The 49,749-nt window shown below is 68.8% G+C and carries 41 protein-coding genes, 2 tRNA genes and 1 pseudogene; 38 read left to right on the top strand and 6 right to left on the bottom strand.

From position 1 onward, the window contains the following. The 12 genes from ABZ490_RS46745 to ABZ490_RS46800 all read left to right on the top strand — a co-directional run. The coding region (locus ABZ490_RS46745; RefSeq protein WP_359005167.1) for a DUF6507 family protein at positions 1–240 on the top strand (240 nt) is incomplete at its 5' end. Continuing rightward, positions 237–2,828: an ADP-ribosyltransferase gene (locus ABZ490_RS46750; RefSeq protein ID WP_359005169.1), complete on the top strand. Its 2,592-nt coding sequence runs from the start codon at positions 237–239 to the stop codon at positions 2,826–2,828. The genes ABZ490_RS46745 and ABZ490_RS46750, both read left to right, overlap by 4 nt. Before the next feature lie 57 nt (positions 2,829–2,885). Further along, a complete protein-coding gene (locus ABZ490_RS46755) occupies positions 2,886–3,287 on the top strand; it encodes a hypothetical protein (protein ID WP_359005172.1) in 402 nt (133 codons plus the stop codon). Continuing rightward, positions 3,280–3,681 carry a hypothetical protein gene (locus ABZ490_RS46760; RefSeq protein ID WP_359005175.1) on the top strand — a complete coding sequence of 134 codons (402 nt, stop codon included), beginning with the start codon at positions 3,280–3,282 and terminating at the stop codon, positions 3,679–3,681. Before ABZ490_RS46755 ends, ABZ490_RS46760 begins: the two co-directional genes overlap by 8 nt. After that, positions 3,674–4,471: a DUF6508 domain-containing protein gene (locus tag ABZ490_RS46765; RefSeq protein ID WP_359005178.1), complete on the top strand. Its 798-nt coding sequence runs from the start codon at positions 3,674–3,676 to the stop codon at positions 4,469–4,471. Before ABZ490_RS46760 ends, ABZ490_RS46765 begins: the two co-directional genes overlap by 8 nt. After that, positions 4,468–5,046 (top strand): hypothetical protein, encoded by a 579-nt coding sequence (locus ABZ490_RS46770; protein ID WP_359005181.1) that lies wholly within the window; start codon positions 4,468–4,470, stop codon positions 5,044–5,046. The genes ABZ490_RS46765 and ABZ490_RS46770 overlap by 4 nt, the downstream gene beginning before the upstream one ends. A gap of 133 nt (positions 5,047–5,179) precedes the next feature. Beyond that, a complete protein-coding gene (locus ABZ490_RS46775; RefSeq protein WP_359005270.1) occupies positions 5,180–5,623 on the top strand; it encodes an HD domain-containing protein in 444 nt (147 codons plus the stop codon). Between the two features lie 36 nt (positions 5,624–5,659). Further along, positions 5,660–5,962, top strand: coding sequence for a hypothetical protein (locus ABZ490_RS46780; protein WP_359005184.1), 303 nt, complete (start codon positions 5,660–5,662; stop codon positions 5,960–5,962). Between the two features lie 87 nt (positions 5,963–6,049). Continuing rightward, positions 6,050–7,405: a type VII secretion integral membrane protein EccD gene (gene eccD / locus ABZ490_RS46785; protein ID WP_359005186.1), complete on the top strand. Its 1,356-nt coding sequence runs from the start codon at positions 6,050–6,052 to the stop codon at positions 7,403–7,405. 19 nt (positions 7,406–7,424) lie between these two features. Next, a complete protein-coding gene (locus ABZ490_RS46790; protein WP_359005189.1) occupies positions 7,425–8,744 on the top strand; it encodes a hypothetical protein in 1,320 nt (439 codons plus the stop codon). 58 nt (positions 8,745–8,802) lie between these two features. After that, entirely contained in the window at positions 8,803–12,780 is a 3,978-nt protein-coding gene (gene eccCa, locus ABZ490_RS46795; protein WP_359005192.1) for a type VII secretion protein EccCa, read from the top strand. Between the two features lie 8 nt (positions 12,781–12,788). Continuing rightward, on the top strand, positions 12,789–14,210 hold the full coding sequence (locus ABZ490_RS46800) for a DUF6177 family protein (RefSeq protein ID WP_359005195.1): 1,422 nt from the start codon (positions 12,789–12,791) through the stop codon (positions 14,208–14,210). A 40-nt stretch (positions 14,211–14,250) separates the two neighbouring features. Here ABZ490_RS46800 and ABZ490_RS46805 read toward each other — a convergent pair whose 3' ends face one another. Next, entirely contained in the window at positions 14,251–15,396 is a 1,146-nt protein-coding gene (locus ABZ490_RS46805; RefSeq protein WP_359005198.1) for an acyltransferase family protein, read from the bottom strand. 376 nt (positions 15,397–15,772) lie between these two features. Here ABZ490_RS46805 and ABZ490_RS46810 point away from each other — a divergent pair, with 376 nt between their 5' ends. Then, a complete protein-coding gene (locus ABZ490_RS46810) occupies positions 15,773–15,967 on the top strand; it encodes a hypothetical protein (protein WP_055635087.1) in 195 nt (64 codons plus the stop codon). Positions 15,968–15,979: 12 nt separating this feature from the next. On the opposite strand, the gene ABZ490_RS46815 is transcribed toward ABZ490_RS46810, so the two are convergent. Both ABZ490_RS46815 and ABZ490_RS46820 read right to left on the bottom strand, forming a co-directional pair. Next, positions 15,980–16,168, bottom strand: coding sequence for a hypothetical protein (locus ABZ490_RS46815; protein WP_359005202.1), 189 nt, complete (start codon positions 16,166–16,168; stop codon positions 15,980–15,982). Between the two features lie 145 nt (positions 16,169–16,313). Beyond that, positions 16,314–16,384, bottom strand: a tRNA-Gly gene (locus ABZ490_RS46820). 166 nt (positions 16,385–16,550) lie between these two features. Between ABZ490_RS46820 and ABZ490_RS46825 the strand changes: the two genes are divergently transcribed. The 5 genes from ABZ490_RS46825 to clpX all read left to right on the top strand — a co-directional run bounded on the left by ABZ490_RS46825 (position 16,551) and on the right by clpX (position 22,361). Next, positions 16,551–16,627 (top strand) — tRNA-Pro (locus ABZ490_RS46825). Positions 16,628–16,840: 213 nt separating this feature from the next. Beyond that, the gene (gene tig / locus ABZ490_RS46830; protein ID WP_359005205.1) at positions 16,841–18,256 is read left to right on the top strand and encodes a trigger factor; all 1,416 of its coding nucleotides are present in this window, start codon (positions 16,841–16,843) and stop codon (positions 18,254–18,256) included. 261 nt (positions 18,257–18,517) lie between these two features. Continuing rightward, complete coding sequence (locus tag ABZ490_RS46835; protein WP_030967072.1) at positions 18,518–19,126, top strand: ATP-dependent Clp protease proteolytic subunit; 609 nt, start codon at positions 18,518–18,520, stop codon at positions 19,124–19,126. Between the two features lie 1,084 nt (positions 19,127–20,210). Continuing rightward, positions 20,211–20,891 (top strand): ATP-dependent Clp protease proteolytic subunit, encoded by a 681-nt coding sequence (locus tag ABZ490_RS46840; protein WP_359005208.1) that lies wholly within the window; start codon positions 20,211–20,213, stop codon positions 20,889–20,891. Between the two features lie 180 nt (positions 20,892–21,071). Then, a complete protein-coding gene (clpX, locus tag ABZ490_RS46845; protein ID WP_359005211.1) occupies positions 21,072–22,361 on the top strand; it encodes an ATP-dependent Clp protease ATP-binding subunit ClpX in 1,290 nt (429 codons plus the stop codon). 82 nt (positions 22,362–22,443) lie between these two features. On the opposite strand, the gene ABZ490_RS46850 is transcribed toward clpX, so the two are convergent. Then, positions 22,444–23,436, bottom strand: a complete 993-nt coding sequence (locus tag ABZ490_RS46850; RefSeq protein WP_359005214.1) for a hypothetical protein — start codon at positions 23,434–23,436, stop codon at positions 22,444–22,446. A 135-nt stretch (positions 23,437–23,571) separates the two neighbouring features. On the opposite strand from ABZ490_RS46850, the gene ABZ490_RS46855 reads away from it, so the two are divergent. The 16 genes from ABZ490_RS46855 to ABZ490_RS46930 all read left to right on the top strand — a co-directional run bounded on the left by ABZ490_RS46855 (position 23,572) and on the right by ABZ490_RS46930 (position 44,737). Continuing rightward, complete coding sequence (locus ABZ490_RS46855) at positions 23,572–26,196, top strand: valine--tRNA ligase (protein WP_359005217.1); 2,625 nt, start codon at positions 23,572–23,574, stop codon at positions 26,194–26,196. Positions 26,197–26,353: 157 nt separating this feature from the next. Next, positions 26,354–27,838, top strand: coding sequence for a folylpolyglutamate synthase/dihydrofolate synthase family protein (locus ABZ490_RS46860; RefSeq protein ID WP_359005219.1), 1,485 nt, complete (start codon positions 26,354–26,356; stop codon positions 27,836–27,838). A 10-nt stretch (positions 27,839–27,848) separates the two neighbouring features. Continuing rightward, positions 27,849–28,187, top strand: coding sequence for a DUF4233 domain-containing protein (locus ABZ490_RS46865; RefSeq protein ID WP_359005222.1), 339 nt, complete (start codon positions 27,849–27,851; stop codon positions 28,185–28,187). Positions 28,188–28,294: 107 nt separating this feature from the next. Next, complete coding sequence (gene ndk / locus ABZ490_RS46870; RefSeq protein ID WP_067244237.1) at positions 28,295–28,708, top strand: nucleoside-diphosphate kinase; 414 nt, start codon at positions 28,295–28,297, stop codon at positions 28,706–28,708. A gap of 228 nt (positions 28,709–28,936) precedes the next feature. Further along, positions 28,937–29,956, top strand: a complete 1,020-nt coding sequence (locus ABZ490_RS46875; RefSeq protein WP_030779466.1) for a rod shape-determining protein — start codon at positions 28,937–28,939, stop codon at positions 29,954–29,956. 163 nt (positions 29,957–30,119) lie between these two features. After that, positions 30,120–31,055 carry a rod shape-determining protein MreC gene (mreC, locus tag ABZ490_RS46880; RefSeq protein WP_359005227.1) on the top strand — a complete coding sequence of 312 codons (936 nt, stop codon included), beginning with the start codon at positions 30,120–30,122 and terminating at the stop codon, positions 31,053–31,055. Positions 31,056–31,070: 15 nt separating this feature from the next. Continuing rightward, positions 31,071–31,742: a rod shape-determining protein MreD gene (mreD, locus tag ABZ490_RS46885; RefSeq protein ID WP_359005229.1), complete on the top strand. Its 672-nt coding sequence runs from the start codon at positions 31,071–31,073 to the stop codon at positions 31,740–31,742. A 128-nt stretch (positions 31,743–31,870) separates the two neighbouring features. Continuing rightward, a complete protein-coding gene (gene mrdA, locus ABZ490_RS46890) occupies positions 31,871–34,153 on the top strand; it encodes a penicillin-binding protein 2 (RefSeq protein ID WP_359005232.1) in 2,283 nt (760 codons plus the stop codon). Then, positions 34,150–35,349, top strand: coding sequence for a rod shape-determining protein RodA (rodA, locus tag ABZ490_RS46895; RefSeq protein ID WP_359005236.1), 1,200 nt, complete (start codon positions 34,150–34,152; stop codon positions 35,347–35,349). The genes mrdA and rodA overlap by 4 nt, the downstream gene beginning before the upstream one ends. An 82-nt stretch (positions 35,350–35,431) precedes the next feature. Then, complete coding sequence (locus ABZ490_RS46900) at positions 35,432–36,937, top strand: CYTH and CHAD domain-containing protein (protein WP_359005239.1); 1,506 nt, start codon at positions 35,432–35,434, stop codon at positions 36,935–36,937. Positions 36,938–37,030: 93 nt separating this feature from the next. After that, entirely contained in the window at positions 37,031–38,995 is a 1,965-nt protein-coding gene (locus tag ABZ490_RS46905) for a TIGR03960 family B12-binding radical SAM protein (RefSeq protein ID WP_359005241.1), read from the top strand. A 1,223-nt stretch (positions 38,996–40,218) separates the two neighbouring features. After that, positions 40,219–40,614: a hypothetical protein gene (locus ABZ490_RS46910; protein ID WP_359005244.1), complete on the top strand. Its 396-nt coding sequence runs from the start codon at positions 40,219–40,221 to the stop codon at positions 40,612–40,614. Positions 40,615–40,760: 146 nt separating this feature from the next. Next, positions 40,761–41,960, top strand: coding sequence for a hypothetical protein (locus tag ABZ490_RS46915; protein ID WP_359005247.1), 1,200 nt, complete (start codon positions 40,761–40,763; stop codon positions 41,958–41,960). Between the two features lie 178 nt (positions 41,961–42,138). Then, positions 42,139–42,549: a hypothetical protein gene (locus ABZ490_RS46920; RefSeq protein ID WP_359005250.1), complete on the top strand. Its 411-nt coding sequence runs from the start codon at positions 42,139–42,141 to the stop codon at positions 42,547–42,549. Further along, positions 42,546–43,298 (top strand): ATP-binding cassette domain-containing protein, encoded by a 753-nt coding sequence (locus ABZ490_RS46925; protein ID WP_359005253.1) that lies wholly within the window; start codon positions 42,546–42,548, stop codon positions 43,296–43,298. The genes ABZ490_RS46920 and ABZ490_RS46925 overlap by 4 nt, the downstream gene beginning before the upstream one ends. 524 nt (positions 43,299–43,822) lie before the next feature. Beyond that, on the top strand, positions 43,823–44,737 hold the full coding sequence (locus ABZ490_RS46930; protein ID WP_359005256.1) for an aminoglycoside phosphotransferase family protein: 915 nt from the start codon (positions 43,823–43,825) through the stop codon (positions 44,735–44,737). A 3-nt stretch (positions 44,738–44,740) separates the two neighbouring features. Here ABZ490_RS46930 and ABZ490_RS46935 read toward each other — a convergent pair whose 3' ends face one another. Further along, on the bottom strand, positions 44,741–46,111 hold the full coding sequence (locus tag ABZ490_RS46935; protein WP_359005259.1) for a sporulation protein: 1,371 nt from the start codon (positions 46,109–46,111) through the stop codon (positions 44,741–44,743). A gap of 211 nt (positions 46,112–46,322) precedes the next feature. Between ABZ490_RS46935 and ABZ490_RS46940 the strand changes: the two genes are divergently transcribed. After that, the gene (locus ABZ490_RS46940) at positions 46,323–46,883 is read left to right on the top strand and encodes an ATP-binding protein (protein WP_359005274.1); all 561 of its coding nucleotides are present in this window, start codon (positions 46,323–46,325) and stop codon (positions 46,881–46,883) included. A 306-nt stretch (positions 46,884–47,189) separates the two neighbouring features. Beyond that, entirely contained in the window at positions 47,190–47,495 is a 306-nt protein-coding gene (locus tag ABZ490_RS46945) for a hypothetical protein (protein WP_359005262.1), read from the top strand. Positions 47,496–47,905: 410 nt separating this feature from the next. Here the strand turns inward: ABZ490_RS46945 and ABZ490_RS46950 are convergent, their stop codons facing one another. Beyond that, on the bottom strand, positions 47,906–48,685 hold the full coding sequence (locus tag ABZ490_RS46950) for a GntR family transcriptional regulator (RefSeq protein ID WP_359005265.1): 780 nt from the start codon (positions 48,683–48,685) through the stop codon (positions 47,906–47,908). A gap of 167 nt (positions 48,686–48,852) precedes the next feature. Between ABZ490_RS46950 and ABZ490_RS46955 the strand changes: the two genes are divergently transcribed. Both ABZ490_RS46955 and ABZ490_RS46960 read left to right on the top strand, forming a co-directional pair. Further along, entirely contained in the window at positions 48,853–49,203 is a 351-nt protein-coding gene (locus ABZ490_RS46955; RefSeq protein WP_359005268.1) for a hypothetical protein, read from the top strand. After that, positions 49,203–49,749, top strand: a pseudogene (locus ABZ490_RS46960) (hypothetical protein); the annotation flags it as partial. The gene ABZ490_RS46955 and the pseudogene ABZ490_RS46960, both read left to right, overlap by 1 nt.

A 49,749-nucleotide genomic window follows, 5' to 3' on the forward strand; every position in this document is an offset into this window, starting at 1 on the left:
GCTCCGGCGGCGGGTGGTGAGCAGGCGCAGGGCGGTCTGGTGGCGTTGGCGTTGTCGCAGTATGCGGAGCGTGCGTCGAAGGATCTGTCGTTCGTTGCGGCTCGTGCCGGGAAGTCGTTGCAGGGCGTGGTGGATGCGACGACCGCGTACTTGAATGGTGATGAGCAGATGGCGTTGGAGGCGCAGCGGAACACGCTGAAGGCGCCGAAGCTGGACATCCCGGGGGCGGGCAAGGAGTGATCAAGCCCGAGCAGATCCCCCAGTTCACCGGTGACCTGGCGCAGTTGGAACTGGACCACGCGAGTCTGAAGAAGGACGCCGGAAACGTCCGGGACACCGGCAAGGACGTCAACACCCAGTTCCAGGGCCTGTCGGCGTTCTACAAGGCACCCGAGGCCGAGCAGCTTTTCGGCACCACCAAGCCGGTGCAGGACCGGGCCGACGACTTCGGGACGGACCTGGAGACGGTGTCGTCGGCCCTGTCCTCCTACGCCACCGAGATCCGGCCCCTCGTCTCCAAGCTCAAGGAGCTCAAGACCAAGGCGACCACCTTCGTCGACTCCGTGAAGGACGACGACGACTGGGAGTACGACGGCGACAAGGTCGACGAGCACAACCAGCTGCGCGACGACATCACCGCGACGGTCGCCGCGTTCTGGGCGGCGGAGCGGACCTGCCACAACAAGATCACGGGGATCTGGGGCGGGACCCAGATGGTCGCGGGCGACGGCTCGGAGCGCAAGGACCAGTACGGCTTCAACGCGGAGGACCTGAAGAACGCGAAGCTTCCCTGGGGTGACCCGGTGGACGAGAGGCATCACTGGTACGAGGTCGGCCACTGGGTGAAGTCGTTCGTCTGGGACGGCCTGATCGTGGACGGTATCTGGGGCACCATCAAGGGCCTGGGCACGCTGGTGGGCTTCGGCGGCTGGGACGCGATGGGCCAGGCCTGGAAGGGCCTCGCCCAGCTCGCGACCGGTCTCGCGCTGGCCTCCATCCCCGGTGTGGGCACGGCGTTCTGGCTCATCCCCGACGACAAACTCCCTTCCTGGATCCGTGATTCGCGTACGGCGATGAAGGAGACGGGCAAGGCGCTGGTCGCCTGGGACGAGTGGGGCAAGAACCCCGGCCGTGCGGCCGGTGCGGTCACCTTCAACGTCCTGACGACGGTCTTCACGGGCGGGGCGGGCGGCGCGGCGGCCGGCGCGGGCAAGGCGGGCGCGGTGGCGAAGGTGCTGTCGGTGGCGGGCAAGGCGGGTCGCGTGATCGACCCGATGACGTACATCGCCAAGGGCGCGGGCGCCGGGCTGTCGAAGATCGGCGACATCGCCAAGGGGCTCAAGGGCCTCGGCAAGATCGACATGCCCACGCTGCCGGACGGCTCGGTCCACCTTCCCGACGGCCGTCTGCTGGACCCGAACGGCAACCTCCTCTCGCCCGACGGCACCATCGACACCACACCGGTCCCGCACGAGTCCGTACCGGCGTCGTACCAGACCCCCTCCGGGCTCCCGTCCCACTGGACGACCCAGACCCCGGGAGCGACACCGTCGTACGCGGCGCATACGGCCGACAGCGGGGCGTACGCCGGGGCGCATGCGACGAGCGACGGGATCCACGGCGGTACCCCGCACGCCACTGCGGGCACGGGGTCGTACACCGGCGGCGTCCATGCGACGAACGACGGGATCCACGGCGGCATTCCGCACTCCACGGGGAGCAGCGGGACGTACACGGGCGGTCTGCACGCCACGTCGGACGGCATCCACGGCGGCATCCCGCACGGCACGGGCGACGCGGTCCCGGCGGGCGCGCACTCCGGTACGACCCCTTCGGCCTGGTACCACGACACCCCGGCGACCGCCGCGACACACGACGTACCGACCACCACCCCGCACGACACGGCCCCGCACACCGGCGGCCACGACACCCCTTCCACCCACCCGCACGACGGCTCGCACGGCGGCGGCCACGACGGTGCCGGTCACGACGGAGCAGGGCATGCGGACGACGCCGCGCACACCGGCGACCACGTGGGCGCCTGGGACCACGTGGACGTCGGCGACGGCGGCCTGGACACCGGCGCCCACCACGGCACCGACGTACCGGTCACCTCGGGCCACCCGGGCCCGGACGTGCCGGGGCATCCCGGGGCGGGGGAGCCGTTCGAGTACAAGCCGCTCATGTCCGAGGACGAGTTCAACCACCTCTCCACGGACGCCGAACGGCACGCGGTGGCTACGGCCGAACTGGATGGCGGGACGAATCCCTGGCCCAGCTCCAGCAACGCCGCGGGTCAGGCCTACGGCGACGCCCACTGGAACGACTTCCTGGACAACCTCGACCCCAAGGCCCAGGGAGCGCTGTCGAAGTACACCGACCACTACTACACACAGATCAACGGCCAGCTGAGGGAATTCGCCCTGCACCCCGACCGGCCTCTGGATCCCCAGATCGCGGCCGTGCGGGACGACATGGACCGGGTCATGGGCGCCCACCCCGTGCCCGAGGACATCATGGTCGTGCGCGGCACCGCCATCGATCACCTCGATCTGGACTCGCCGCTCGACATGCAGGGCGAGATCTTCACGGACGACGGATACACTTCCACGTCGCTCGGCAAGGACGCAGCCTTCGACTACAAGCCGGTGATCATGCACTGGAGAGTGCCGAAGGGCACCCCCGCCCTTTGGGTCGACCACATCTCCGTGAACAAGGGTGAGCGGGAACTGCTGCTAGCTCGTGGTACGCAGTACAGGGTGTCGCGTGTCTTCCAGGATTCAGCGGGCAAATGGCACGCATACGGGGAGGTTCTGCCCAACCCGTAGCGAACGGCTCCGCTCGGTCGGCGGCCGTATGGGCAGACGTACAGAAATGTGGACTTCATGAGTAGTGAACAGCCGCCGGTCAACCCGCGTTTCGCGGAAGACCTTCAGATGCGGCGCGTGGGTGGCCCCGCGAAGTACAGCCGTACGACCGAGGGACCGGTGGCTCATCTGGCCGTCGCCGACCGGACCGGTACGGTCATCGGGTACCTGTGGGCGAACGACGAGGACGGTGCCGCCGGCTGGGTGGTGCCGCCGGGTCTCTCGGCCAACGCCGTCAACGCCGGTGGGCCGTGGCTGCGGACCCTGCGCGACGGCAAGGCGCGGGAGCTCGCGCCGACGGCCCTGCTCGCGGAGCTGGCGCGAGGCGCCAAGGACAGCGAGTACAGCCATGTCGTACGGGACTCGCTCACCACGGCCCCGTCCCTCGCCGCCCTCAAGAACCAGGTCGCCGGTGGTTGACCCCGCGCCGGTCAACCCGCGCTTCGACGAGGATGTGCACTTCGACCTCGTGGCGCCGGGGCCGGCGAGGTACCGGACGCGGACCGACAAGCCGGTGCGGTACCTGACGGTGGCCGACAAGGAGGGCGGCGCGGTCCTCGGATACGTGTGGGCGAGCGACGAGGACGACGCCGCCGCGTGGGAGCCGCGGCACGCCGCCGGGCCCCGGGCGTACGCCGAGGGCGGCATCTGGCACGCCAGGCTGGAGGAGGCCAAGGAGCGAGGGCTTCTGCCGTCCCAGGCCCTCGATGAGCTGCTGGCCGGCCCGGAGGGCAACAAGGGGCGTGCTCTGCCGGGTTCCCTGGCCGACGCACCCAACGCCGACGTGGTCGAGAACCTGGCTGCGAGTGAGTAACGAGCAACCGGTCCCCACCCCCCTCCCTGACCCCCGCCACCCCGTCTGGTACTTCCCCGTCACCGCCGACGACGGAGAGATCGTCGGATACGTCTGGGGCGATCACACCGTCCCCGAGGTCGGCTGGGCGCGCCGTGCCGCGCGTACCTCCCGGGTGCGCGCGCTGGAGGGGAAGTGGGCGCAGCAGGTGTTCACAGCCGGGCAGCGGCAGGCCGCTCCGGTAGTCGTGGTGGCCGGGCTCGCGCGGGCGAAGGGCGCTGGGGCGGTCGTCGGCGCCTCCTCGACGGCGGTGGTCGAGGCACTCGCCCGTACCGTCACCGAGGCCGACGACCACTGGCTGCTGGCACAGCTCCACGATGCCGCCCACGACAGCTGGCGCGAGCTGGCCGACGCCTTCGACGCGCTCAGCGACGAGGACCGCTCCGTCGAGTGGGGCGGAGGCGGCAAGCAGCCGAACGGGGTCATCCACGTGGCGTATCCGCGTTACAGCGAGCCCCTGATGCGGGTCTTCGCGGCGCTGTACGCCGTTGGTGCCGTCACACCCGAGTACCGGTGGACGGAGGCCCCCCTGCCCAAGCCCGACCCCGACGGCCGGCTCGCCCCGGCGGACGCCGTCCGTGCCGCCACCACGGTGGTGGTCGGCGAGCGCATCAGCGAGGGCATGATCGCCGACGCGGCGAAGGACGGCCTGCTGGACGCCATCGGAGCGTCGCTTCGCGCCTGGCGCGCAGGACGAACCCCTCCCACCGTTACCACCGCACCTGATCCATGGAGAATCCCCACCCCATGACCACCCCGCCCCACGGCAACCCCTACGCCGGCCCTGCCCCGCAGGCCGTCCCCAACCCCTATATGCATCAGGGTGGTTACCCGCAGCCGACCGCGCCGTACGGGTATCCGACGCAGCAAGGGCAGCAAGGGCAGCAAGCGCATCCGGGGTACGCCGTGTATCCGGGTCACCCCCAACCCCCCACCCCCACCTGCATGTTCTGTGCCGGCGCCCCCGCCGTCCACGTCACCTTCCGGGCCCACCGAGGGATCCTCGTTCTGATGACCTTCGGGAAGCAGACCGGGACGATGTGTGCGACCTGCGGGGTCGCGGTCTACCGGGAGTTGACGACGCGGACCTTGTGGCAGGGGTGGTGGAGTCCGTTCTCGTTGTTCCTGTTCGCGCCGTTCACGGTCCTCCACAACCTCGTCGTCGCCCGCAAGGTGCGGAAGCTGTCGCCTCCGGCGCCGGGGCAGCACGGGCCGCAGGTCGATCCCGGTGTCCCCGTGCACCGGCGGCCGTTGGCGTATGTCGCGTTCGTCCCGGTGCTCTGGGTGCTGTTCATGATCGTGACGGGCCTGGCGCAGGGCTCCTGACGGAGGCCGTCCGGGGAAACAACCCGCACCCCGGGTGTACGCCCCCGCCTCCCGTGCCTTATGTTGCACGGGCAAAGTAAGGGGGAATTTGCATGCTGCACCACGGGCACGACCCGAGGCGCGCGCCGTGACGATGAGCCTCGCCGAGATCGAGGCCGTCGCGTGTGCCGCGCACGCCGGGCAGACGGACAAGGCCGGACGGCCGTACACCGAGCATCTGCGAGCTGTCGCCGAGGGCGTGCGCGCCCGGGGTGGCGGTGCGGAGCTCATCGCCGCGGGCTGGTTGCACGACGCCGTCGAGGACCATGCGCTGAGCGAGGAGTGGCTGCGCGAGGCCGACCTCGATCCGCGGACCAAGGACGTCGTCCTCGCCGTGACCAAGCGGGCGGGCGAACCGCCCGAGGCCTACGCGCGGCGGATCCTCGCCACGCCCGGCGCCCGGCTGGTCAAGGCGGCCGACCTCGCGCACAACGCCGACCCGGACCGCCTCGCCGTACTCGACGAGACCACCCGCACCCGGCTGGAGCGGAAGTACAGCGCCATGAGGCAGCACCTCGGCCTCACCCCGCACGACTGACGGCCCACCAAAAAGCTACGCACAGGACGACGACGAATGGCACGGGACTACGACAGCCAACTGCTCGAGTCGGTGGCGGTGCGGCGGCGCCGGATGCGTGACGCGCTGCTGTTCGGCGCCCAGCGCGGCCGGCGCACGCTGGACGAACGGCTCGGCAAGGTGTTCGCGGGCATAGCGATCGCCGCCGTGCTCTGCGCCGGCTGCGTCGGCTGGTCCTTCCTCCAGGCCACGCTGGCCAAGCAGAAGGCCGAGCAGGAGAAGCAGCAACAGCAGCAGGAGCAGATGTACGACCCCGCGAGCAGCAGCCCTTCCGCGGGCGCGACTGGGGAGAAGCAGTGAAGAGGACGAGCAGAGGACGAGCATGCGTGACCGGTGCACGGTAAATCGGCCCGTTGGCCGGAAAGACGCGATGATAGGTTCCGGTGAGTGGTGAGCACTGCGACGACGTCTCGGACCCAGCTCAGCCGTATCACCCTGATCGGTGAACGGCGGCGCGCCGACCTCGTACTTCCGTCGGACACGCCGATCGGCCAACTGCTCCCCGACATACTGCGGTTGCTCGACGACCGGGTCGCCTCCCGGCCGACCACCCGTCAACTGGTCACCTCCGACGGCTCGGTGCTGCCGAACGACGCCACGCTGTCCTCGGCCCGGGTCGCCGACGGCGCCGTGCTCCAGCTGGTGCGCGCGCACGCCGCGCCGCCCGCCCCGGTCGTGCACGACGTGACCGACCTCGTCGCCGACGACCTCGATCTGCACGCCTGGCGCTGGCGCCCGGCCGCACGCCGGATCAGCGCCGGGGTCGCCACCGTCGTCTTCGCCGTGGCCGCGGCCGTCCTGGCCCGCGGCGAGTTCGCGGCGGAGTCCGTCGCCACCGCGCTCGCCGTCGCCACGCTGGTGTTCCTGCTGGCCGGCGCGGCCGTCGCGAAGATCGGCGAGGGCAACCTCGGACTCGCCACCGCGCTGCTGGCCGCCTCCGGCGGACTCGGTCTGCTCACCGCGTGGACCGCGGCCGACGCCTACGACTGGTCCGGCGAGGCCCGGCTCGCCGGTGTCGTCGCCGCGGCCGTGGTCAGCATGGTGCTGCTCGCCTACTTCTCGCCCCTCGGCCGGGGCGGGCTCATCGGGGCCGGGGCGGCCGTCGCCATGGCCGCCGTGTGGGAGGCCGTCGCCGCCGTACAGGACCGTCCGGACCGGCTAGGCGCCGTGATGACGGTGTTCTCGGTGGTGCTGCTCGGGCTGCTGCCGCGGCTCGCGCTGATGGCCTCCGGGCTCACCGGCCTGGACGACAAGCGGTCCACAGGGGTGTCGGTGAGCCGGCACCAGGTCTCCAACGCGCTCGCCGCCACCCACCGCGGGCTCGCGCTGGCCACCGTGGTCACCGCCGCCTCGGCCGCCGGCGGCGGCTGGCTGCTGACCACCGCCGACCGGCCGAGCGCCTGGACGGTGACCCTGGCCTCGCTCACCGCCGTGGTGCTGCTGTCCAGGGCCCGCGCGTTCCCGCTGGTCGTGGAGGTCGTGGCGCTGTTCGGGGCGGCCGCCGTCCTCGTCGTACGGCTCGCCGTGCTGTGGCTGGACCACGCCGGCGGCGCCGGTGCGCTGGCCCTGCTGGGGGCCGCCGCGCTGCTGCCGCTGCTGGTCCTCGCGATCGAACCGCCCGAACACGTCCGGATCCGGCTGCGGCGGCTGGCCGATCTCGTCGAGTCCCTCGGGGTGATCGGACTGTTCCCGCTGGCCGTCGGCGTGTTCGGCATCTACGGGCAACTGCTCGACAAGTTCTGAGGTCTGGGAGAAGGGCGACATGCCGAGCGGTGAGAACTGGCAGAACGACGTGCTGCGCGACCTGAGGGGCGGCGGACCGCAGGGTCCGCGGCCCGGCGTACCCGCGCAGCAGCCTGCGGCGGAGAACGCCCCGGCCCCCGGCCCGCAGGCCGAGACCCCGGGCTACGGCTACCCGCACCAGCAGCAGCAGCCTGCCTACGGCTATCCGCCGCAGCAGCAGCCCGCCTACGGCTATCCACCGCAGCAGTCCCAGCCCCAGCAGCCGTACGCCGAACAGCCCCCGCAACCCCAGCCGTACGCGGAACAGTCCCCGCAGCCCCAGCCGTACGCCGAGCAGCCCCTGCAGGCCGCCCCGCAGCCCCAGCCGTACGCCGAGCAGCCCCCGCAGGCCGCCCCGCAGCAGAACCCCCGCCGCGCCGCCCCCGACACCCGGCCCGTCCTCGACAAGCGGCTCGCCGCCACCGGGCTCAAGCCGCGGCACGGCGAGCCCTTCGCCGCCCGCGCCCTGCGGGCCGTACGCCGTACCGTCTCGTCCTCCGCCGCGCGCGAGGTCGCCGAGACCACCGCGACCGCCGAGACGCTCCAGCGGACGGTCACCACCGGACGGCAGATTGCCGTGACCTCCATCCGCGGCGGCTCCGGCAAGACCACCGTCGCCGCCCTCCTCGGGGCGACCTACGCCCACTACCGGCAGGACCCCGTCCTGATGGTGGAGGCGGACCCGGCGCTCGGCTCGCTGCCGTTGCGGCTCGGCGCGGAGAGCCTGCGCTGGACCACCGGCGACCTCGCCGCCCTCGTCGAACCGCAGATGTCGCTGCTCGACATCACCGGCTACCTCGTCCAGCTCCCGGAGAACGCCTGGCTGCTGCCGGGCAGCCAGGGCCAGGTCGGCGCGATGCTCGACACCCGCGGCTACGAGCGGGTCATGGTGTCGCTGCGCCGCTACTTCGGGGTGACCGTCGTCGACTGCGAGACGCTGCCCGCCGAGGTGGCCCGTACCGCCCTGTCCGCCGCGCAGGCCCGGGTGCTCACCGCGCCCGCCACCCTGGAGGGCGTCGCCAGCACCCGCTCGGTGCTGGAGTGGATGCGCGGACTGCCCCGCGACATCACCACCACGACCGTCGTCGTCCTCACCGAGACGGCCCCGCACCCCGGCCTCGACCTGGACAAGGCCGCCGAGCAGCTCAAGGCGACCGGGGCGAGCGTCCGCGTCCTGCCGTACGACCGCCACCTCGCGGCCGGCGGCGCCATCCGCACCGATCTGCTCGCCCGCCCGACCCGGCTGGCCGCCACCCGGCTGGCCGCCGAGGTCTTCGAACTGTCCCAGAAGCGCCGTTGACCTCCCTCGACAGGACCCCTCGAAAGGCCCCCTCGCAGGGAACCCCGAAGGACAGACGATGAGTACCCGACTGATCCACCGCCCGGCGCGCACCACCCGCCCGCCGGCCGCCTCCGAGCCGCGCACCATAGAGGCCCCGCCCAACCTGCCCGAGGGCAAGGCGGGTTCCATCGCCACCTCGCTGCTGCCCGTCGCCGGCGTGATGTCCTCCGTCGTGATGATGACGGTCGTGCGCAACAGCCAGTTCGCCGGGCTCGGCGCGATCATCCTCGTCGTCACCCTCGTCGGCTCCCTCACCCTGGTCTTCTCCCAGCGCGGCAAGGCCCAGCGCACCCGCCGCACCCAGCGCGAGGCCTATCTCGCCTATCTGGAGGACCTGCGCGAGGAGCTCAGCAAGGAGGAGCGGGAGCGCGCCGAGACCGCCCAGGTGCTCAACCCGCCGCCGGACGCGCTGTACGACATCGTCCGCGACCCGGCCCGGCTGTGGGAGCGCCGCCGCGTCGACGGCGACTTCCTGCGGGTGCGGGTCGGCACCGGCGAGATGCCGGTCCGGGACCTGAAGGTCGGTCAGCAGGGCTCGTCGGTGCTGACCCCGCCGGACCAGTTCATGCTGAACGAGGCGTCCGCGCTGATGTCCCGCTTCCGCACCGGCACCGACCTGCCGCTCACCGTGCCGCTGGACCGCGTCGGCAACATCAGTGTGATCGGCGACCGCGAGGACACCCTCCGCATCGCCCGCGCGCTGCTCGTCCAGGCCGCGGCCACCCACGCCCCCGACGACGTGGCGTTCGCGCTCGCCGCGCCCGGCGACCGGATCGCCGACTGGGAATGGGCGAAGTGGCTGCCCCACCTCCTCGACTCCGAGCAGTACGACGGACCCGTCGCCGCCCGCCGGATCGCGCCCTCCGTGCCGCAACTGGCCCGGCAGATCGGCCCCGAGCTGCGCCGCCGCGCCTCCTTCGCGGCCGAGCTGCGCCGCGGCCTGTCCGGCAAGGACGCCCTCGGCATGGCCTCCCGGCTGCTCGTCGTCGCCGACGCGCACGGCGACGACGCCGTCGACCTGCCCCGCCCCGACGACGCCGTCGGCCTGCGGGAGATGGGCATCACCATCCTGCACCTGCTCGACGAACGGGTGCAGGAGCCGGGCAGCGTCGGGGTGCGCATCACCGTCGACGGCGAGCGGATCGCCATCGAGGACCTGCGCGAGGAGGAGCCGATCGGCGCCCACGGCACGGTCGACGAGATCGGCGTCCCGTTCGCCGAGGGCTTCGCCCGGATGCTCGCCCCGCTGCGGCTGTCCGCCGACTCGATGGCCGCCGACGCCCCGCTCTCCGGGCCGGTCGACTTCGCCGAACTCCTCGGCATCGAGGACGTGGCCGACCTCGACCTGACCCGGCTGTGGGCGCCGCGCGGCGAACGCGCCTTCCTGCGCGTGCCCATCGGCGTCAGCGACTCCCACGAGCCCGTCCTGCTGGACCTGAAGGAGTCCTCCGAGCTGGGCATGGGCCCGCACGGCCTGTGCGTCGGCGCCACCGGTTCCGGCAAGTCCGAACTGCTGCGCACCCTGGTCCTCGCCCTCGTCGCCACGCACCCGCCGGAGGACCTCGCCATGGTCCTCGTCGACTACAAGGGCGGCGCCACCTTCGCCCCCTTCGCCGACCTCCCGCACGTGGCCGGCGTCATCACCAACCTGGAGAACCAGGCCGGACTCGTCGAACGCGTCCACGCCTCCCTGGCCGGCGAGGTCAAGCGCCGCCAGCAGGTCCTCAAGGACGCCGGGAACGTCGCCGACATCGGCCACTACGCCGCCCTGCGCGCCGAGAAGCGCCCCGACCTCGACCCGCTGCCGCACCTGTTCGTGGTCATCGACGAGTTCGGCGAACTCCTCACCGCCAAGCCCGACTTCATCGACCTGTTCCTGTCCATCGGCCGTATCGGCCGCTCCATCGGCGTGCACCTGCTGCTGTCCAGCCAGCGCATCGAGGGCGGCAAGCTCAAGGGCCTCGACACCTATCTGTCGTACCGGCTCGGTCTGCGCACCTTCTCCGCCGACGAGTCCCGCACGGTCCTCGACACCACCGACGCCTTCCACCTGCCGCCGCTGCCCGGCTTCGGCTACCTCAAGGTCGACACCAGCCACTACGAGCGCTTCAAGGCCGGTTACGTCTCCGGCGCCTACAGCGGCCCGGTGCGCCGCGAGCAGGAGGACACCGGCCCGCTCGCCCTGGAGTACGAGGCCTACAACACCCTCGGCCACGAGGAGGGCGCCGCCCCGCAGGAGCCGCAGATGCGGCGCCGCGAGACCGGGCCCACCGAGATGGGTGTCATGGTCGAGCAGATCGAGGGCGCCGGCGCCCGCCCCGTACGCCAGATCTGGCTGCCCCCGCTGCCCGAGGCGATCGCCCTCGACAAGGTGGCGGGACCCCTCCAGGTCGGCCCGCGCGGCACCCAGCTCGCCAAGCGGCGCGGCCCGCTCCAGGTGCCGCTGGGCGTCCTCGACGACCCCACCAGGCAGTGGCAGGGCCAGTGGTACCTGGACCTCACCATGGCGGGCGGCCACGCGGCGGTCATCGGCGGCCCGCAGTCCGGCAAGACCACCCTGCTGCGCACCCTCGCGCTCTCCCTGGCGCTCACCCACACCCCGCAGGAAGTCGGGATCTACGGCCTCGACCTGGTCGGCGGCGGCCTCCAGGCGCTCGCCGGACTCCCGCACGTCGGCGGGGTCGCGGGCCGCGCCGACCGTGAGCGCGCCGCCCGCACCATCGACTCCGTGCGCGGCATGCTCGACCAGCGCGAGGACCTCTTCCGCGTCCACGGCATCGACTCGCTCGAACAGCTGCGCACCCTGCGCGCGGCGGGCCGCCTCCCCGAGCTGGCCTCCACCGAGATCGTGCTGCTCATCGACGGCTTCGGCGCCCTGCGCGACGACTTCGAGGAACTGGACGACGCCGTCGTCGACATCCTCAAGCGCGGCGGCGGCTACGGCATCCACGTCGTCGCGGGCATGCTCCGCTGGAACGACGTGCGGATCGCGACCCAGTCCCAGTTCGGCACCCGGGTCGAGCTGCGGCTGAACGACCCGAGCGAGTCCAGCATCGAACGCAAGCTCGCCCAGACCCTCTCGCCCGAGGAGAAGGGCCGGGTCCTCACCGACGGCAAGCTGTTCGCACAGGTCGCGCTGCCCCGCACCGACGGCCTGGCCGACACCGCCGACCTCGGCGCGGTCCTGGAACGCGCCGCCCGCACGATCCGCGCCACCTGGACCGGCGAGGTCGCCCAGCCCGTCCGCGTCCTCCCGCACCTCCTCGAACCGCACCTGCTGCCCGGCCCGTCCGCCGAACCCCGCCGGGTCGCCGTCGGCCTGGACCAGACCCAGCTGGCGCCGGTCCTGCTCGACCTGTTCCACCACGACCAGCACCTGCTGATCATGGGCGACAGCGAGTGCGGCAAGACCAACCTGCTCAAGGTGATCGCCCAGGGCCTGATCGAGCGCTACGGCGACGACGAACTGGTCTTCGGCATCATGGACCCGAGGCGCGGGCTGCGCGGCACGATCCCGGAGGAGTACCGGGGCGGCTACGCCTACAACGCCAAGCTCGCCGCCGGCCTGGCCGCGGGCATCGCCACCGAACTCGACAAGCGGCTGCCCGACGAGAGCACCGACGCCTCCGACCTGGAGCCCGGCAGCTTCTCCGGCCCGCGGATCGTGATCCTCGTCGACGACTACGACGTCCTCACCACCGCCGGCCAGCAACCCCTGGCCCCCTTCCTCCCGTACATCCCCTCCGCCCAGGACATCGGCCTGCACTTCGTCCTGACCCGACGGGTCGCGGGCGCCTCCCGGGGCCTGTACGAGCCGCTGCTGATGGGGCTGCGCGAGTCCGGCGCGGCGGCGCTGGTGATGTCCGGCGACCGCAGCGAGGGCCAGCTCTTCACCGGTGTCTACGCCTCCCAGCAGCCGCCCGGCCGCGGTGTGCTGGTCCGCAGGGGCGAACCGAACCGACTGATCCAGACCGTCCACGCGGGGACGAGGTAGAGGGACCCATGACCAAGGACGTCGTCGCACTCACGAAGAAGATGCCCGACCCGCTCAGCGTGATCGCCGGCCTGCTCTCGGGTGGCCCCGACACCCTGGTCGGCGCGGAGGAGGACGGCGCGCTGGTCCGGCTGCACGACGAGCAGGGCCGCCCCCTGCTCTCGGTGGAGGCCCCGCTGCTCGTCCAGGTCAGGGGAGAGGCCCACCGGCTCCTCGGCGCCGACGAACCCGAGGTCCCGTACTGGTGGACCGAGGCCCGCGCCACCACCGGGGTGCGCGAGGCGGAGGCCCTGGCCGGCACCTTCGCGGCCCGGGTCGCCACCCTGGTCGGCGGCACGGCCTGGCCCCGCGAGGCCGCGTCCTCCCTCGCCGTGGTGAACACCGAGGGCATGACCGCCGTCCCCGTGCCCGCCGCCGCGCAGCCCGCCGTCGACGTGCTCACCGACAAGGTCGCCGTGGTGATCCAGGACCGCCCCGTGGTGGCGATGACGGCCTGGCTGGCCGACACCTTCCGGGCCGCCGCCGACGCCGGACTGGGCCTCCAGATCGTCACCCCCGCGGGCACCCGCCTCTCCCCGGCGGTCCGGGGCGCCCTGCCCGGCTGGCCCTCGCGCTGGGTGGTGCAGGACGAGGAGTGCGGCTACTACGACGGCCTGTCCGGCGCGGTCCTGCGGTGGGCGAACGGCCTGTTCGTGACCGTCGAGTCCCCCGAGGCCACGCCCGAGGACCCCCGCACGCCGGTCGCCGAGTCCTTCACCCGGGAGATCGCCGACTCCGGCGAACGCCAGCTCGCGATCTCCTTCCGCTGCGTCCACCCGGCCGACGACCGGCTGGTCCTCGGCGGCGCCCTGGAGGCGGTCTGGCGCGAGATCACCGGCGAGCCGCCGGCCGGCTGGGGCACCGAGGAACCCGCCAACCTGCCCTGGTCGCTGCGCCAGGTGACGGACGTGGCGTTCGAGCGCGCTCCGGCGCCGACCTGGCTGGTGGTCGTCGGCACCCCCGAGCGCCCGGCCCTGGCGACGGTGCGCGTCTCCCGCACCAAGGGAGGAGTCGAGGAGGACATCACCCTCGCCTTCGGCTACGGCCCCGGCGAGACCGTCCCCACGGACGCCTCGATCATGAAGGCGGCGGAGATCCTGGCCACCCGCCACGACCTGCAGTCGATGCTCGTCCAGGTCCGCAGGGCCCGCCGCGACCTCGCGGTCCCGCCCCGCTTCGAGGGCCCGGGAGTCCCGTACGCCTTCGTCCTCGGCGCGGAGGAGGTCCGTACGATGCCGGGCGACCGGGCAAGGCGCACCCCCCTGCGCCAGAAACCGCGCGAACTGGGCCCGAAGACCCGCCCGGCCCTCTACTACCCGTTCCCGGGCAACCCGTCGGACCTGTCGGGCTGGAAGGACTTCGAGGGGTTGATGACCCACCTGAAGGGCTGAAGCAACCTGAGGGCAGCGGCTTTCAGCCCCCCACCCCCTCCTAGGCGGACGCCTCCCGCTCCTTGGCACCCCGCACGGGATCCCTCCGGAACGCCCACTCCATCCGAGGCTCGATCACCCCCCGGAACACCCGCCGCACGGGCGAGGTGCACAACAGCGTGACGACGACGGCGACAGCGACACTCACGGCGATCTCCCCGAGAGGGCCGTGCAGCGAGCGGTGGTCGAACCACCCCCGGTACTCGGCCCCCTTGATGAGAAACCCGTGCAGCAGATACCCGTACAGCGTCCCCGCCCCGAGCGAGGTGATCCACAGCGTCCGCCCCGGCACCCAGGAGAAGAAGAGGGCGGTCAGCACCAACGAGCACCCGAACAGCGCGAGTTGCATGACCGGCCCGACCCACCACGGAGCGCCCAGCTCCTGTGCGGAGTCCCGGTGGTAGAACCACGCCGCGTTCATCCGCGGCACCGCCCACCAGGAGAAGGCCAGCGCGAGGGCGAACACCGGCACGGCCGCGACCCGCACCGCACGCCGCCGCACCAGCCGGAAGTGCTCGGCCCGCAGACACAGCCCCAGCACGAAGAACGGCAGGAACTGGAGCACCCGCTGGAGATCGAGGTCGTCCCCGATGTCCGGGCTGACGGACGCCAGCACGGCGATGGCGAGTGCGACCGGCAGCGGATGGCGCAGGGTCTTCCACAGCGGAGTGGTCAGCCGCCAGATGAACAGCGCGATCAGGAACCAGGTCAGGTAGTAGGGGTCGAGGAGGCTGATCTCCTGGCCGGGGCTGTGGTCGCCGTAGCGCTTGAAGAGCGAGTAGCCGGTCTCGAAGACGACGTACGGTACGACGACCCCGGTGAGCAGCCGCTTCACCCGGCTCGGGCTCGCGTCGAAACTCCGGGAGAAGTACCCGGAGACGATGATGAACGCCGGCATGTGGAAGCTGTACACGACGAGGTACGCCGCCTGGAGGACCCGGCTGTCGCCCTTGAGCGGCTCCCAGGAGTGGGCCACGGCCACCAGCACGATCGCCAGGTACTTGGCGTTGTCGAAGAACGCGTCACGCCGGCCCGACGGCCGCGGCGACGGTCGCCCGGCGGATCTGTCCGGGGCCGGGTGGTGCTGGTCGTTCTGGTTCTGGGACGAGCGCGGGCTCTGAACGAGAGACGAGACGGCGTGGAACATTTGAGGCACCCTAGCGTTGCTTGTGCGTACGCGTAAAACACCGCAGGTCATTCTCGTAATGACGCACGTCCGCCCGCGGCCCCACTTCCCGCCTGCCCGAGATGTCGTGATTCATCCCGACTAAAAGGTGCATAACACCCGTTGCGCGGCCCCTATTGATGCACCGTCGGGCCTAATTCGAAATAGCCGCGCACATGTTGTGTGGAGACAGAAACGATCTCCTTCAATTCCCGTGCCGGGCGGGCCTCGAATTGTCGTGCGGCACGACCTTGTCCGAACGGTCACCGCGATGATGCGTCACGGGCCGCATGGGATGGCCGTGTTGGTGGCACGATGGTCTCGGGAGTGCGGACCAATCGAGGGTGTGTGATCAGTCGTGGCGATTTCACTGTCAGTGGTGCTGCTGTTGGCGATCATCCTGGTGGTCCTGATCAGAGGAGGCAGCATCAAGGCGGGCCCCGCCATAGTCGCCATCCTCTTCGGCTTCTTCCTCGCCTCCAGCGGCATGGCGCCGTCGATCAACCGCTTCCTCAACTCGCTGGCCGACACCATCAACTCGATCAGCTTCTGAGGCCGGCGGCACCTAGGGACGGCGGTAACTGTCGCTCTGGGTCGGCGAGGTGCCACCCATCGACATCGCGTTGTAGGAGACGCGGTCGTGGTGTGCCCGCAGCCGGCTGTCCTGCTCGATGAGGAGACCGTCGGCGTTCTGGGTGGCGCGGTTCCCCCGGCGCAGCAGCTTGACGATCAGGAAGACCGCCAGCGCGATCATGACCCCGAAGAGAACACCCAGCTCGACCACCGCGACCCCCGCCCGTGTCAGACCCGCCCGTAGACCCCACGGTAGCGGCGACCCCGGGACGCACTGAAGGCCCGGGGAAGGAATCAAGCCTCCCGACCGGGCCTTCGGCGACGAGAGCGGGCGACGGGAATCGAACCCGCGTAGCTAGTTTGGAAGACTAGGGCTCTACCATTGAGCTACGCCCGCACAGGGCGCGCCGCAGGTCAGCAGACCGCGGCACTGCACGCATCGTAGCGGGTCGACGCCGCCGCCCGCACATCCCTTCCCGGCGCGCGCCCCCGCCCGCTCCCCGTGCTCCGCAAATGCGGCGGTCAGGCGGCCTGCGGGCATGTACCCTACGTGTCGCACCAGACGGGGTGTGGCGCAGCTTGGTAGCGCGTCCGCTTTGGGAGCGGAAGGCCGTGGGTTCAAATCCCGCCACCCCGACCACCTGCGCGATCACCCGCGCCGTCCACCTGCGCGATCACGCTCCGCACCTGGCCGGTGATCGACTTTTGGGTGGCTCACCCGCTGCGGTTACTATGCAAGCTGCGCGCTCGTGTGTCCCGGCCCACCCGGCCGGTCAACTCTCCCGGGCGGCGAATCGCCGGGCCTGTCGGGCTCCGGCGAACCCCAAGAAGTCAGCCACAAGGAGACCGAACCGTGAAGAGCGCCGTGGAGACCCTGAACCCGACTCGGGTTCGGCTCAGCATCGAGGTGCCCTTCGAGGAGCTCAAGGACAGCCTCGACGCGGCGTACAAGAAGATCAACCAGCAGGTCACGGTGAAGGGCTTCCGCAAGGGCAAGATCCCGGCGCGCGTCATCGACCAGCGGTTCGGCCGCGGTGCGGTTCTGGAGGAGGCGGTCAACGACGCGCTTCCGAAGTTCTACACCGAGGCGGTCAACGAGGCGGAGATCGACGTCCTCGGCCAGCCCGAGGTCGACATCACGGAGCTGAAGGACGGCGAGACGCTGAACTTCACCGCCGAGGTCGACGTCCGCCCCGCCCTGGAGCTCCCCGAGGACTTCTCCTCCATCGAGGTCGAGGTCGACGCCGTCGAGGTCTCCGAGGAGGACATCGACAAGTCGGTCGAGCAGCTCCGTGAGCGCTTCGCCTCCACCTCCCCGGTCGAGCGCGCCGCCGAGGACGGCGACGTCGTGACCGTGGACCTCGAGGCCAAGGTCGACGGCGAGATCCTGGAGGACGGCGTCGCCGAGGGCGTCTCCTACACGATCGGCTCCGGCGAGCTCCTCGAGGGCATCGACGACGCCGTGAAGGGCCTGGAGGCCGGTGGCGAGGCCACCTTCACCTCCGAGCTCAAGGGCGGCTCGGCGGCCGGCAAGGAGGCCGAGGTCACCGTCAAGGTCACCCAGGTCGCCGCCCGCGAACTGCCGGAGCTGGACGACGAGTTCGCACAGCTCGCCTCCGAGTTCGACACCCTGGAGGAGCTGAAGGCGGACAGCCGCAAGCGCCTCGAGAACATGAAGCAGTACGACCAGGCCACGCAGGCCCAGGAGCGCGTCCTCGAGAAGCTGCTGGAGCTCGTCGAGGTGCCCGTCCCCGAGAAGCTGCTCGAGGACGAGATCAACACCCGCAAGCACAACCTGGAGCACCACCAGCTCGGCCAGATGGGTCTCGACCTCGCGAAGTACCTGGAGATCCAGGGCAAGACCGCCGAGGAGTTCGACGCCGAGACCCGCGAGGCCGCGGTCAAGGGCATCAAGACCCAGTTCGTCCTGGACGAGCTCGTCAAGCGCGAGAAGCTGAACGTGAACCAGGAGGAGCTCACCGAGCACCTCATGCGCCGCGCCGCCTCCTCCGGCATGTCCCCCGACCAGTTCGCCCAGGCGGTCGTCGAGGGCGGCCAGGTTCCGCTGCTCGTCGGCGAGGTCGCCCGCGGCAAGGCCCTGGCCACGGTCGTCGAGTCCGCCACGGTCAAGGACACCAACGGCGAGATCGTCGACCTGGACGACGAGGACGAGGTCGAGGCCGCCACCGAGACGGTCGAGGCCGTCGAGGGTGCCGCCGAGACCGCGGCCGAGGGTGACGCCGAGGGCGACGAGAAGGCCGACGCCTGATCCGCACCACCCGCACCACCCGCACCACCGCTTCACCGTGACGGGCCCCGGAACCTTGCGTTCCGGGGCCCGTTCCGTTACTCGCGCGACTACGCGCCGCTACGCCCCCGGCGAACACCCACCTCTCCGGGATTCTCCGGCGGGACCCGCGCGTTAGGGTCCATGAATACGAGGGCAGGGGAGTCCCCGTTGCCCCCGGCAGTACACGTGAGACGGCCCGGCGCCGTCGTAAGACGAGCAGGTGGAGACGTGACGAATCTGATGCCCTACGCCGCCGGCGAGCCCTCTATCGGTGGTGGCCTCGGCGACCAGGTCTACAACCGGCTGCTCGGCGAGCGGATCATCTTCCTCGGCCAGCCGGTCGACGACGACATCGCGAACAAGATCACCGCACAGCTGCTGCTCCTTGCCGCGGACCCGGACAAGGACATCTACCTCTACATCAACAGCCCCGGCGGCTCGATCACGGCCGGTATGGCGATCTACGACACCATGCAGTTCATCAAGAACGACGTGGTGACCATCGCCATGGGCCTCGCGGCCTCGATGGGCCAGTTCCTGCTCAGCGCGGGCACCCCCGGCAAGCGCTTCGCGCTGCCGAACGCCGAGATCCTGATCCACCAGCCCTCCGCCGGCCTGGCCGGCTCGGCCTCGGACATCAAGATCCACGCCGAGCGGCTGCTGCACACCAAGAAGCGCATGGCCGAGCTCACCTCGCAGCACACCGGCCAGTCGGTCGAGCAGATCACCCGTGACTCGGACCGCGACCGCTGGTTCGACGCGTTCGAGGCCAAGGAGTACGGCCTCATCGACGACGTCATCCCCACGGCCGCGGGCATGCCGGGCGGTGGCGGTACCGGGGCGGCGTAGGACCACGACCGACGGCACCGGTTCCCTCCGGGGGCGAGGCCGGTCGGACCCGGGTGACCTCCCGGGACGCCGGGTCCGCACGATCCCACCGTGGTCGATGGAGACTTGTGGGTGTCACCGGACCTCACCGGTCCCGGCGGCCCCACCCGGTGGCGGCCCACGGTCCCGGAAGGCCCCAGGCCCCCAAGGGCCGGCCCGGAAGGGCCCGCAGCCCCTGCAAGGCCTCGCAGGTCCCGGAAGGGCCCGCGGGCCCCGCAAGGGTCGCGGTCCGGAAGGGTCCACAGGCCCCGGAAGGGCTTGCGGGTCCCGGAAGGTTCGCGGTCCGGAAGGGTCCGCAAGTCCCGGAAGGGCTTGCAGGTCTCGGAAGGTTCGCGGTCCGGAAGGGTCCGCAGGTCCCGGAAGGGCTTGCAGGTCCCGGAAGGGCTTGCAGGTCCCGCAAGGGCTCGCGGGTCCCGGAAGGGTCCACAGGTCCCGGAAGGTTCGCGGTCCGGAAGGGCTCGCAGGTCCGGAAGGGTCGCGGTCCGCAAGGGTCACAGCCCCGCAAGGACCACGGTCCCGGAGCCCGCAGGCCCCCGACAGCTCGGCAGGCCCCGTAAAGGCCCCATGAGCCCCGTGAAGGCCTTCACGGGCCCCACAGGGGCCACGAGGCCGCCGCGGAGCCCCGAGGCCCCCGTGGAGCCCGACAGGGCCCCCACGGAGTCCCCGGGGCCCTCGTGGCCCCGACCGGGAACCAGCCGGGACCGCCGGAAGGACCGAAGCCACCGAAAGGACCAGGCCCACCGGAGGACCCAGGCCCACCGGAGGACCCAGGCCCACCGGAGGACCCAGGCCCACCGGAGGACCCAGGCCCACCGGAGGACCCAGGCCCACCGGAAGGACGGGCCCGCCGAAAGGACAGCCCACCGGAAGGACGGGCCACCGAAAGGACCGGCCCATCGGAAACGGCCCGGCCCGCCGGACCGGCCGGTGCCACCGGGACCGCGCCCCGCGCGGACGCCGCCGTCGAAGACCCAGAGGGACCCTGCCGTCAGAGTCCCGCCCGCCCCTCCCAGCCCACCGCCCCACCCTCTCTCCAGGAGACACCGTGAACGACTTCCCCGGCAGCGGCCTCTACGCCCGCACGGCGGCCGAGTACACCGGCCCCCGCGCCGAGTCCCGCTACGTCATCCCCCGCTTCGTCGAGCGCACCTCCCAGGGCATCCGCGAGTACGACCCGTACGCGAAGCTCTTCGAGGAGCGCGTGATCTTCCTCGGCGTGCAGATCGACGACGCCTCCGCCAACGACGTCATGGCGCAGCTGCTGTGCCTGGAGTCGATGGACCCCGACCGGGACATCTCGGTCTACATCAACAGCCCCGGTGGTTCCTTCACCGCGCTGACGGCCATCTACGACACGATGCAGTTCGTCAAGCCCGACATCCAGACGGTCTGCATGGGCCAGGCGGCCTCCGCCGCCGCGATCCTGCTGGCGGCCGGTACGCCAGGCAAGCGCATGGCCCTGCCGAACGCGCGCGTGCTGATCCACCAGCCGTACAGTGAGACGGGCCGCGGTCAGGTCTCCGACCTGGAGATCGCCGCCAACGAGATCCTCCGGATGCGTGCGCAGCTGGAGGAGATGCTGGCCAAGCACTCGACCACGCCGATCGAGAAGATCCGCGAGGACATCGAGCGCGACAAGATCCTCACGGCCGAGGACGCTCTGTCGTACGGCCTGATCGACCAGATCATCTCCACCCGGAAGATGAACAACAGCACTCTGCGTTGACGCACTGGGCCCTCTCGTCCGTACCCCTTGGCGCGGTGTGACACGGTCCACGCGGAAGTGAACCGTGCCAAGGGGGGCCCGAACGGGGGTCCCGGCAAGGTACCGTCGGAATAAGGCAGCACCAGGAGCCGCTGGATTCGAAAGTGTCCAGGCGTCTCCCAGGCGAAGGGGAAGCACACCGTGGCACGCATCGGTGACGGCGGCGATCTGCTCAAGTGCTCGTTCTGCGGCAAGAGCCAGAAGCAGGTCAAGAAGCTCATCGCAGGGCCCGGTGTGTACATCTGCGACGAGTGCATCGATCTCTGCAACGAGATCATCGAGGAGGAACTCGCCGAGACGAGCGAGGTGCGCTGGGAGGAACTCCCCAAGCCCCGCGAGATCTACGAGTTCCTTGAGGGGTACGTCGTCGGCCAGGAGGCCGCGAAGAAGGCCCTCTCGGTCGCGGTGTACAACCACTACAAGCGGGTCCAGGCCGGTGAGAACGGCGGAGCCCAGGGCCGCGACGACGCCATCGAGTTGGCGAAGTCCAACATCCTTCTGCTCGGCCCCACGGGCTCGGGCAAGACCCTCCTCGCACAGACCCTCGCCCGCATGCTGAACGTGCCGTTCGCCATCGCCGACGCCACGGCGCTGACCGAGGCGGGGTACGTCGGCGAGGACGTCGAGAACATCCTCCTCAAGCTCATCCAGGCCGCCGACTACGACGTCAAGAAGGCCGAGACCGGGATCATCTACATCGATGAGATCGACAAGGTCGCCCGGAAGAGCGAAAACCCCTCCATCACGCGCGACGTGAGCGGCGAGGGTGTGCAGCAGGCGCTGCTGAAGATCCTGGAGGGCACCACGGCCTCCGTCCCGCCGCAGGGCGGACGCAAGCACCCGCACCAGGAGTTCATCCAGATCGACACGACGAACGTGCTGTTCATCGTGGGCGGCGCCTTCGCGGGCCTGGAGAAGATCATCGAGTCCCGGGCCGGCGCCAAGGGCATCGGCTTCGGCGCGACGATCCGCTCCAAGCGGGAGCTCGAGGCGAAGGACCAGTTCGAGGACGTCATGCCCGAGGACCTGGTCAAGTTCGGCATGATCCCGGAGTTCATCGGCCGTCTCCCCGTCATCACCAGCGTCCACAACCTCGACCGCGAGGCCCTGCTCCAGATCCTCATCGAGCCGCGCAACGCGCTGGTCAAGCAGTACGAGCGGCTGTTCGAACTCGACGGCGTGGAGCTGGACTTCGAGCGCGAGGCGCTGGAGGCCATCGCCGACCAGGCCATCCTCCGCCAGACCGGCGCCCGAGGTCTGCGCGCCATCATGGAGGAGGTCCTGATGTCGGTGATGTACGAGGTCCCGTCCCGCAAGGACGTGGCCCGCGTGGTCATCACGGCCGACGTCGTCCGCTCCAACGTCAACCCGACCCTGATCCCGCGTGAGCAGCGCGGCGGCCGGGGATCGGGCGAGCAGAAGACGGCGTAAGGCAGAGCCAGAGGCAGAGGCAGGACATGCGCAGGGGCCCCGGTCGACCGACCGGGGCCCCTGCGCATGTCCTGCCCGGGGGTCACGCCTTGACGCGGACCTCGTCGCGCAGCTTCTTGGTGATGTCGGCCGCCACGTCCTTGGTGACGCCCTTCGTGACGTCACCCGGCGAGACCATGGCGATGGTGCTGTAGTCGGCCCAGGCGCAGAACCAGTCGGTCTTCTTCTGCTTGGTCGTGATGTTCGTGCCGGTGGCCGCCTGGCACTTCATGACCGCGCCGTCGAGGTCGACCGCCTCGGGCTCGCCGACCAGCTCGGCGTTCGAGCCGCTGCTGGAGGAGGAGCTGTCCGCGGAGGACTTCTTGAAGTTGGCGAAGAACGTGTCCAGCGCCTTCTCGGGGTCGGCGATCGTGCCGTACGCGCCGGCGAAGGTGATGCCCTTGGCGGTGGCGAGTTCGGCCGCGTCGGGCGCGGTGCTCGGGTCGGAGGGGTCGTAGCCGCTCAGGTCGGCCGTGGAGTAGACGCCGAGCACGGTCTTGCCGTTCTTGACGCCGCTCTTCTCCAGATCGGACGCCGAGTCGTCACCGGCGCTCGCTCCGTCGTCGGAGGCCCGCTTGTACTCGGAGAGCACGGTGGCCGGAGTGGCCAGCTTGTGGGCGCCGTCGTCCTTCAGGCCGCCCGAGCCGCTGCCCGTGCCGAGGACGAAGAACGCGCCCACGCCGATCGCCGCGACCACCGCGACCGAGCCGAGGATGATGCCGACCTTCTTGCCGCCGCCTCCGCTCGGCACCGGGGGCTGCGGGACGCCGTAGGGGGGCTGGCCGTACGGGGGCTGCTGGCCGTAGGCGGCGACGGTCGGGGGCTGCTGGCCGTACGCCGGCTGCTGCCCGTAGGGCCCGGCCTGCGGGGGCTGCGCCGGGTAGCCGTAACCGGGCTGCGGGGCGGGGGGCTGCTGGGGGTAGCCGTAGCCGGGCTGGGGCGCCTGAGGGGGCTGGCCGTAGAGGCCGGGCTGGCCGCCGTACGGTCCGGGCTGCTGGGGCTGCCCGCCGTACGGGCCCGGCTGCTGGTGACTCATTCTGGGTTCCCCTCCAGATGCTTATGTGATTTTCACATCCTGGCTTAAACCCGGTACCTGCTCGGCGGCGGGGGCCCGACCGTTACAAGGCAAACACGTTTCGGGACGGCCCCGTGACACCCCTAAACTGGCCCCGTGACCGAGAACGCTCATCAGCAGCCATCAGCGCCCCCCACCGAACTGCCGACCCAGTACGCGCCGGCCGACGTAGAGGGGCCGCTGTACGAGCGCTGGGTGGAGCGGGGTTACTTCGAGGCGGACGCGAAGAGCGACAAGCCGCCGTACACCATCGTCATCCCGCCGCCGAACGTCACGGGCAGCCTGCACCTCGGGCACGCCTTCGAGCACACCCTCATCGACGCCCTCACCCGCAGGAAGCGGATGCAGGGCCTCGAGACGCTGTGGCAGCCGGGCATGGACCACGCCGGCATCGCCACCCAGAACGTCGTCGAGCGCGAGCTGGGCAAGGAGGGCAAGTCCCGCCACGACCTGGGCCGCGAGGCGTTCGTCGAGCGCGTCTGGCAGTGGAAGGGCGAGTCCGGCGGCCAGATCAGCGGCCAGATGCGCCGCCTCGGCGACGGCGTCGCCTGGTCCCGTGAGCGCTTCACCATGGACGAGGGCCTCTCCCAGGCCGTCCAGACCATCTTCAAGCGGCTCTACGACGACGAGCTGATCTACCGCGCCGAGCGCATCATCAACTGGTGCCCGCGCTGTCTGACCGCCATCTCGGACATCGAGGTCGAGTACCAGGACGACGACGGCGAGCTCGTCTCCATGAAGTACGGCGAGGGGGACGACACCATCGTCGTCGCCACCACCCGCGCCGAGACGATGCTCGGCGACACCGCCGTCGCCGTCCACCCCGACGACGAGCGCTACAAGCACCTGGTCGGCAAGGAGATCCGCCTGCCGCTGACCGACCGCTCCATCCCGGTCGTCGCCGACACCCACGTCGACCCGGAGTTCGGCACCGGCGCCGTCAAGGTGACCCCGGCGCACGACCCGAACGACTTCGAGATCGGCCAGCGCCACAACCTGCCGTCCCTCACCGTCATGGACGAGCACGCCGTCATCACGGCCCACGGCCCCTTCCAGGGCCTGGACCGGCTGGAGGCCCGCTCCGCCATCGTCGCCGCCCTGCGCGCCGAGGGCCGGATCGTCGCCGAGAAGCGCCCGTACGTCCACTCCGTCGGCCACTGCTCCCGCTGCAAGACGACGATCGAGCCCCGCCTGTCCATGCAGTGGTGGGTCAAGGTCGGCCCGCTCGCGAAGGCCGCCGGTGACGCGGTCCGCGACGGCCGCGTCAAGATCCACCCGCAGGAGATGGAGAAGCGGTACTTCGACTGGGTCGACAACCTCCACGACTGGTGCATCTCGCGGCAGTTGTGGTGGGGCCACCGCATCCCCGTCTGGTACGGCCCGAGCGGCGAGGTCGTCTGCGTCGGCCCCGACGACGAGGCCCCGAGCGGCGAGGGCTGGCGCCAGGACACCGACGTCCTCGACACCTGGTTCTCCTCCGGCCTGTGGCCCTTCTCCACCCTGGGCTGGCCCGAACAGACCGAGTCGCTCGCGAAGTTCTACCCGAACTCCGTCCTGGTCACCGGCTACGACATCCTCTTCTTCTGGGTCGCCCGGATGATGATGTTCGGCCTCTACGCGATGGACGGCACCCCGCCGTTCCACACCATCGCCCTGCACGGCATGGTCCGCGACCAGTTCGGCAAGAAGATGTCCAAGTCCTTCGGCAACGCGGTCAACCCGCTCGACTGGATGGACAAGTACGGCTCCGACGCCCTCCGCTTCACCCTCGCACGCGGCGCCAACCCGGGCGTCGACGTCCCGATCGGCGAGGACTGGGTCCAGGGCTCCCGCAACTTCGCCAACAAGATCTGGAACGCGACCCGCTTCGCGCTGATGAACGGCGCGACCGTGGACGGGCCCCTGCCCGACGCCTCCGCCATGTCGGCGACGGACCGCTGGATCCTCTCCCGACTCAACTCCGTCGTCGCCGAAGTCGACGCGTTCTACGAGGACTTCCAGTTCGCCAAGCTCTCCGACGCCCTCTTCCACTTCGCGTGGGACGAGGTCTTCGACTGGTACGTCGAGCTGTCCAAGACGACGTTCCAGGCCGGCGGCGAGCCCGCGAAGGTCTCCCAGCGTGTCCTCGGCGAGGTCCTCGACGTCACCCTGAAGCTGCTGCACCCGGTGGTCCCGTTCGTCACCGAGACCCTCTGGACCACGCTCACCGGCGGCGAGTCGGTCGTCGTCGCCGAGTGGCCCACCGACTCGGGCTTCCGGGACCCGGCCGCCGAACGGGAGATCGAGAGCCTCCAGTCGGTGATCACCGAGGTCCGCCGCTTCCGCGCCGACCAGGGCCTCCAGCCCGGCCAGCGCGTCCCGGCACGCCTGACCCTCGACGGCACGGCGCTGGCGCCCCACGAGGCCGCCATCCGCCAGCTGCTGCGCCTCCAGCCGGAGGGCGAGGCCTTCTCGGCCACCGCCACCCTCCCGGTCGCCGGCGCGACGGTCGCCCTCGACCTCTCCGGCACGATCGACGTGGCGGCGGAGCGCAAGCGCCTCGCGAAGGACCTCGCGGCCGCCGAGAAGGAGAAGGCCCAGGCCACCGCCAAGCTCGGCAACGAGGCCTTCCTGGCGAAGGCCCCGGACGACGTGGTCGACAAGATCCGGGGCCGCCTGGCCAAGGCCGACGAGGACATCGCCCGCATCGGCGCCCAGCTGGAGCGCCTGCCGCAGGCGTAGGCGTCCTTACGTCGATGAAGGCTCCCGGAGCTGTGAAGCGCCGGGAGCCGCGGCGTACCCAGGGGCGCGGGGAACTGCGCGACCGGCCCCCGCGAACCCGCACGCGCCGGACGAGACCGCCCGCCTCCCTCCGTGGGCGCAGTCATAGACTGACCCCGTGAGCGACAGCGACTCCTTCGACGAGATCATCGAGGCCGAGACCGACCGAGACCCCGATCTCGCGGTCATCGAGGCCGGCAGCCGCACCCTGCGCACCCAGGGCGGGCAGCCCACCGCCGACGTCCCGACCCGCCCCGAGGACCCCGAGGTCGACAAGGCCCTGCGCGAGGTCGAGGCGGAGCTGGCCGGCCGCTGGGGCGAGACGAAGCTGGAGCCCTCCGTCAGCCGGATCGCCGCGCTGATGGACGTCCTGGGCGAGCCGCAGCGGACGTACCCCTCGATCCACATCACGGGCACCAACGGCAAGACCTCCACCGCCCGCATGATCGAGGCCCTCCTCGGCGCCTTCGAACTGCGCACCGGCCGCTACACCTCCCCCCACGTGCAGTCCATCACCGAGCGCATCAGCCTCGACGGCGCCCCGATCTCCGCCGAACGCTTCATCGAGACGTACCACGACATCAAGGCGTACATCGAGATGGTCGACTCCCAGCAGGAGTACCGGCTGTCGTTCTTCGAGGTGCTGACCGGCATGGCGTACGCCGCCTTCGCGGACGCCCCGGTCGACGTGGCCGTCGTCGAGGTCGGCATGGGCGGCTCCTGGGACGCCACCAACGTCATCGACGGCGACGTCGCCGTCGTCACGCCCATCGACCTCGACCACACCGACCGGCTGGGCGAGACCCCGGGCGAGATCGCGGGGGAGAAGGGCGGGATCATCAAGCAGGACGCCACGGTCATCCTGGCCCAGCAGCCGGTCGACGCGGCCCAGGTGCTGCTGAAGAAGGCCGTCGAGGTCGACGCCACGGTGGCCCGCGAGGGGCTGGAGTTCGGGGTCGTGGCGCGCCAGGTCGCCGTCGGCGGACAGGTCGTCACCCTGCGCGGGCTGGGCGGCGAGTACCCCGAGGTGTACCTCCCGCTGCACGGCGAGCACCAGGCGCACAACGCGGCCGTCGCGCTCGCCGCCGTCGAGGCGTTCTTCGGCGTCGGCTCCCAGCGGCCCGAGCCGCTCGACATCGACGCGGTCCGCAAGGCCTTCGCGGCCGTGTCCTCGCCGGGCCGTCTCGAGGTCGTACGGCGCTCCCCGACCGTCGTCCTGGACGCCGCCCACAACCCGGCCGGCGCGCGGGTGACCGCCGACGCCATCGGCGAGGCCTTCGACTTCAGCCGGCTCATCGGCGTGGTCGGGGCGAGCGCCGACAAGAACGTCCGCGGGGTGCTGGAGGCCTTCGAGCCGATCTTCGCGGAGGTCGTCGTCACCCAGAACTCCAGCCACCGCGCCATGGACGCCGACGAGCTGGCCGCGATCGCCGTGGAGGTGTTCGGCGACGAGCGCGTCCAGGTCGAGCCGCAGCTGCCGGACGCCCTGGAGGCGGCGATCACGCTCGCCGAGGAGGAGGGCGAGTTCGCCGGCGGCGGTGTGCTGGTCACCGGTTCCGTCATCACGGTCGGCGAGGCCCGGCTGCTCCTCGGGAAGGGCTGAACACCCCGCCATGCGTACGCTCTGCTCCTCGACCCTGATCGGCGAGTTCTTCATCATCGGATTCGCCGGTCTGGTCGCCATGAAGGAACCCGACCTGTCCATGACCACGGTGTGGACGGTGTGCGGGATCGCGATGTTCCTCAGTGTGCTGCTCTGCGCCATGGTCACCCGGCCCGGGGGCGTCGCCCTCGGCTGGGCGCTCCAGATCGCGCTGGTCGCGTCCGGTTTCTTCGTCCCGATGATGTTCGTCATCGGGGTGCTGTTCGCCGGCCTGTGGTGGACCTCGGTGCACTATGGGCGCAAGGTCGACGAGGCGCGGGCCCGGTTCGCGGCCCAGGCGGGGAGCTGACCGCCGATCCTGCTGACGCTGTGTGACAGGTTCACGGACAATCCCTGTAATCTCGTCCCACCGCACCCCGGCAGTAGTGCATCTCAGCAGTCCCTAAGGAGTCTCCCGTGAGCCAGCGCACCCTCGTCCTCCTCAAGCCCGACGCGGTCCGTCGTGGCCTGACCGGCGAGATCATCAGCCGTATCGAGCGCAAGGCGGGCTGGCGGATCACCGCGCTGGAACTGCGCACCCTGGACCAGGACACGCTGGAGCAGCACTACGGCGAGCACAAGGGCAAGCCCTTCTACGAGCCGCTGGTGGAGTTCATGGCGTCCGGTCCGGTCGTCGCGCTGATCGTCGAGGGCGACCGGGTCATCGAGGGCGTGCGCGCGCTGGCCGGCCCGACCGACCCGATCGCGGCCGCTCCCGGCTCGATCCGCGGCGACTACGGCGTCATCGTCCGCGAGAACCTGATCCACGCCTCCGACTCCGAGGAGTCCTCCGAGCGCGAGATCAAGATCTTCTTCCCGGGTCGCGCGTAACCGTTCCGAGACGACTGAGACGGGCGATCGAGGGAACGAGACTCCCCGAACGCTCGTCTCCGGAAGCGAACCCACACAGCATCTGCTGACAATGGCCAGGACCCTTCCGCAGTGTCCGAGAAGGCGCGTCTACGATGGAAGCCTTCACGTCACAGCACCCACTTCGCCCTACCTGAAAAGCCCTCAAAAGCTCATGGGAAGGCCAGTCGAATCCTGATGGGGAACTCAATGTCGTTCATCGGCCGTGACATGGCTGTCGACCTCGGGACCGCCAACACGCTGGTGTACGTCAGGGGTCGCGGGATCGTACTCAACGAGCCGTCCGTCGTCGCGATCAACACCAACACCGGTGGCATCCTCGCGGTCGGCGCCGAAGCGAAGAAGATGATCGGGCGCACGCCGGGCAACATCGTGGCCGTGCGGCCGCTGAAGGACGGCGTGATCGCCGACTTCGAGATCACCGAGCGGATGCTCCGCTACTTCATCCTGAAGATCCACAAGCGGCGGTATCTGGCTCGTCCGCGGGTCGTCGTCTGCGTGCCCTCGGGCATCACGGGCGTCGAGCGCCGCGCCGTCATCGAGGCGTCGACCCAGGCCGGCGCCCGTCAGGTGCACATCATCGAGGAGCCCATGGCGGCGGCCATCGGTTCCGGCCTGCCGGTCCACGAGGCCACGGGCAACATGGTGGTGGACATCGGCGGCGGCACCACGGAGGTCGCGGTCATCTCGCTCGGCGGCATCGTCACCGCCCAGTCCATCCGCGTCGCGGGCGACGAGCTGGACAACGCGATCATCCAGCACATCAAGAAGGAGTACAGCCTCCTGCTGGGTGAGCGCACGGCCGAGCAGATCAAGATCACCATCGGCTCGGCGTACGACCTCGACTCCGACGAGCACACCGAAATCCGCGGCCGGGACCTCGTCTCCGGGCTGCCCAAGACCGTCGTCATCTCGGCCGCCGAGGTGCGCAAGGCGATCGAGGAGCCCGTCAACGCGATCGTCGACGCCGTCAAGACCACGCTGGACAAGTGTCCGCCGGAGCTGTCCGGCGACATCATGGACCGCGGAATCGTTCTGACCGGCGGCGGAGCCCTGCTGCGAGGTCTGGACGAGCGGCTGCGCCGGGAGACCGGTATGCCGATCCACATCGCCGAGGACCCGCTGGACAGTGTGGCGCTCGGCTCCGGCAAGTGCGTCGAGGAGTTCGAGGCGCTCCAGCAGGTTCTGGACGCCGCGCCCCGCAGATGACATAACGCTTCGGTTCCGCCGTACGGGATGATCCCCTCTCGTGCGGCGGATCGTTGACATTCCGGCATAAGCTCCCACAAAGCGCCCTTGGCCATCCTGGCCCGGGGCTACCCGAATTCCTGTGTAGTGATTTCTCTATCGAGGAAGGGCACGGCCGCCGCACGTGAGGGACACACGAGAGAGCCGGCTGCTCCTGGTGCTGCTGATCGCCATCGCGTTCGCACTGATCACGGTGGACATCCGCGGTGGTGAGGACTCCCCGGTCGACGGTGCCCGGCAGGCCGCGGCCGCGGTCTTCGGCCCGATCGAGGACGGCGTGTCCTCGGCGGTGGACCCGGTCGGCAACGCCGTCTCGGCGGTCCGCGACTCCGGTGAGCGCCACGACCGGTTGGCGCTGCTGGAGAAGGAGAACGCGGCCCTCAAGGCGAAGCTCGGCAGCGACGACCGCAACCGCAGCCGGCTCGCCCAGCTCGACAAGATGCTGAAGATCGCGGGCGAGGGCCAGTACGGCATCAAGGGCGCCGAGGTCATCGCGATAGGAGCGGCCCAGGGCTTCTCCTGGACGATCACCATCGACGTCGGCGCGAGCGACGGCATCAAGCGCGACATGACCGTCCTCAACGGCGACGGGCTCGTCGGCCGGGTCACCACGGTCGGCCCGAACACCGCGACCGTGCTCCTCGCCAACGACCCCGACTTCACCGTCGGCACCCGGATGGAGGGCAACGACGAACTCGGCTTCGCCTCCGGGCAGGGCGACAGCCCGCTGCGCGTCGAACTCCTCAACGGCAAGGCGGACGTGAAGAAGGGCGACCGTCTGGTCACCTTCGGCTCGCAGGCCGACAAGCCGTTCGTGCCCGGGGTCCCGGTCGGCGTGGTCTCCCGGGTCGACCCCTCCGGCGGCGACCTCACCCGCACCCTCTACGTCACGCCGTACGTCGGCTTCACCAAGCTCGACGTCGTGGGCGTGGTCGTCGAGACCCCGAAGAAGGACCCGCGCGACACCGTGCTCCCGGCCAAGCCCAAGCCGGTGCCCACCCCGACGGTCACCGTCACCGTGACCCCGAACGCCGATGGCCAGCAGCAAGAGCAGCAGTAGGAGCTGACAACCCCCATGCGCGTCAACCGGATCCTGCTCTCCGTTCCGCTGGTCGTCGTCGCCCTGGTGATCCAGGTGAGCGTCCTCGCCCGCCTCCATCTCCCGGGCGCGGTCCCCGATCTGCTGCTCCTCACCGTCCTCGGCCTCGCCATGGTGTACGGCCATGTCGGCGGCGCCCTCATCGGCTTCGGCGCGGGCCTCCTCGCCGACCTCGCGCCGCCCGCCGACCACGCGGCCGGGCGGTACGCCCTGGTGCTGTGCGTGATCGGCTACCTCGCCGGGCTGGTCAAGCCGGAGACCGGCCAGATCAAGTCCGCCACCGGCCCGATGGTCGTGGTGGTCGCCGCCGCGGTCGGCTCCACCCTGCTGTACGCGGGCGTCGGCGCCCTCGTCGGCGACACGGCGGCCCGTCATGTCGGCCTGACCGGGCTGCTGTTCTCGGCCGCCCTGTACGACCTGCTGCTCGCCCCGTTCGTCGTTCCGGGCGTGATGTTCCTGGCCCGGCGGGCCGAGAACGATCCGCTCGCGGAGACCAACTCCGCGGCCAAGGGCTCGGACATCTCCTCGGGCTGGCTGTCCTCCGGGACCGGCCTGAAGATCGGCGGCCAGCGCGGCGGCCTCAAGCTGAAGGCGGCGAAGTCGCGGGCGACCCGGGCCGGGCGCATCAAGGGGGTCAAGCGGCTGTGAGAGCGCATGAGTTCACCCGAACGGGTCACTTTGGGCGGAACCCGGCCTCACAGGCTGATCGTTCATCATTCGTACGCACGCACAGCCGCGCACAGTCGTTCGTGGACTGAGAGGGGGAGGCAGCCGCAGTGACCAACATTCCCGAGACCGGCCGGACGCCACGTGTCCAGATCCGGCTCGTCGTGATCCAGATCCTCGTCCTCTCCCTCCTCGGCACCCTCGGCGGCCGGCTGTGGTACCTCCAGATCCGCGAGGGCGCCGCCTACGCCAAGGAGGCCTCCGGCAACCACGTCCAGCAGGTCGTCCAGCCCGCCGTGCGCGGCTCCATCCTGGACGCGCGCGGAGTGCCCCTCGCGGACAACGAGACACGGCTGGTGGTCTCCGCCTCCCGCACCGACCTGCTCAAGCAGTCGGACGACGGCAAGGCGGTCCTGACCAAGCTCGCGGGCGTCCTCGGCATGGACCCCACGGAGGTCATGCAGAAGGTCCGGCTGTGCGACGCGAAGACCCCCCAGCCCTGCTGGAACGGCTCGCCCTACCAGCCGATCCCCATCACCGACGAGGCCACCGCCAAGCAGGCCCTCCAGATCCGTGAGCGCGCCGAGGACTTCCCCGGCATCACCGCCGAGCCGGAGGCCGTGCGCCGCTACCCCGCGCCCGGCAAGTCCAACAGCGCCCAGGTCCTCGGCTACCTCTCGCCGGTCACCGACGACGAGATCACCAAGGCCCAGGACACCGACTCGCCCTATCTGCGCTCCGACCAGGTCGGCCGCTCCGGCCTGGAGCGCCAGTACGACAAGGAACTGCGCGGCAAGGCCGGCGTCACCCGCTACGAGGTCGACAACCTCGGCCGGGTCATCGGCCAGGCCGAGGCCACCCCGGCACAGCCCGGCTCCAACCTGGTCACCAGCATCGACTCCCGCGTCCAGCGCGTCGCCGAGTACGAGCTGAACAACGCGATGAAGGTCGCCCGCCAGCAGTTCGACAAGATCACCGGCACCAACTACAAGGCCGACTCCGGCGCCGTCGTCGTGATGGAGGCCAAGACCGGCCGGATCGTCGCGATGGCCTCCGCGCCCACCTACGACCCGAACGTCTGGGTGGGCGGCATCTCCGCCAAGGACTACAGGAAGCTCACCGGGAAGAACTCCGACTACCCGCTGCTCAACCGGGCCATACAGGGTCAGGCCGCGCCCGGCTCGACGTTCAAGGTGGTCTCCACGGCCGCCGCGGTCGAGGCCGGCTACGTCTGGGACGGCGGCTACCCGTGCACCAGCTCCTACTCGGTGGGCGGCCAGGTCTTCAACAACTTCGAGGGCGAGAACTTCGGCCCGATCTCGCTCGGCCGCGCCCTGGAGGTCTCCTGCGACACCGTCTTCTACGCCCTCGCGGACCGCGAGTGGAAGAAGGACGGCGGCATCAACCCCAAGAAGGGTGAGCCCAAGGACTACTTCTACAAGGCGGCCCACCAGTTCGGCCTCGGCAAGGAGACCGGCGTCGACCTGCCGAACGAGGTCACCGGCCGGGTCCCGGACCGCCAGTGGAAGCAGTCCTACTGGAAGGCCAACAAGAGCGCCTGGTGCAAGTACGGCAAGAAGAACGGCACATACGTCGAGAAGATCGCCTACGAGAACTGCCTCGAGGGCAACAAGATGCGTGAGGGCGACTCGATCAACTACTCCATCGGCCAGGGCGACACCCTCGTCACGCCGATCCAGGAGGCCGTGATCTACGGCGCCCTCGCCAACGGCGGCACCATGTACCAGCCGTCCATCGGCAAGGCGATCGTCAGCGCCGACGGCAGGACCGTCACCGAGATCAAGCCGAAGAAGGCGGGCAAGCTGCCCATCAGCAAGGCGACCCTGGCCGGCATGGACGACGCCCTCGCGGGCGTGGTCACCCGGGGTACGGCCGCCTGGAAGTTCGGCGGCTGGCCGCAGGACAAGATCGAGCTGCACGCCAAGACCGGTACCGCGGAGGTCTACGGCAAGCAGACCACGTCCTGGCTGGCCACCTACAGCAAGGACTACACGGTCATCATGACCATCGCCCAGGCCGGTACCGGTTCGGGCGCCTCCGGTGAGGCCGTGCGCCACATCTACAACGCCCTCTACGGCGTCTCCGCGGACGGCACGATCGACAAGAAGAACGCCCTGCTGCCCACCCCGCAGAAGGACCTGCCGACCATTCAGACGGACGGCACGATCAAGTCCCCGAAGGTCGCCAAGGACCCGGCCAAGGACCAGCGCGCCAGCCAGGAGCAGGCCCCCGAGCCGGACGCCTCGCAGCCCGCCGCGACCACCCAGCAGAACACCACGAACCAGAACACCCGCAGACGACGACGGCGGCGACGGGACGGATGCGGGGGAGCCGCGGGCCGGCGGTCGGTCGGCAGGAGGTCCCTCGCATGACCGGCGTGAACAGCTTCTCCGTCTCCGGATACGGGCCCGCGCGGGCCGGCTGGACCCGGGTCCTCGCCCGTGACTCGCTGGCCCGCCGGCTGGACTGGCCGATACTGCTGTCGGCCGTCACCCTCTCCCTGATCGGCTCGGTGCTGGTCTTCTCCGCGACCCGCAACCGCACCGAGATCAACCAGGGCGACCAGTACTACTTCCTGATCCGTCATCTGATGAACACCGGCATCGGCATCGCCCTGATGATCGGCACCATCTGGCTCGGCCACCGCACCCTGCGCAACGCGGTGCCCGTCCTCTACGGCCTCTCGCTGCTCGGCATCCTGCTGGTGCTGACCCCGCTGGGCTCGACGGTCAACGGCGCGCACTCCTGGATCGTGTTCGGCGGCGGCTTCTCGCTCCAGCCCTCGGAGTTCGTGAAGATCACGATCATCCTGGGCATGTCGATGCTGCTCGCCGCCCGGGTCGACGCGGGCGACAAGACGTACCCCGACCACCGCACGGTCGTACAGGCGCTCGGTCTCGCCGCCGTCCCGATGCTGATCGTGATGCTCATGCCCGACCTCGGGTCGGTCATGGTCATGGTGATGATCGTGCTGGGGGTGCTGCTGGCCTCCGGCGCCTCCAACCGCTGGGTCTTCGGACTGCTCGGCGCGGGCGCGGCCGGCGCGGTCACCGTCTGGCAGCTGCACATCCTCGACGAGTACCAGATCGCCCGCTTCGCCGCGTTCGCCAACCCCAGCCTCGACCCGGCCGGCGTCGGCTACAACACCAACCAGGCGCGCATCGCGATCGGATCCGGCGGGCTGACCGGCGCGGGCCTGTTCCACGGCTCGCAGACCACCGGCCAGTTCGTCCCCGAGCAGCAGACGGACTTCGTCTTCACCGTCGCGGGCGAGGAGCTGGGCTTCGTCGGCGCGGGCCTGATCATCGTGCTCCTCGGGGTGATCCTGTGGCGCGCCTGCCGCATCGCCCGGGAGACGACCGAGCTGTACGGCACGATCGTCGCCGCCGGGATCGTGGCGTGGTTCGCGTTCCAGTCGTTCGAGAACATCGGGATGACGCTCGGGATCATGCCGGTGACCGGTCTGCCCCTGCCGTTCGTGTCGTACGGCGGCTCGTCGATGTTCGCCGTGTGGGTGGCGATGGGGCTGTTGCAGTCGATCCGGGTGCAACGGCCGATGTCCGCCTGAACGAGGGTTTTCCCGCCGTTGGTCGTGAATTCAACGGAAGTTGACCCTGCCGTCGCGGCCCGACTGCGACTAGATTCATTTCATGGCGGAGACGAAACGCGAGATCGAGCGCAAGTACGAATCCGACGACAGCGGGCTGCCCGACCTGACCGGCGTCGCCGGGGTGGCGGGTGTCCTCGACAAGGGCACCGCCGAACTGGACGCGACCTACTACGACACCTCCGACCTGCGCCTGGCGTCGGCCTCCATCACCCTGCGCCGCCGCACGGGCGGCTCCGACGCCGGCTGGCACCTGAAGCTGCCGGTCGGCCCCGGGGTCAGGGACGAGATCCGCGCCCCGCTCTCCGACACCGTCCCGGACGAGCTGGCCGGACTGGTGCGCTCCCGGGTGCGCGAGGGACAGCTGGTGGCGGTGGTCCGGCTGCGCTCCGCACGGGACGTACGGGACCTCGTCGACGCCGACGGCAGACTGCTGGCCGAGGCGAGCGTGGACACCGTACGGGCGGAGCGGCTGTTCGGCGGGAAGGGCAGCGCCCAGTGGAGCGAGATCGAGGTGGAGCTGGCCGACGACGGTGACCCGGCCCTCCTCGACAAGGTGGAGAAGCGGCTGCGCAAGGCGGGCGTACGACCGTCGAAATCGGCGTCGAAGCTGGCCCGGGCCCTCGCGGAGACCAAGGGCGGACATCCGCACCCCGAGGACGGCGGCCCGGCCGAGCCCGTCACCGCCGGGGACCACGTCATGGCGTACGTCCGCGCCCAGCGCGACGCGATCGTCGAGCTGGACCCGGCGGTGCGCCAGGACGCCGAGGAGTCGGTGCACGACATGCGGGTCGCCACCCGCCGGCTGCGCAGCACCTTCCGCTCCTTCGGCAAGGTCCTCGACCGGGACGTCACCGACCCGATCGCCGACGAGCTGAAATGGCTGGCCGGGGAGCTGGGCGTGGGCCGCGACCACGAGGTGCTGGCCGAGCGGCTGACGGCGGCCTTCGACGAACTGCCGCCCACCCTGGTCGCCGGCCCGGTCCGGGAACGGCTGAAGAAGTGGTCGAAGGCCGGGGAGAAGGGGTCGAGGCGCCGGCTGCTCGGGGTGCTGGACTCCGCGCGCTATCTGACGCTCCTCGACACCCTGGACGCGCTCGTCGCCGATCCGCCGGTGCTGAAGGCGGCCGGGAAGAAGCCGGAGAAGGTGCTCGCCCAGGCCGTGCGCAAGGACTTCGCGAAGGTGTCCGCGCTGATCGAGGAGGCCGTGGAGCAGCCGCCCGGCACGGACCGCGACTTCGCCCTGCACGAGGCCCGCAAGAAGGCCAAGCGCACCCGCTACGCGGCGGAGACGTCCGTGCCCGCCCTCGGCCGCCCGGCGAAGGACCTGGTCAGGTCCATGAAGTCGCTCCAGAGCCTGCTCGGCGACCACCAGGACAGCGTGATGGCCCGCACGACCCTGCGCGAGCTGTCCGCCGTGGCGCACGCGGCGGGGGAGAACGGGTTCACGTACGGCGTGCTCTACGCCCGTGAGGAGCGGCGGGCGGAGCGGGTCGAGGAGGCCGTGCCGGGGGAATGGAAGGAGACCAGCGGCTCGATGGAGGTTTAGAGCGGCTTTGATCGTGATTTTCGCGGGCGGGGGAGTGCTCCGGGCGCGTTACGCTGGATGGCCACCCTGTCAGCTCACGAAGGTAACGCCGCGATGTCTGTCGAGTCGGTCTTCCCGCAGCTCGAAGCCTTGCTCCCGCACGTGCAGAAGCCGATCCAGTACGTCGGGGGCGAGCTCAACTCCACGGTCAAGCCGTGGGAGTCCTGTGACGTCCACTGGGCGCTCATGTACCCGGACGCGTACGAGGTCGGTCTGCCCAACCAGGGCGTCATGATCCTCTACGAGGTGCTGAACGAGCAGGAGGGCGTCCTCGCCGAGCGCACGTACAGCGTGTGGCCGGACCTGGAGGCGCTGATGCGGGAGCACGGCGTCCCGCAGTTCACGGTCGACAGCCACCGTCCGGTGAAGGCCTTCGACGTGTTCGGCCTGTCCTTCTCCACCGAGCTGGGCTACACCAACATGCTCACGGCCCTGGACCTCGCCGGGATCCCCCTGGAGTCCAAGGACCGCACGATCGACGACCCGATCGTCCTCGCGGGCGGCCACGCGGCCTTCAACCCCGAGCCGATCGCCGACTTCATCGACGCGGCGGTCATCGGCGACGGCGAGCAGGCCGTGCTCGACATGACGCGGATCATCAAGGAGTGGAAGGCCGAGGGCCGTCCCGGCGGCCGCGAGGAGGTCCTCTTCCGCCTCGCGAGGACCGGCGGCGTCTACATCCCGGCGTTCTACGACGTCGAGTACCTCCCCGACGGCCGTATCGCCCGTGTGGTCCCCAACAAGTCGGGCGTCCCGTGGCGCGTGTCGAAGCACACGGTCATGGACCTCGACGAGTGGCCCTACCCCAAGCAGCCCCTGGTCCCGCTCGCGGAGACCGTCCACGAGCGCATGTCCGTCGAGATCTTCCGCGGCTGCACGCGCGGCTGTCGCTTCTGCCAGGCCGGCATGATCACCCGCCCGGTGCGCGAGCGCTCGATCACGGGCATCGGCGAGATGGTCGAGAAGGGCCTGAAGGCGACGGGCTTCGAGGAGGTCGGCCTTCTCTCGTTGTCGAGCGCGGACCACTCGGAGATCGGCGACATCGCCAAGGGCCTGGCCGACCGCTACGAAGAGGACAAGATCGGCCTCTCCCTCCCCTCCACCCGCGTCGACGCCTTCAACGTCGACCTGGCGAACGAGCTGACGCGCAACGGCCGACGCTCGGGTCTCACCTTCGCCCCCGAGGGCGGCTCGGAGCGCATGCGCAAGGTGATCAACAAGATGGTGTCGGAGGAGGACCTCATCCGCACCGTCGCGACGGCCTACGGCAACGGCTGGCGCCAGGTGAAGCTGTACTTCATGTGCGGCCTGCCGACCGAGACGGACGACGACGTCCTCCAGATCGCGGACATGGCGATGAACGTGATCGCCAAGGGCCGCGAGGTCTCCCGCTCCAACGACATCCGCTGCACGGTCTCGATCGGCGGCTTCGTCCCCAAGCCCCACACCCCCTTCCAGTGGGCCCCGCAGCTCTCCGCGGAGGAGACGGACGCGCGACTGACCAAGCTCCGTGACAAGATCCGCGGCGACAAGAAGTACGGCCGTTCGATCGGCTTCCGCTACCACGACGGCAAGCCCGGCATCGTCGAGGGCCTGCTCTCCCGCGGCGACCGGCGCATCGGCTCCGTGATCCGCGCGGTCTACGAGGACGGCGGCCGCTTCGACGGCTGGCGCGAGCACTTCTCCTACGACCGCTGGATGGCCTGCGCCGACAAGTCCCTCGCCCCCTTCGGCGTGGACGTCGACTGGTACACCACCCGCGAGCGCACCTACGAGGAGGTCCTGCCCTGGGACCACCTGGACTCGGGCCTGGACAAGGACTGGCTCTGGGAGGACTGGCAGGACGCCCTCGACGAGACGGAGGTCGAGGACTGCCGCTGGACCCCGTGCTTCGACTGCGGCGTCTGTCCCCAGTACGACACATGGCCACAACTGAGCAACAGCGGCAAGAAGCTGCTGCCGCTCACGGTCAAGAAGGACGCTGCGACCAGCGGACACGCGCACGGACACGGGCACTGAGGTGAGCGAGGCGCTGCGGCGGATCGCTGAGGCTGTGACGGACGTCACGGAGGATGAGGTGGCTGCGGCGCTGGGCGCACTTGGGGCGCTGAGGGGGCGGCAACGTCGGGTGCTGGATGCTGCTAGAACGCCGCTGCCGCCGCCTGGAGGCGCGCCGGGGATCCTCTCCGAGGTGGAGTGGGTCTGACTCCGTCGACTGCCTGAGAACGGCCTCTGCGAACTTCTGAGCCCCCTCCTTGATTGGGAGGGGGTTCGGTCGTGGTTGGGATATGCCGATGTCGCGGCGTTCGTGCAGCAGGCGTTTACTTCGCAGCAAGAGCCCGACACGTTCGTCTCGATGCCGGGCTGCGGAATCGTCGGCTTGGACGCCGGGGCGATGGCGGAGTACGTGCCCTCGAAGACGTGAACCGGGTGGCTCCGAGCCCTGCGTGCTACTCCTCGAAGGAGAGAGGACCCACGATGCCCCCACGTATCGCCGTGCTCCTCGCGCTAAGCCGGGGCAGTGATACCTCGGCGAACACGTCCGGCAGCCGGCGGGCTCAAGCGGGGTCGTGCTCGTCGTAGAACTGGCCCCGGCACGGCGGGCAGCCCTTGCCTTCGGGAGCGTGGCACATCAGTTGATGCGCTGGGCCAGGCAAGACGGTTGCGCGCGCTTATCTGTGGGTGAGGACATCGGATCCAACGGCCAGCGAGCGAAATCATGCCGGATTTACGGCAGAGTTTCCGGAATTTAGCGAGTTGTCGCCGTTACCTGGCGACATGTGGAAGGTCTTCCTGGCCTGCCGGTCTCTGGAGCGTGCTTGTGTCGGACGCGGTCTCCGCTTTGAACCACCAAGGAGCACGGGTCTGCGAGTTCCAGTTTTTCGTGTGCCGCGCCTGGGATTTCTGCGTTGGGTAGGTTTCTGAAGCGGGGGATGACGGTTTTACCCGTTGGCTTCCATTTGGTATTTCTTTGGCAGATCTGTCCGGTTACGGTCTTTTAGGCGGTAGCGGCCCACTGAGCCGAACGAACAGCAAAGCCGTTGCAAATAAGAGGTCGATCATGGACACTGGTAGCTGCCGCTTAGCGCGGTCGTTCAAGCTTGCGATAGAGGACTAGTCGTTTACGGGGGTGTAGTGGAGAGCGACTTCGCGTGCCTGAAATTCCCCACTGTATCCTTCTATGGTCATTGGGGAGGGCGAAAATGGATGCGAGCCGAATAGGCAGACTGGGGACGGTCGCTGTGAGCGCGGCAGCAATCGTTCTCGGTATGAGTACGAATGCGTTCGCGGCGGATACTTTTCCCGGTACAAGCCACATGACGGACGTGCGAGTTGAATTCACGTCGTCGCGTTGGACGGAAGAGGCCTACACCGAGCTCCGCTTCACTGGATGCAACTCTGCGTCCGACCACTCGGTATCTCCCGAGATTATGCAGGATAATGATCTATGGCCTGACTACTACTACGGAGAAAAGACCTTTACGGCCTGCTTCGATGGTGGCACCAGCGCTGGCACTGAGTCTGGCCTGGAGCGCGGTAGGTACTATTTCCGCATTAATAAGATCGACGACTCCATGAGCGCGCTGAACCTGCTTGACGTGAAGAAGGTAGTGGTTGACTCTACGCTGGCTGACTAGGTCATGCTGGCAAGACACCCGCTGGTCGGATCCGATGGATCCGACCAGCGGGTACTTCTGTTGAGACGGAGATTTCCTTGCTGTCAAGATTCCGCCTTCGCGGAAATAGTGCAATATGGGTCAGCCCATTTTCCCTTGGGCTACCCATGTTCTATTATTTCTTTGGTGGTGGGCGTCCACCTGAAGTGAATTTTTCATATGCACCGACGGTGGTATCTTATCCCCTGGCGTTCACTTACTCTTTTGCATACGCTACGGTCTCCGCGCTAGCGGCTTGGGAAAGTGGCAAGCTCCGAGAGTACAGGATTTGGTATCTCGCTCCGACTCGTTCCCAGTACTTGGTGGCTGCTCGCTCATTGCTTGCGCCAATCGGGCTAGCGTGGCTGATGCTTTCACTTCCAGTAACAGTTGCCCTCATTGAAACACAGACGCTGCCAACTGTGGCGAGTTTGGGTCCACTCTTTATGGCAATGGTTTTGAGCGTGGCGCACGCAGTCATCGGTTTTGTAGTCGGTTCGCGAATTCCCGCGTTGATTTCAGTTCCCATTATGGCCACCGGGACTTGGGTATTTGTCGCATTCTCCGCCGCTAGCCCCCCTTTCTGGTTGCGTCACGTGTCGGGTCAGATTTCCTCTCATTTGATGTTCGGCGAGGCAATACCATCACGGGTGTTGCTTCCACCCCTCATTTTCGCTGGGGGAATTGCTCTCGGGGTGGCTCTGATCTGGTCTAGAAATTTTCACTGGATCGTGCGAGCGGGAATGGCTATAACGGTTTCAATTGCTGGCGTATCAACATCAATCCTTCTCACCGATGACTGGGGTCATACTCCGCCTCTTCTGACTGCCCAAGCCCCTATGAAGTGTGCAGGAAGCACGCCAAAGGTCTGCCTACCGGAAGCGATGAGTCAGTACCTTCCCAAAGTGCGCGCTGAAGTAAAGTCAACCTTGGGCGCGCTAAATAAGGCCGGAGTGAAGTCGCATCCTGCACTTGTGACTGACAGGGTGGAAGACGGCCGTTATCAGCGGAGGTCTACCCAGAATGAGTGGAAAGTTTCCTTCACTCAGGCTCTTCTTGTAAATGGCAATATCCGTTACCGTCTGGGCTTCGAGGCCATTAGCTTTGACTGTGAAAAACCGGACGTTGCTATAAGTCGTTCTGTTCGCCTGTGGGGCGCATCTATTCTGGGAGAAGCGGATGCGGAACGCCGGCGTGTGGCGGTAGAAAATACGCCATTTGATGGGCAGGATGAGGTTGAGGAAACGGTGCGAGACGTCCTCAGGATGAGGCAATCGCAGCAGTCCAGTTGGTACTATCGCAATCTCGCAAAGGCATGCGGCGGATAAAATGATTTGGTGGTTGAAGGTCCGTCGAGCGCGGACATACTTGGTCACTTCCATCGGATCTTTTGCGGCTCTACTCGTCTTGGTTGACGGCAGGGTTGCTTTCTTTCCTTCATTCTTGGGTGGAGTTCAGCATGCGGCTCTGACGCTTTTCGTTCCCATTCCTCTCTTGGCTACATTGATGTTCAGCCTTGAGTCACGAGTTGATTCGATTGAGAAGTCAGGGTTCCGCGGGCTAGGGATTCTCGATATCTCGCTGGTCTGCGTCGTGGTAGTGCTTGCTGTGTCAATAAGCCTCCTGCTCGGTCTTGCTATTGGTTCCCCTGCTGTCATCGCTGCGGGGCGCAACACGGCCTTCCTGTTGGGTCTTATGTTGTGTGCCCGCTGGGCTGTCGGGCAAGCCGCAGTAGTTGCCCCCGTGGTGTGGCTCATGATTGTGATGTTTTTCGGTTTCCGAACAGGAAATGACCCCTACCCCTGGTCGATACTTCCCGAGCCTCCAGACGCCATCCATGCCGCTGCCGGCGCTCTTATTTCTTTCGTTGGCGGACTGGCTTTCCTATTCCTTGATTCCAGGAGGATGTACGCATGAAGCTGACGTTCGACTCCTGCACGTATCGATACCGTCGCTGGAAGGCGCCCATCTTTCGAGATTTTAATTATGAGGTCTCGGGAGGCCTCACGATCCTCCTAGGTCCCAATGGGGCTGGGAAATCCACTATGCTAAAAATGGCGGCTTCTGTAATCCTGCCGCAGGGTGGCGAAGTGTCCTTCGACGGGATTTCGACTGCCCGAAAGGAATATAGGTCTACTGTTGGATGGATGCCTCAGGGGATCACGCCAATGTCGACCCTTACTGCTCGCGAATATGTTGCATATATCGGCTGGCTGAAGGGAATGAATCGCCGAGCTGCTTGGGATAAAGCGATGCATGCTCTGTCAAGGGTCGAAATGGCTAAAATGGCTGACGTGAAGTCAAATCAGCTGTCCGGCGGTCAACTGCGAAGGGTTGGCTTGGCTGCATCTCTGGCACATTCGGCGAAGCTTCTCTTGCTTGATGAGCCAACTGCCGGTCTGGACCCTTATCAGCGTCGGGTGTTTCGAAATATTCTGAATGAAGTTTCGGGAGAATCGCAAATTCTCCTGTCTACTCATGATGTGTCGGATCTAGCTGAGGAGGCAGACCATGTGTCTGTCATGGAGAGCGGCAGAATGCTCTACCACGGAGAAACTCGATCATTTCTTGCGCATGCGCCTGCTGAAGCCCCTGCTGGCCGCGTAGCTGAGGCCGCCTACACGGAAGTCTTGGGCGCAAGTGACCCCTTCTCTCGAAAGCATTAGGGTCGAATTTCCTGGATAAGTTTGACAACCGTAAGAAACGTGACTCGTGCAGTGGTCGTCCGCCGAAGTTCGCCCCAGTCGACTAGCGCGAGCAGCGTGCAGTCGAGTGTGGTATTAACCACGTCAAGAGGTGCAGGGCTGGGGCCACAACGACAAAATCGCAGTCCGCACCAGGCGACCGTGGTTTCCAGCGCCATCGGGAGACTTGGGCAGTGCTCCGGATCCGGTTCACGAACCCGGGGGCTGAGTCATGCATTAGCTGATTGGGCCGACTCGGGCCGGAGGATCGCCCGGCCGCACTCGTCCTACTCCCCTTGAACACGGCCGCATTTCCTGAACAACGTACGAATACGAGCAGTCGCGAGACTTTACAGTAGCTCGGGGATCGGTGTGGCTGGTACGAGTGCCTCTCGTGCGGCAGCTCTTTCCTAGATACGGTCGGAAGCGTGTCTGGCGTGCGCCGGGTTGGTCACCTGGGGGCGTGCGCTGGTTGATCGCGCGTGACTAGGGGAGCTGGTACGGGCATGGCGGTTGACGCTGCTTGCACGGATGAGGGGTTCACGTCGGCTGGGGCTGCGCGGGTGTTACGTGCTGCGTGCCGGGCGGCGGGGCTCGATGACAAGGGCGCGGAGTTGCTCCGCTTCGGGGAGAACGCGCTGTTCCGGCTGGCCTCGGCGTCGGTGGTCGCGCGCATCGCACGGGGGGAGGAATGGCTGTCCACGGCTCGCAAAGAGGTGGCTGTGGCGCGGTGGCTTGCGGATGAGGGGTTCTCGGCTGCGCGCATCGTTGAGGATGTGGAACAGCCGCTCTTGATCGACGGGCACCCGGTGACGTTCTGGCATCTGATCGTTGAGGGTGACCGGAAGGCTACGTACGGGGAGCTGGGTGGCATCTTGCGGGATCTGCACTCGCTGACCGTTCCCGCCAGCCTAGATCTGCCGTCGTTCGACCCCTTCGGGAAGCAGGAACTGCGGATCGACAAGGCGGTGATCCCGGAGGATGACCGGGCCTTCCTGCGGAAGCGGTGGCGGGACCTGCGGGACAAGTATTCGGAGCTGCGGTTTGAGTCGCCCATGGGGCCGGTGCACGGGGATGCGCATGTGCAGAACCTCATGGTTGATGATCAGGGGCGGGTGGTCCTGATCGACTTCGAGGCGTTCTGCTTTGATCATCCTGAGTGGGATCTGATGGTGACGGCTGTGGAGCATCACAGTCTTGGCTGGCAGTCCGATGCGCAGTACGGCGATTTCGTCTCAGCGTACGGACGGGATCTGTACGACTGGCACGGGTACGAGACCCTGCGTGGGCTGCAAGAGTTTGGGATGACGACGTGGCTCATGCAGAACGTTCGGGAGAACGAGGAGACCGCGGCTGAGTACCGGCGGCGTATCGCCGGCCTCCGGGATGATCAGGGCCCTCGGGACTGGCGGCCCTGGTAGGCGTTACTCGTCGTCCAGGCGGGCGAAGGCGTCGCGTACCTTCTCGTTGAAGGCTGCCACGGCCGGGCTCGTGGCGTGCGCGCCGATTTCGTGCTGGAAGTCGGTGACGTAGCGCTGGAAGCGTGAGGACTGAAGGGAGTCGCCGCCCTCGACTGCGAGGCTCGCAGTGGTGACGGCGGCTTCCAACTCGCCGTTGAGTAGCTGGCTCTGGGCGAGCACCATGCGGCAGAAGCCGAGGGTTCGGGCGTACTTCGGGTCGGTGCTGTCCACGGCGCGCTGGGCCTGGTCCACGGCTTCGCGGCGCATCTTGAGGTCGCGGAAGCAGTGGCAGAGTTCGCCCATGAGTTCTGCTTCGTCGAAGTAGGCGAGCCATGCCGGGTCTTCGGTGGTGTCGGCCTGCTCGAAGTGCCGTGCGGCCTCGTTCATCGCTCGGGTGGCTGCGATGCGGTCGCCGGCGTTGGACAGGGCGCGGGCTTCCATGGCGGAGTAGTTGGCCATGGCTCGTGGGGTGGCTCGTCCTTTGGCGCCCTCGACTGCGGCGCGGGCGAGTTGGATGGCTTGTGGGTGGTTGCCGAGGTAGTTCGCCTGGTGGCTGAGGTTGCCGAGGATGCGGGCGCCGAACATGCGGTCGTCGATGACCTGGGACAGGCGAAGCGTGGATGTGAGGTAGCGGTGGGCGAGTCGGTGGTTTCCGGTGTCGTACGCGGTCCACGCCAGTAACTGGGAGACCTCGGCGGCGGCGCCGAACAGGGCCGTTCCCACCTTCGCGCTGTAGCTCACGCTCAGCAGGGGCAGGACCTCGTAGCGGAAGTAGTGGCGCAACGCCCGGTGGCCGTGGCCTCCGCCGTATTTGAAGTCGAGCTGCATGAAGGTGGCGGCTGCGTCTCTGATCGCGCGCACGTCGCGCATGCCGACGCGCTGTTGTGCCGGCCGGTCAGCCTCGATGCCGTCGGGGCGGGCGATCATCCATGACAAGACGGCGGAGCTGAGGTCTGCGTCCGCGACGATCAGCCGGTCCGTGGTGGTCGCGTCTGCACGCTCCTGGGCGAGTCCGTCAAGGACGGAGAGGGCTTCGGGAAGCGTGCTGGGATAGCCGGTCGGCTCCGGTGCGCTTGCCTTGGTGTGGTCGAAGAAGCCGAGATCGCCGGGGGAGACTCGGCGTCCGAGCTTGACCGAGAGAACGTCGGCCATGATCGATGCCGTCTCCGGCTTGATGCCTGAGCCGTCGCGCCATCGCTGCACTGCGATGTGCGTTGTCCCGAGATTGATGCCGCGCTGGGTGGCGGCGTCCTGCATGCGCTTGGCCAGTCCCTTGTTCGAGACCTGGGCTTCGGCCATGACTGCGATCAGTTGCGCGTTCTGCTCCCGGCTCATGCTCCCCTGCCAACCCGAGAATGACGGCGAGTGTTCATCCTGTCACAGGAATTTCGCCCAAGGGGGTTCATTGGTGAACCCCCTTTGCCTTTGCCGGTGTTCACGTGAACCCCCTGGTGAACGCTGCCGGTCACGCTCCTCTGCCCGTGTACTGGCTTGCGTGATGCAAGCGGTGCCATGAGGGGTCGTACCGGGCCCGGAGAGGGACGTGATGGAGGCAAGAAGAGCCGAACGCCTTGCGCGCGAAGTGGATGCGTTCGATCACTGGTTCGCGGCGCCGGATCCGTCGGCTGGCGGGCACTTCCTGGCGGCCTCGCTGTTCGCCGAGTCACCGAACACGGCCCGGGTCGCTCGTGACATGACGGCTGTGTTCCTGACGGACGCGGGCGCGGCTGAGTTCGTGGATGACGCGCGGCTGGTTGTGTCCGAACTCGTCGGCAACGTGGTGAACCATGTGGTGCCGGAACGCGGCCTCGCTCGTCCTGGTGGTGCCCGGCGTATCGACCTGACGTTCAAGGTCTGGCCCAGGTGGGTGTTCGTCGGCGTCGCGGATGAGGACTCCTCGCCCCCGCTTCTGCCGCTGGGAGACGCCTTCTCGCCCGGTCTGGCGGGTGAGCTGTCGGAAGCGGTCCTGCCGGACAACGGCCGTGGACTGTTCATCGTCCAGCGTTTGGCCTCGTCGGTCTGGTGGCGTCCTGGCGATCAGGGCGGCAAGACCATCTGGTGCCGCTTCGACCGTGATGGCGGTGCCACCGAGCGAAAACCCTGCTGACTCCGGGCCGTCACCCCTGCAACTCCCACGCGATCGGGAGAGGACGACGGCCCGGCCCCGGCTGGAGGTGACCACTCCGGCCAAGAGGTGCGGCCCCTCGCCGGGGCTCTCCCAATCCCTCTGAGCGGGGGCCGCACCTCACAACCCAATACCGATACCGGGCCACCCCGTATGCCCTGGAAAGCGAAGGGTGGCCCGGTTGGGAACACGGCGGTTCCCGGTGCCTGATGGTACCGGGGCCGTCGTGCTGCGTTTCTGCCCCGGTCAAAGGAAGTTGACGATCCGTTACCTAGATCGGGGTCTGAAGTGAGCAAGGCAATCGGTACTGGCGAGAACGGGCCGGACGACGGGCCTGACGTGACAGAGGCGGATCTCGGCCTTTGGGTGCGTGGTGTGGACTACATGGCGGGCTGGCGGGTGGCGCGGGCGGCTGCTGATCAGGTGAACCTTGCTCTTCTCGCCGTGGAGTTCGAGCCGTCGCAGTTACGTGCGGTGGCTTCGACGGACGACGCGGGGCGCGGGGTGGTCCGTCTGGTGGGGGCGCCCGGTGCGGCCGTGCGTCTCGCGGGGCTTCTGGCGGGGCTCGTCGACCGTGACGGCGGTGCGCTGTGAGGGGCGTTTCCGCTGGTGAGTGGTGCACGTGGGCACGTCGCCGGCTGGAGGGATTTTGGGCGGGAGCTGCCATGGGGCGAGTGAACAGGGGGCCTTACGCTGCTCAGGCGAATCGGGCAGGTGGTGCACCTGCCCGGTGTTGTGCCCGATTGGCCCCCTGTTCTTCGAGGCTCGCCCCATGGTGGCTGCCTAAAATCTCTCCGGCCGGCGACCCCCGGCCCCGTGGGCTCCGGCCCTCGGCGGCCGTTCGTCGCCTCGACTCCTGGGGCGTGCTGTGGTGTGGGGCGTCCGGCGCTCGGCCGGGACCGGCGGTCACGCCGCACGCCCGGCCGGGGCGGCCGGGCGTCCCGGCGCGCCGCAGGCGCGCCCTTGAGGAAGTGAAGGCTGTTTCGACCGATCCGGCTCGCCGCTCACGCCTTGGCGCGTCGTGCGGGCTGCTTGTCGGCGGTGAGCCGGTAGGTGAGTTCGGCGCGGTCGGCACCGATGCGGAGTTCTTCGAGGATCAGGGGCCGGTCGTCGGTGTCGTGGGTGACGCGGGAGAGGTGCAGGATCGGGGTCGCGTCGGGGAGCTGGAGCGTGGTGCGCTCGTCGGGCAGCGGCATCCGGGCGCGTACGGTCTCGGACCAGGTGAGCTTGTGGCCGTCCTCGGTGAGCTGGCGGTAGAACGCGGCCGGGCGCTTGCACGGCTCCTCGGCCAGCATCGGAACCGCTTCCGCGATGGCGAACGGGATCAGCGTGCGGTGCATCGCGCGGGTGCCCGTGCTCGGGTCGAACAGCAAGCGGTCACAACAGTACAGGGCTTCCTCCTCGCCGAGTTGGAGGAGTTGGCCGGTGGCCTTGGTGGTGTGCGTCCGGTAGGCGCTGGCCTCCTCGGTCTCCTGCCAGACATCGCCATTGGGCATGACGAACCGGCCGTCGGCGGTGCGGCTGATACTGCGCTGGATCGTGAGGGACGGCTGTCCGTCGGAGCGCACGAAACTGCCCTTGCCGTGCCGGACATCGATCAGCCCTTCGGCGCGAAGTGCTGCGATGGCGTTGCGGACGGTCGGACGGGACACGGCGTAACGGCCCATGAGCTGGGCTTCGGACGGCAACAGAGACTCGGGTGCGAACTCGCCCGACAGGATCGCTTCGCGGATGGCGGCGGCCACCTGCTGGTAGAGGGCTCCGGGGCGCTGGATCTCCGACATCTGGGCATCTCCGACGGGTCGGGGTTGTAGGAACGTCGCACATGCGGCGTCACTCGTCAGCATAAGTACTTGCACACTCGCCGTACAGCACCCCACACTCATCACTCGTAAGGACAAGTGACGTCGGGAGAAGTCTGACGTCCTGACTGGCCAGGGAGGCCAACGAAATGCAGTCCATTCCCGTGGACACGGCGCGACTCGGCGTACTGCGGTGCGCCATCGCTCCGGAAGTGAAGATCAGCAACTCCGAGACACAGGAGGTGAAGAAGGACCGGGACGGCAACCCCGTCTACACCGTGGCCGTGACCGTGCGGCAGGACCGGCGGCGGATCTCCGTCATCGAGATCGCCGTGAGCGGCCAGCCGACCGGGATCGAGGAAGGGCAGATCGTCAAGGTAACCGGGCTGGTGGCGTTCATGTGGTCGATGGGCGACCGGCACGGCGTCAGCTTCCGCGCCGATGCGATCACGCCCGTGCACGGAACTCTGGCGGCGGCGCGCAAGGGCGGTGAGGCGTGATGGAGCCGTACATAATCGCCCTCGCCCTGGTCGTTCTCGCCTGGATGCTCGTCGCCGGTGACCTGGTGCGCCGGCACCGCCCGCTCTGGCACTGGTATCTCATCGGCTACCCGCTGACCGCCTGGCGGGTCGTCTCCACGTGGCGGCGCGTCGCCGTCCTCAACGACCTGGCCGTGTCCCGGCTCCCGGCGCGCACGCTCGTCGGTCACCTGCTGGTCAAGGGTGACCCGGTGCGGCCGGTGGCTCCGCGCTGCTCCTTCCCGCACGTCACCCCCATGGGGTTGTCCGTGCTGGTGCGGCTGCACGCGGGCCAGACCCCCGCGACCTACCTCAAGGCGGCGGACGCGTTCGTCCACGCGTGGAAGGTCCACGCGGTGCGGGTCACCTCGCCGGAACGCGGCCTCGTGCTGCTGACCGCCATGGCCAGTGATCCACTGGAGCGGCCGGGCTTAGAGGTCCTAACAAAGGCGTTGTACGTGCCGGTAAGTGATCAGGCAGGTGGCGAGGCTGAGGAAGGCCTCGTGGATGTCGTCGCGTCGTTCCCAG

It is taken from the genome of Streptomyces sp. NPDC005811 (assembly GCF_040630405.1).
Taxonomy (GTDB): domain Bacteria; phylum Actinomycetota; class Actinomycetes; order Streptomycetales; family Streptomycetaceae; genus Streptomyces.

Coding starts and splice junctions, on each gene's coding strand:
- ABZ490_RS46940 (WP_359005274.1), top strand. CDS start 46,323: ATGGAGGCAAGAAGAGCCGAACGCCTTGCGCGCGAAGTGGATGCGTTC.
- mreD (WP_359005229.1), top strand. CDS start 31,071: ATGCGCGTCAACCGGATCCTGCTCTCCGTTCCGCTGGTCGTCGTCGCC.
- ABZ490_RS46920 (WP_359005250.1), top strand. CDS start 42,139: ATGTTCAGCCTTGAGTCACGAGTTGATTCGATTGAGAAGTCAGGGTTC.
- ABZ490_RS46775 (WP_359005270.1), top strand. CDS start 5,180: ATGAGCCTCGCCGAGATCGAGGCCGTCGCGTGTGCCGCGCACGCCGGG.
- ABZ490_RS46905 (WP_359005241.1), top strand. CDS start 37,031: ATGTCTGTCGAGTCGGTCTTCCCGCAGCTCGAAGCCTTGCTCCCGCAC.
- rodA (WP_359005236.1), top strand. CDS start 34,150: ATGACCGGCGTGAACAGCTTCTCCGTCTCCGGATACGGGCCCGCGCGG.
- ABZ490_RS46875 (WP_030779466.1), top strand. CDS start 28,937: ATGTCGTTCATCGGCCGTGACATGGCTGTCGACCTCGGGACCGCCAAC.
- ABZ490_RS46900 (WP_359005239.1), top strand. CDS start 35,432: ATGGCGGAGACGAAACGCGAGATCGAGCGCAAGTACGAATCCGACGAC.
- ABZ490_RS46850 (WP_359005214.1), bottom strand. CDS start 23,436: ATGAGTCACCAGCAGCCGGGCCCGTACGGCGGGCAGCCCCAGCAGCCC.
- eccCa (WP_359005192.1), top strand. CDS start 8,803: ATGAGTACCCGACTGATCCACCGCCCGGCGCGCACCACCCGCCCGCCG.
- ABZ490_RS46800 (WP_359005195.1), top strand. CDS start 12,789: ATGACCAAGGACGTCGTCGCACTCACGAAGAAGATGCCCGACCCGCTC.
- ABZ490_RS46835 (WP_030967072.1), top strand. CDS start 18,518: ATGCCCTACGCCGCCGGCGAGCCCTCTATCGGTGGTGGCCTCGGCGAC.
- ABZ490_RS46935 (WP_359005259.1), bottom strand. CDS start 46,111: ATGAGCCGGGAGCAGAACGCGCAACTGATCGCAGTCATGGCCGAAGCC.
- ABZ490_RS46780 (WP_359005184.1), top strand. CDS start 5,660: ATGGCACGGGACTACGACAGCCAACTGCTCGAGTCGGTGGCGGTGCGG.
- ABZ490_RS46770 (WP_359005181.1), top strand. CDS start 4,468: ATGACCACCCCGCCCCACGGCAACCCCTACGCCGGCCCTGCCCCGCAG.
- ABZ490_RS46755 (WP_359005172.1), top strand. CDS start 2,886: ATGAGTAGTGAACAGCCGCCGGTCAACCCGCGTTTCGCGGAAGACCTT.
- ABZ490_RS46930 (WP_359005256.1), top strand. CDS start 43,823: ATGGCGGTTGACGCTGCTTGCACGGATGAGGGGTTCACGTCGGCTGGG.
- ABZ490_RS46815 (WP_359005202.1), bottom strand. CDS start 16,168: ATGATCGCGCTGGCGGTCTTCCTGATCGTCAAGCTGCTGCGCCGGGGG.
- ABZ490_RS46865 (WP_359005222.1), top strand. CDS start 27,849: ATGCGTACGCTCTGCTCCTCGACCCTGATCGGCGAGTTCTTCATCATC.
- ABZ490_RS46805 (WP_359005198.1), bottom strand. CDS start 15,396: ATGTTCCACGCCGTCTCGTCTCTCGTTCAGAGCCCGCGCTCGTCCCAG.
- ABZ490_RS46955 (WP_359005268.1), top strand. CDS start 48,853: ATGCAGTCCATTCCCGTGGACACGGCGCGACTCGGCGTACTGCGGTGC.
- ABZ490_RS46915 (WP_359005247.1), top strand. CDS start 40,761: ATGTTCTATTATTTCTTTGGTGGTGGGCGTCCACCTGAAGTGAATTTT.
- ABZ490_RS46925 (WP_359005253.1), top strand. CDS start 42,546: ATGAAGCTGACGTTCGACTCCTGCACGTATCGATACCGTCGCTGGAAG.
- ABZ490_RS46950 (WP_359005265.1), bottom strand. CDS start 48,685: ATGTCGGAGATCCAGCGCCCCGGAGCCCTCTACCAGCAGGTGGCCGCC.
- ABZ490_RS46790 (WP_359005189.1), top strand. CDS start 7,425: ATGCCGAGCGGTGAGAACTGGCAGAACGACGTGCTGCGCGACCTGAGG.